This window comes from Paenibacillus sp. LjRoot153, from assembly GCF_964253085.1.
Classification (GTDB): Bacteria; Bacillota; Bacilli; order Paenibacillales; family NBRC-103111; genus Paenibacillus_E.
In genome coordinates this window covers 1,376,373-1,434,043 of sequence record NZ_CAXUQH020000001.1, presented here as the reverse complement: position 1 = coordinate 1,434,043, position 57,671 = coordinate 1,376,373, and the positions used below count along the sequence as shown (strand labels likewise).

The following is a 57,671-nucleotide window of genomic DNA, read 5'->3' as shown; positions in this document are numbered from 1 at the left end:
AAGCACGCTGCGATGTTTGGCTTCATCGTAAATAAACAGACAGCTGCATGCCAGCTGTCTGTTTATTTGTCATCGCTTCAAGCAAACCAAAGCTTCATCGTTTTAATTTCGAAAGGATTCATAGTCACAGCGAGATGATCACTACTAAACTCTACGCTCGTTTCCTTGGTACGTTCGACCAGATCACATTCCTTCACATTCGCAATCGACTCCGTGAAGGGAATCTTCACCGCCAAGCGCATATCGAGCAGGTTTTGGAATCGTAAGATGTACGCGTCACCTTGCTCTGCTTTTTTGAAGGATAACATATGGATCCCCTCTACGCCTTCTTTCAGAAACTCATATGTGTTCGGTCCTGCAGGATTCCAACCTACGGTCACCTGAGGCGGGATGCATGCTTCAACAGCTTGCTGCTGTATGCGTCCTGCCTTCCAATCCCCAACATGAGCTACAATTCGGAATGTGTATTGGAAACTACCGCTAATCCATTGTGGGAAATTCGTCCCCCATTGATTGTTAAATAAGTTAAAATGCAGAATGGGCTGCTCGGGTACGTACACTTTCGAATATTGATAAATCCCCTTTTCACCAATGGAAAATAAAGGTGTATCGAAGGGGATAATCGCCAGTCCCACTTGTTCATCCTGTACATCAACCCATTGACTAGCGCAGTGAAGGCGAGTATTCGCACCTTTCTCAATATCGGCAAGCGGATTGACAACACTGCCTAATTTCTGAAAACGATACGCCGGATGATCTGCGTTCAAGGCAAATGTGAAATGCCCACTCTCGGCATACGCAGTAGATGCTTTACGATCAACTGCCACTTGCATATCGGCAAACGGTTGACCAGCTTCCAAACGAATCAATAAGCGGATCCCTTCGCCATTTCCAAACTCCTCATAGCTTTCATTTGGCGTCGTGAAGCTGATTTCAATGCTGCCCCAGCTTGCGCCATTGGAGATCTTAACATCTGCAAGATGCAGCCCATATCGCTTATGATCGATTCTAGGATAACCAGGTTTGCCGAAATCGTTCACATACCAATCCGTTAGATCATAGCTGTATGCTTTGACAAAATCCAGAATCTCCTCTTTCCCGTAAACATCGTATTCGTATTGAGCGAACCTTCCATTTATGGCCCATTCCTTCTGATTCTGCTTGTCATAAAAGCTACTCACACAGCCTGACTGTGTGCTGACCACGATGCGTATCGCATCGTTTTCCAAAATCGCGTTCTCTACGTCCTTCACCGCGATGGCATCTGTATGAACATCATCCAGGCTCTCCGCATAGTCAAAAGTCCGATACCCCATTGGCCCCAATTCACCAATATAGGCCTCGCCTGTTTCATTAACGGAATAGGATTCCTTCGTTTCTCTATCTGTAAGTATACCGTGCTTATGATGATCAAGCGTGATCTTCGCGTTCTGACGTTCCCAAGCAAGCGGGTTATACACACCAATGACATTCGAATCTATGGCTGTAAAAGGTTGAACTTCGCTTAACGATTTCTCTGCTTGATCTACGTAGCTTTTCTGTTCGGCCCAAGAAGCTTCTGTCTTGCGATAGGAATCTGGAAACATAGCGCGGTCTTTCTGAATCGCAGCCTTCCCAAAAGCGCGCTGGCTGTTGCGGCCAGGCAATAAATTCGATTTAATATCAATTCCCCACGTATGTTCGCCGAATAGCAGCGTGTGTTCATAAGCCTCTGCGATGGCATTCCTGTGATCATTGCCACAAAACCCTTGCAGCAGCTCGAGCGTCGATAAGCTCTCACGTGTTGCTATATCCGAGCGCATTTTCCGTACACGGGACACTTCTTCTGGATAGGTACCAATCCCATGAATCCAGGTATCGGCCAAATCCTTACGAATCACAGGTATGTCCTGATAATCTCTGGCCACAAAATCGCGTGCAAAATCATCCATAGTCCCAATTTTTACCTCGGTATCTGGATACTTGTTCGCAATCTCATCCAACAAGTCCTGCACCACTGTGCTATCTTGTGGACCATAGTTATCCTGGGTTTGCAGCAGTGCTATCCAAATGGGATAAGGCCAATCATCAGGCGGTGTCAGGTCTGTGCCATATGCCCCCTTGGAATAATAGGTTAAGACCCTGCTGCCATCCGGACCTTCCCAATGAAACAGCCGAGGTAAATCGACCGGTGAAGAACAAGCATTTACGCCTAAATGCAGAAATTCAATGCCTGCATTTTTCAATAGGGTAGGCAGCATCCACGTATGGCCGGGTACGTCCGTCATTTTGGCGGAAATAGCCGTGTGTCCATATTGATCACGGAGCTTTTCCGAGATATATAACCCTCTAATGTACTCCTCCGTGCCGCAAAACTCCGTATGTGTCGTAAAGGGAAGCCCATGCCAACGCAATTGTCCGTTCGTAATCAAGGCTTCCATTCTTTCCTTTCTACCCGCATCAGGCGTATCCAGACATTCTTTCAGCATCCATGCAGGCAGTGTCCACACATAATGATGATCAGGGCCATCCTTCATCGTGTCTTCACAGACAGCTAGAACGTCGTTCATCATCTCTTCTCTATATTGGGAGATGACGTTGCTGGCCAAGTCCGTAAAACCCAAGTCTACGTGAGTCTTAAAAACAACATATATTTTCTCTAGTTGCCTCACTGTTCTCTCCTCCGATATCTATCAATTATCGATGAATCCCGATCGTCACAATTTCACAAGGTTCCACCGATAGATTAATTTGGTCATTAGATTCAGCCTCCATGCGCGAACCGTGCTCTTCCATGATTGAACTTCTGTAGAACTCGTTGTAAGAAATATGAGAACTAAGCTGCAAGCTAGCCTTTTGAACACTCATGTTGTACCAGCGCAGCAGGAGCTCATCCGTTCCTTCTTTTATTTTCATAGAGGAGAACGCCAACTCACGGCCTTCCCACTGGAATGGGGCAAACGAAGGTGAAATCCTTCCAGCGTGGTTATCTGTCTGGCAGGATGTCCATGGAATTTGGAACTGATAGGCCCCTGCATAAGCGCCAGACTGAATACCATCCCCATAATGGGGAATGACTGTCATACGGACAGCGTGTTCCCCCAGACATTGTGCTTCTGGCGTTGGGAACAAGCCCCAGTCGCCAAGTTCTCCAACAGCTCGAAGCAGCGTAATGGCAACCGTATTGCGGCCATCACGCAAAACCTCGTATTCGTTCAGTCCTACATTGGCGACAACCAAGCCTGCCCCAGCCTCACTGAGGTCAACGAATGCCTGCTGATGCTGCGTGTTGCTGGGGTTTTGCCATTCGGCAGCCGGTTGATTGTCCCTCTGCGGGACTTCAAACATCGTGTCAACGCGGTGAACCTCTGTGTTCAAATCTGTTGGGAAGAGCATCCGCAAACGATGGTCCTTCGCTTGGTTGTTAAAGGTAGCTGTTATCTCTACCCCCTGCCCCCTGCGGCTCAAGCTGATAACCGTGCGAATCTGCACAGGCACCATGTGCGTCGAACGCTGTGCCTTTCGCGTACCGAAGTAGCTCAAGTTGCGCTGTTCTTCTTCCAGCATAGCGTCTGCTGATGCAGGCACTTCCCAATCGTGTACAATTTCAATGGATGCTTGGTACGGCGTATCTTTTAACACCCGAATTTGCGCAGCCACCCCATGGGTCGTTCGCGGCGTTTCGCCATCCGGCTGTTTATACATATATTCATTGCCGATATCCCCTGAATTCTCATAGACGCCTAAATCCCGATAGACACGTCCGTTCATCTTGTCAGTTAAGTTGAATGAACCGTTCGCGCAAACTTCAATCTTCAATGCCTCATTTTCCAGCACGCGGTCTCCCACTAGCAACGAGGAGGCTGGTATTTCCGCTTCACGTTTGACCCATGCATATGCTTTCAGCCCTAATGCTGGAACATGCTCCGCTTCAAAGGTAAGCTTCACTTTGCGGCACATGTAGGGCTGACGGAACTTATCATCCGGCAAATCGTAACCAAATTGCAGTCCGAGATCTTGCATTGTGCATGCCATGACGTTCGCATGTTCATCCATCAGCGTCATACCTGAAAGATCCACGGCTTGGATGACCTGGCTTGCTTCTTCAGGCGTGTAACCGTCACGGAAGTACAAGCGCAAGGCGTCCAGCTCGATGCTTACGACACCGCTGCGTTCCCAACCCGATGTGTTCATAACGATGAAAGGCAGCGCATTTTCTCCCATATTGACGAAACCCGTTGTATCGATCATGTCGGCAATGGCACGTTTGCTTTCGTCGATGATGGCCTCTGCCACATGCCGACTTTTCTCAAACCGCGTCACCATCTCTCGGTGAACTTCATCTATCGAGCATCCGCAAATGCTGTCATGCGGATGGTTTTGCATCAGTGTTTTCCAGGCATAGGTGAACAGATGATGCGGGTATGTCTCCTTGGCTCCAAGGACATGTGCCAGAGCGGCCAAAGGCTCCGCCACTTTTTCCAACATCGCTTGCCCTACCTGGTTCATTTGCTTCAAATAAATACGGGCAGAAGCGGTGTTCACGAGCGTATTCCAACCGTCTGTACGTTGGCTGCGGAGCTCACCTTTTACAATGGAAAGCTCATGGTTCAAGGAACGCTCAACAGCTTGCAAATAATCAATAAAATTGGAATGAATAAAGGTTGTATCTGGATAAAGCTCGCGCGCGACTTGAAGTGCTTCGGGCAAATCCAACTGGATGGGCTGATGGTCGCAACCATTCATGAAGAGCAATTCACCCATCGACGCGTATTTTTCCGCATCCGCCAGTTTCTGCTCCCAGTAGATCTTCGCCTCTTCGCGATCAACAGGAATTTCCCATCCATTGTTATACCAGTTGGCAAACAAAATGCCGAGCACCTGAGAACCATCCGGTCCTTCCCAAATCAATTCCGAGAAGGAAGATTCGTAATCACTATCAGACACGGTATTGTTAAAGCCCGTTGGCTTAACACCACGACCAAAGAAAACATTCGTAATCCCGAATTGCTTCATCAATTGCGGCGTCTGACCTACCAGACCAAAGGTATCGGGAAAATAGCCGATTTTCGAAACAGGTCCATACTTCATCGCATCTTGGTGCCCAATCTGCATATTTCTTACGTTGGCCTCTCCGCTGGTTAAGAAGGCATCCTGCAGGATATACCAAGGACCGATCAAAATCCGTCCGTAAAGAATAAGTTGGGACAATCGCTCCTTCTGATCAGGCCTGACCTGCAGATAATCCTCAAGAATGATCGTTTGTCCGTCCATGAAAAAACTGCGATATTTCGGATCTTGGTCCAGCTTATTCAGCAGCTCATCCACGAGTTTGACGAGACGCACATGATGTTTTTCATAAGGTAAATACCATTCTCGGTCCCAATGGGTATGGGAAATGATATGAGCTGTTCGCTTTGAATTCATCCTCTAGCTCCCTTCCTTACTTGCACCAAAGCCGAAATATTTCGAGAAGTGATCGATTGCACACCCATCTCCATAAAGTGCTTCATCTCATCTTCTGTATTTACCGTCCAAATGTAGATATCCAGCTTATGACGGGCTGCTGCCTGAAGGAGCTCTGGCCCTACAACACGGTAGTTTACGTTGAGACCGAAGCAATTCGCGCTCAAGGCGTCCTCGCAACTAATGCGAGCAGCTTCCCTCTCATTTAGCGCTAGAAATAAGGACGTATCCACGTTCAGCAGCTTGCGTAAGCGTGGATTCGTACGGTTAACAGTTTGGGCCCGCAAGGTCTCACATCCGCTAAGAATGACCTGCTCGATTAATCCATTTTCTTGGGCGAATCTGGAAACAGGCTCAATGCAGGCATCCGATTTGATGTCCAGATTCATTGTCTTACCTGATGCCCGCAAGATCGGCAGAACCGACTCTAAGGATAAGATCCGAATGGTCTCACCAGGTGCCCCGTTATGGGCTTTAATATCCAACTGACTCAGTTCTGCATAGCTCATCTGGGAAATCCTATATTCCGTTCTATCTGCGGCGTAAACATTGTCGTCGTGAGAAAGCACAAGGACTCCATCTGACGTTATCAGGATGTCTTCTTCCACAATATCGGCCCCGCTATGGATCGCTGTTTCTATGGAAAGCATACTATTATCTGGTGTGCCCATACACCCCGTATGAGCAGTTAGTAATGGATATGGCTTCATTAAATCTCACCTCAATTAAGAATCATAGTTGCGAATTCCATGCCATGTATGTGACTGAATTTGCAAGCCAAACAGCTTCTTTCACCTTGAAAGAAGCTTGTATCTGCAATAAGCTGGCCGCTCACTTCTTGATCTCCTCAAGCGGCATGTGATGCCCGTAAAACGTCTTTTCCCTTAGAATTGGGGCTGTCCATTTCACAGCATTAGCAATGACGCGCTGCACATCTTTGTTGTGGTAGGTAGGATACGTCTCGTGACCAGGACGGAAATAAAAGATTTTCCCTTGGCCGCGACGATAGGTGCATCCGCTGCGGAACACTTCTCCCCCCTGAAACCAACTGACAAGGATCAATTCCTCTGGTGTAGGAATATCGAAATGTTCTCCGTACATTTCCTCCTCTTGCAAATCGATATAAGGTCCTATCCCTTCTACGATTGGATGGGATGGATCCATGACCCACAGTCGCTCTTTCTCATCCGCTTCTCTCCATAGCAGATCGCAGGAAGTGCCCATCAATTTGCGGAACAATTTGGAATGATGACCTGAGTGAAGTACGATAAGTCCCATACCCTCATGTACACGTTTACAAATGCGGTCAACGACGTTATCCTGAAAGCCCTTATGCTCAACGTGTCCCCAATAAATAAGGACATCCGTCTGATCCAGCTTTTCTTGGGTTAACCCATGCTCAGGTTCATTGAAGGTTGCACAACTAATCTCAAAGCCATCTTGGCTTATTCCATCAGCAATAGCTCCGTGCATGCCTTTGGGATAGATCCGCGCTACCTCAGCTTTTCTTTGCTCCTGAAGGAATTCATTCCAAATCGTTACTCTGATCATACGAGCCCTCCCTTATACTATTCGAATGAATTTATAAGCTTCTCGTTACGCCGTCTTGCGCTGAGTCTATGATCGCTTGCAGTACTTGTTGGTTACGGTATCCATCGATAATCGTCGGAAGCGAAGGAGAGTGCCTTTGCTCCAAATAATCTACAAAATCCTGCAGCATCGGCTTCACCGATTTCGCATCCAAGTGAATGACGGACTCGGTCAATTGTAGATTTTCGCCAGATCTGAGCGTCAAATGAACTTCATTCGGTTTTTCGACTGACATTCGAACCGTGCCCAAATCGCCAAACAAGGTAACGTTGAATTGATTACCCGTGCCAATCGCATTTTTATGGGTATAAAATGACCCCATCACGCCGCCTTCTAATACGCATTGGAAGCCTGTAAAGTCATCCACATCGACTTCAGCGTACTCCCCAGTCCGCTTATCCAATCTGCGATCCGTAAACGTGCTCATCATTCCTGAGACCTGCATAAATTCGCCTACGAAAAAGCGCGCCGCATCCACCATATGGGAGCCTATATCCGCTAATATGCCGGATCCCGCCATGGCTTTATTGAATCGCCACGTGTATTCCTTATTAAACATAGGGGCGTTTTCCTCTTGTAAGTAATGCGCAGCAATATGCCGGATCCGGCCTAAAGCGCCGTCCGTAACGAGCTGCTTCACGTATTGAAAGCAAGGTCTATACCGATACGAGAACCCGATCATGCAAGGTATCGGATTTGCTTCATACAACCGTACTAATTCATCCGCCTCTTCCATGGTTCGGGTAAATGGCTTCTCTGAAAAGATGGGTTTGCCGCATGCAATCGCCACTTTCAGGATATCACAATGGAATTTATTGGAGACACCGGAAATAATGAAGTCGATGTCAGGATCGGCAATAATCGCTTGATAATCCGTGTATCGCTTCTCTGCTGGCAAATTCAGTCGATCTCCGACCTGTTCCACTGCTATCGCATTCACATCACAGATGGCAGCAACCCTTGTATTGGTAATTTTCGCGAGATTGTTCATATGGTAATCGCCGATACCGCCAAGGCCAATAATGCCTACGTTCCATTGTTTATTACTCATCATGTTCGCTCCCCTATTTGAGATCTTCCTCATGATCAATCGTCGAAACCGAATTTCGTTCTATAATTTTGCCTTCAACAATGATATTTTCCTCGTATTCTCCTTGCAGAACACCTAATTGATGCATTAACAATCGGACAGATTGTGCACCTAATTCGGATGGCTGCAAATCCATGCTAGTCAAAGACGGGTTCGATTGCACCATCATCGAGTTATCTCCGCATATCACAAAGATAGAGACATCCCCAGGTACACTAAGATTAAGATCCTTAATGGCATTAAGAACACTGAAGGCAGTGCGGTCATCATCCGCAATAATCGCGGTTACCTTTTTGTTCATCTTCCCAATACTAGTGATCGTCTCTTCATAGCCATAATCCATGTATTCACTCGAGTTCAGCTCAGGAGGCTTATGATGAATCATGTGTTCCTCTACCTCAAGCCCATGTTCTTTCATGGCATGAATGAAGCTAGCTTTTCGATCAATCGATACGGTCATATGCTCATTCGCATTCAAAAACATGATATCTTTATGGCCTTTGCCAATTAAGTACTCGCAAATATTAAACATCATCTGTACATTATCATTATCAACGCTAGTAGAGCGCTCAATATTCTCATTCATCACGTGACCAACCGTAACAAAAGGGATCTGTCCCATGTGCATGAGGTTGATACGCTCATCATTGGCTGTAGGCCTCATAACGACAGCACCATCTATCGGATAACTCGTTAAAAACGGTGTTTTCACCTCATGTACAGGAATAATATCTAGCAGAACCCTATACCCATAATAAGCCGCTTCCAGAATGACCCCGTTGATAAACTGCGTATGAAATGCGCTAAAGAAGAAGCTGCCATGCGGTATGGTTAGCCCAATCGCCATCGTTTTCTTGGTAACCAAGCTTCGCGCAGTATGATTAGGGACATAATTCAATTGTCTAGAAACACTCATCACACGTTCTCTGACTTCGTTGCTTGTTGGTCTTTTTTGGCTAAAGACATTGGAAACTGTCCCTTTTGAGACTCTCGCTAGCCTTGCAACATCATCAATTTTTGCCATGTTCGGGTATACATCCCTTCGTTACAATGTCCATTTATGCCAATTGTGCATTAAGCTTCTCGACTAAGTCAATTAAATCTACCGGATTGCTGATTGTATAGGCAGGCTTTTGACTTTCGTCTTCATGCACTTTCGGATATCTAGTCGTCCAGCTCAAGAAGATGCTCGTGATCCCCATTTGATTAGCGCCTTTCACATCTCGGCTTAAATTGTTACCTACCATGACAATTCGTGAGCAATCCTGCTCAGTGAGTTCTAACGCACCCATGGCTGCTTTAAACATACGAGGACTCGGTTTTGAATCTTTAATCGTTTCTGAATAAATCATCGTGGTAAAATAATCATACAAGCCATGGTCCGTTAACATGTTCTTGAACGATTGCGCTCTCCCGTCGGCTACAAGAGCAAGTATATAGCCACGTTCGGCAAGCGTCTTCACCATCACATCTGCCCCTGGAATCAGATCAGCTTTAATCACAATATCATGCTCATCTCTAATTTCGGTTCCTTCATCAATGATGGTATCTCCACAATCCAGGAAAACAATCAGTTTCTTCGCATTTGGGTCAATCGCTATATGATCTTTCGTTGTTGGTTTACTCATGTACGACACCTCTTAAATTTAATTGGTCAGCATAATGACAAGCTGCGTAATGTTTGTTCCCTAATTCCTGCAGCTTTGGTTCTTCCTTTACACATTTTTCGGTCTTATACATACACCTAGGATGGAAATGACACCCGCTCGGAGGATTGGCTGGATTCGGTACTTCACCTTCCAGAATGATTCGGTCCTTCTTATAATCCGGGTCAGGCTCAGGTACGGCCGACAGGAGCGCCTCTGTGTAGGGATGCTTAGGCGATTGAAATAGCGCATCCACAGGTGCTAACTCGACAATCCGTCCCAAGTGCATAACCGCCACACGGTCAGAAATGTTTTGTACGATAGATAAATCGTGCGAGATGAATATATACGTAATCTGAAGCTGCTGCTGCAAGTCTTTTAACAAGTTAATAATTTGGGCTTTGATCGAAACATCCAGGGCTGACACGGCTTCATCGCAGACGATGAGTCGAGGCTGAGAAATAAGTGCCCTCGCAATCGCGATACGCTGTCTTTGCCCTCCGGAGAAGGCATGCGGATAACGTTTAAGGTAGCTGACATTCAAACCTGTTTTTTCTGCGATTAAAGTCACTTTCTCATCCAGCTCCGCTTTGGTTAGCTTAAAGTTGGCGAGCAGCGGCTCAGAAATAATGTCATACACACTCATTCTCGGACTCAATGAAGAATAAGGATCCTGAAAGATCATCTGAATATCTTTTCTGAATTTCTTAAATTCTTTTCCCCGAAGCCCTAGAAAATCAACTTGCTCATCGCCTTCCGTATGGTAAATCACTTCCCCAGAAGAAGCATTCATACCCCTTACGATACAACGGCCTAGCGTTGTTTTCCCGCAGCCCGATTCACCAACTATACTTAGCGTTTCTCCCTCCATAAGCTCGAAAGTAACGTCGTTCAAAACACGAACCGAAGTAGGCTTACTAAACAACTTGTTTTTGTCTTTCACTTCAAAATTTTTGATTAGATGGTTTACTTTCAAAATAGGTTTAGACATATGTACTCTCCTCACCTTCATTCGTGTAAAGGAAACATCTAACCATATGGTTATCGGATATTCGCGTTTTGGGAACAGCTTGTTTGTTGCATACCCCTTCAATTCGATCCTTGCACCGATCATAGAATCCGCACATGGGAGGCATATTGATTGGCATCGGAACGGTACCTTCGATCGATTCTAACCGTTTATTTCTGTTGCCAGCTAACTTAGGCATCGAGTTGAGCAAGCCTTTTGTATAGGGGTGTTTGGGATTTTTAAAAATTTCGCCTACGGTCGATTGCTCGACAATCTTCCCTAAATACATGACAGCTACTTCATCACACATCTCTGCAATGATGCCTAGATCATGCGTGACAAGCAAAATCGCCATGCCAAACTCTTTTTGAAGACCCTTCATAAGCTCCATCACTTGCGCTTGAATGGTTACATCGAGCGCAGTCGTGGGCTCATCGGCGATTAACAATTCCGGATTGCAGGATAAGGCCATGGAGATCATCGCGCGCTGACGCATCCCACCCGAAAATTCATGCGGATACTGGTCAAATCTTTTCGCTTCATCCGAAATACCCACTTTACTTAACATTTCAAGCGCAATTTTTTTCGCTTCTTTTTTATCCTTGGTACGGTGGATGAGGATGGATTCCATGATCTGATTGCCAATGGTATACATCGGTGAAAATGCCGTCATCGGCTCCTGAAAAATCATCGCAATTTTACGGCCACGAATGGAGCGAATCTGCTTGCTGCGGGAATTCAGCGACAGCAAATCTAGCTGGTTTAACTCCTTCTCCGAGGTAGAGTGATACACGATCTTACCTGATGTTTCACACTCTTTTGGATTAATACTGATAATAGCTCTGCTGGTTAAACTTTTGCCACAGCCAGACTCGCCAACAAGCCCAAGTGTTTTTCCTTTTTTTATTTCAAAATCAACGCCATCTACGGCCCTCATTTCCCCATTATCCATTTCAATACGAATCTTGAGGTCTTGAACGGACAATAGGGGTAGTTCGGATTGTGAATCAATAACAGCTTTGGATGTCATGACATTCCCCGCCTTACCTTAGTTTATTTCTTGTATGGATCGGCTGCATCACGCAAGCCGTCGCCTAGAAAGTTAAACGTTAATACGGTAACAATGACAAATCCGAGAGGGATTAACTTCCACGGATACAAAGCAATATTCTCAATTTGCTGAGCCTCCTGAAGGAGTACACCCCAACTGGTAGCAGGAGAACGAATGCCGAGCCCTAGAAAGCTCATTGCCGTCTCGCCCAGAATCATACCCGGGATGGCTAGGGTCGTCGCAACAACCAAGTAGCTAATAAACCCAGGCAGAAGATGTTTGATGATAATTTTAGCGTCGCTGACGCCTGCTATTTTGGCTGCAAGCACATATTCTTCATTTTTTAACGAGATGAACTTTCCTCTCGCAACCCTCGCTAAATCCGTCCAACCGATGAACGCAAAGATAATGACGATATACAGATACATGGTCACTACGGGGACCCGGGCAGGTATGGCAGCAGATAAGGCCATCCAAAGAGGCAGTGTCGGAAATGACCGAATGATTTCAATGAACCGCTGAATAACCGAGTCAATCCATCCTCCGAAATACCCGGATATGCCTCCGATGAACAAGCCTAAGACGAAGCTGATAAACACGCCAATGAGCGGGATACTTAATGAAATTTGACTGCCCAGGGCAACGCGTGATAGTAAATCTCGTCCCATCCCATCGGTACCGAACATAAAGATACGACCAGGTTCATCTACGCCAAAAAGGTGGGTACTCGTTGGGATCAAGCCCAGAAATTTGTAGCTTTCACCTTTCACAAAAAAACGCAGAGGATGGCGGACATTCTCGTCCTGCACAAATTTTTTCCGCAGTGTAACAGGATCTCTGCCTGATTTCAGTTCATTGACAAATGGTCTCAAATGGAAGTTGCCCTCAGCATCCTTGAAACTCAATTTTGTAGGAGGCGCATTGACATATTTGCTGTCGTAGCTTTCCAAACTATAGGGTGCTATGAACTGAGCAAAGAGAGCTACGATGTAGAATACAGCTAAAATGATTAAACTGACACGAGCCAATTTATGTTTTTTCAATCTGCGGTATATGAGACGCCACTGCGAGCTGTAATAGACATCGTTATTTTTCGGACGCTTGAAGGTGGTTACCAGTTGTTTGCCCACTGTTGCAATTGTTTTCATCGTCACACCCCTCTGAATGCAGTGCGAATTTTGGGATCGAGCCATGCCAACAAAATATCCGAAATCAATGTACCTACAACCGTTAGCACTGCCATAAACAATAACCACGTACCTGCCAAATACATATCTTGGGCTAATAATGCGTTATACATAACGGGACCTTGAATAGGCAAATTCAGAACAATCGCCGTAATCGTCGAACCTGTAAAAATGGACGTTAGTGACCATCCAAGGGTACTTACGATGGGATTGAGCGCAGCGCGTGTCGGGTATTTAAGTAATATTTTCGTTTCCGATAAACCTTTGGACCGTGCAGTCACCACGTTCGGCTTATTCAATTCGTCCAGCATTTGCCCTCTCATGACTCGAATGAGCTCTGCTGTGTTCGCCAAACCAATAACGATAATAGGGATAATCATATGCTTCAGCAAGTCAAGAACCTTCCCCATCGACCATGCTGCACTTGCGTATTCACTCGAAAATAAACCTAGTAAAGGATCACCAAAATACACATAAGACAGATACATGAGAATGATCGCCATTAAAAAGTGAGGCGTGGCCATACCAAGAAATCCGAATGCCGAGAAAATATAATCACCGATGGAATACTGCTTTACTGCACAATATATCCCGATGGGGATCGCCACCGCGTATGTAAATACCATCGTAGCCAGAGAAACGATCAGCGTTAGCGCCATAAATTGCGATATCACGCTCAAAACAGGCTTGTTATAGCTAAACGAATAGCCGAAGTTAAAATCGGTGAAAATGTTTTTCATCCAATCCAAATATTGTATAAACCAATGTTGATCCAACTTTAAGGCTGCTCTCATTTCAGCAATATCTGCTTGAGTCATGACCTCACCCGCCGCGGACATCTTCGCTGCATACGATGAAACATAGTCACCAGGAGGCAACTGAATGATATAGAAGACAATAACCGATATAACAAAAACGACGGGTATCACCATAACGATTCTTCTTAAAATATAATGGAGCATCTCGATCCTGTCCTCTCCGGTTAATTCGATGATCCTTTTGAAAGTCATACTGGGGAAATTAACTTTCCCCAGTATGCAGCTAACAACGACCTATTGTTTGATAAAGAATTGAGAAGGATGGCCATGGCCTAAACTGCGGAATTCATCTGCATAAATTAAATTCTTAGGCACGTTGCCGATCTTGTTAGATGCAACAATCAGCTTAGGCGTTGGGCCTGCATAACCAATTAGCCATTGATTCTTTTGATTAAGTTTAATGATTTCATTGCTCCACTTCGTAATATCTTCCTTGGTTGTCGACGATTTAACTTTATTCCAGTAATCCAAAATTAACGCGATGTCACCTTCTGGTTTAACACCGTCTTTACCATTGGATGATGTATACAAGCCGTAATTTCCAAGCCATGGTGTTAATACACGCAATGGTACAAGCGTATCCGGTCTAAAAGCCACATTAACAAGCGAAATATTTTCTGTCGTTACTGGAATCTTATTGGCGTATTTAAGATCATTATGAGTACCGGCATCCACAACTTTGATATCTACCTTGATACCCACTTTTTCATAATATTTTTTGACTAATTCCAAGAAAGTTGCCGTATTCGTCGTATTCTCAATAACCGTAATCGTCAGGTCAGAACCATCAGCGTTTAAACGGAAATTGTTCTTATCACGTTTTGTCAAACCTAGTTCATCCAGAAGTTGATTTGCACGTGCTTGATCGAATTTACTCCATTGATCGGCCCAGCCTTTTTGGTAGCCAACCAAGCCTTCCGGAACGGAAGCTTGTTGAGGAGCCCCTAAGCCGTTCGTAACAATTTCTGAAATCTCTTTGCGGTCGACCGCTACAGAAACAGCTTCTCTAAATTTAATGTCTTGGAAGAGCTTACGCAGATTAGGATCGGCAATGGTTTGATTGAATTGCAGACCCGCACTCGACCATGCTGCTTGCGTCCAAGGCGTGACAGTGAACGCTGCTTTCTTTTCATTTTCTTTCAATACAGTAAAATCTTTAAAATCAAAATCAAGCAGATTATAATCGCCAGCTAATGCGCCAAGAACTCTTTGTGCTGGATCCTGCACTTTGGTTGCCACAAGACGGTCCATATACGGCAGTTGATTTCCTTCGCTATCCACTTTCCAATAGTAAGGATTACGCTCCATAATAAATTGATCACTATTCGGATCGTTTTTAGCTACCCAAGGTCTTAAGTTTGGGATCTGCGGATTAATCCAATCGTAATAGCCCGTTGCTACCAAGAAAGATTTCACATCTGCAAAGCCCCATTGCTTCGCAATTTCAAGCGCCTTCGCATCACCTACAAACTCAGGTAAGATCGTTTTTTGGAAATGTGCTGGTGCAAAGAACCATTTGTTATCAATGGCAACACGCTCCAAAAATAGCACGCTAGGATATTTATGAGTAATTTTAAACGTATAATCATCAATTTTAGTCACCTGTGCTAATGCCTTTTCTCCAGATACAGGGTCGACGGAGTAATAAGCATCATAAATCTTTTTACCGAACGTTTCTTTCGTTAGCATATGTTCCCAATAGAACAGGACATCATCTGCTGTAAAAGGCATACCATCTGACCATTTCATTCCTTTTCTCAAATGGATCGTGAATTCCGTTGAGTCTTTATTCACTTCAAAGCTTTTAGCAACGTTAGGCTCAACCGTACTTCCATCCTTATTAAAACGGAAAAGCGACTCCTCGGTCGGTGCACCAACCGTCCAGCGATCATTAGGACCAGCCCAAGGCATTTTCCAGTCGCCGCCGTATTTTCCTATCTCATCCGTTACCTTCTCAACCATAATATCTTCCTTAACAGGCAGCCGATCCGTCACTGGCTTAAGAGATCCTGCAGTCACAAGCTTAGCTAACATCGGGGCTTCTTTGAATCCGTTTATTTTTGTAGCCGCTGATGCAACTGGACCTGTTGTTTCTTTAACTGCTGAACTTGCTTGTGGTTCACTATCACTCTCACATGCCGCAAAAACAACTGCGAATATCAACATCATCATCCAAATAAACAAACTGCTTCTTTTCAAGCCAATCCCCTCCATAATGTTAAACTTGTTCTTCAATTTTCCCTATCGCTTACTTGGAAATCGGTCCCCTTCACCTCCAAGGCTGAATATCCTTAAACCGGTTTAATAAGAGAATAAAAAAATTTAAAATGTATGTAGTTAAACCGTTTTAATAAAAATGTAAGCGCTTCACATTAGGGTATGCGATTACTCTTTATAAGATGTTAACTTTCCCCAGGCACCTTATTAAACCGGTTTAATACAATTGTTTGTAAGCGCTTGCTTTATACATATTTGTATCTTACATCGGATTTGAATCCTTTGCAATCATTTTTTTGGAAGAATGTGGGGATGCCATTTGCTCCTTCAGATCATCGTGCTAGGTTACAAAAATAGGAAAGAAGCAAGTCATGAATTGGTTTGCTTCCACGCTATCTATATTCTACCATTTGAATGCTAATTTCCCTTGTACTACACCATGGAAAAGTATACACTTTTCTATGACTGATTATTTTATTTCGTACGGTACCAAAACGAACACAGACTATGGGGAGGCAACATAACGATGGCACATACAGCCGAAATTAAAAGAGTAAAAACCTTGCTCCGGCATGCGCAGCAACTATCTGGAGCTAGTAACCAAGCTGATGAAAGAATTAAGAGCTTGAGCAGCAGACTAGAGGCACTTCAACAACTTGCAGGAGACCATTCAGCTTCGACCGAAAATGAAAGCGAAAGTGCTGCGGTAGAAGTGAGTGAAGAAGTAACTACAGATGCAACCGAAGAAGCAACTGAAGTTGTAGATGAAGAAACGAAAAATGAAGTCGCTGCAGCTGAGGAACAATCTGCTCCTGATGAGCAAAACTAACTTTAACTAATGAGCTTCAACTTTGCTTTTTTGAGAATAAGTTTCTGATATAGCACAATGTATCTATCCAACAACTGACTAACGGATACGACTTTCTCATGTGTCAAACTACCATTGATTACCGCTTGATTGATCATTTCGAATCGCAAGCTGTCAATTTTTTGTTGAAGTATTAATTCCATCGTATCCATCTCCGCTCCAGTTATATGGATTAGTTACTTTGCCTATATCTGTATAGTAAATGAAGACTATTAGATTAATATTAGAAATTATTTGTGAGAGTGTTAGTTTATTGTGATGAACAACCAGCACTCCTTATGGTCAAAAGAGAAGAGACTTACCCTAAGTAGATTGTCATTACTTGAGGTTGGTCTCTTCTCTTTCATCTGTCCTTCCTTAAGAAGGGTTCCCATTTCTATAGGACATACATTTCTTGCATCATTAGCTATTCTACTTGTCCTTCCTATAAAACAACGGAGCATGTCCCGTAACAGACTTAAATACGCGCCCAAAATGCGTAACACTGCCGAAGCCAACCTTTCTGGCAATCAAACTAACTTTCATGGAGGTTTGCTCCAGCAGCTTTTTCGCTTCCTTGATCCTGACACTATTCAAATATTCCACGAACGTAAACCCCGTCGCTTCTTTGAAAAAACGGCTTAGATAATAGGGACTTACATAAAATTTCTCCGCCAGCAGATGCAGCGGCAGCTCATTCATGTAATTGTTGTTCATATATCGAACAACCTCCAAGATCCTCTCGTACATGGGGCTAGGAGGCTCTAGCGGTTCCAGCGCATTTTGTTTGGCATGCCGACAGCAAATAATGAGCAGCTGCAGCACCAACGTCTGCGCGAACATCTCAAAGCCAGGCTTCTTTTCCTGCATCTCCTGCATAATGCTATGTGCAAGCGCCTCTATAGCAAGCCTGTCATGCAGCGGACATTGTATGATCATGTACGCATTCTCGAAGAGAGGCTGGAATATGTCTCTATAGGAATTATTCACCGATGCCATATGAGCCTCATGAATATTCACGATGAGCCGCTCGTGCTTAGGCATTTCCGTGTTGGTGGTCCGATGAAGAATATTCGGAGAGATGATGACGACATCCCCCTCGTTGATGATCATGGTCCTATCTTTTATGAAAAACGTCCGTTTGCCGGACATCAAATAGAAGATTTCGTAGGTACTGTGAAAATGGTTAACCGGCATATTGTGACTCAACGCTTTTCGATAAGATACGGAGAAGGAACCTTCTCCGTTATCGAATTGGAAATCTTCCATCTTCTACTCCGCCTTTTCATCCAATTTGCCATTTATTATACGCTTCTCTTCATATCCTGCAAGATATAAGAAGAAAATTAACTTTTCAGCAATAAATGTACATTTTCCTCTGCTAAGATAAGCTTAAGTACACGAAGGAGGAATGAATCCGAATGCAAGCTTCTGAACGTAATATCCAAGACAACACCGCTACCACTACCAATCAACATGCAAAATCCCCTATTCAATGGGCGGAGGCAGCGTGTGAGGCGCTGATGACCAAATTTGAACCAGAGCTTCTTCCGCCAGATCGGTTCCATTATCATCAAGGTGTTTTCCTATCAGGTATGGAGAAATGCTGGCGGGAAACTAACAATGATAAATACTATACGTATATCAAACGGTGGGTAGACAGTCAGATTCTTGCTGATGGCAGCATCAAAAAATATAACCCAGAAGAACTGGATGATATTCAACCGGGCGTGCTGCTCTTTAACCTTTATGAGCAAACTGGCGATGAACGGTATAAGAAAGCCTTGCACACATTGGTTCCCCTTTTAAAAGCATGGAAAACCAACCCATCTGGCGGCTTCTGGCATAAGGAACGTTATCCGAATCAAATGTGGTTAGACGGATTATATATGGCTGGACCCATTGCTACTCAGTTCGGTAAAACCTTCGATGAAGCCGACTATTTCGACATGATGACCTATCAAGCTATCCTTATGGAGAAGCATACCAAGGACCCTAACACCGGCCTACTGTATCACGGTTGGGATGAAACCAAAGCTGCTGCTTGGGCTGATCCTGTAACAGGCTTGGCACCAGAATTCTGGGGACGCGCGATTGGCTGGTATCCCGTTGCTTTGCTGGAAATGTTCGAATATCTTCCTGCGGACCACAAAGATAAAGCTACGCTGACGAGCATCCTTCAAGACCTGCTCATCGCCTTGATCCCCTATCAAGATGCCACCACAGGCTTATGGTATCAGGTTGTAGACAAAGGAGACATTGCGGATAATTGGCTGGAAAACTCCTGCACAGCGTTGTATGTGCATGCCATTGCCAAAGCCGTGCGTTTCGGCTATTTGGATCCTAAGTATTTGACCTATGCGTGGAAAGGATATCAAGGCGTCATTGATACGCTGAAGTTTGATGAGAACGGTCATGTGATCATTGGAAAGATCTGTATCGGTACAGGAATCGGGGATTATGCCCACTACATCGCCCGTCCTACAAGCGAGAACGATTTGCACGGTGCTGGCGCTTTTATTCTTATGTGCGTGGAAATGAGCTTAGCTCAGGAAGTGATCTCATAGTAAAAATAGAGGAGCTAAGCGGCTTAAATACGCTTAGCTCCTTTGCTGCGGTTAGCGCAGCTAGATTAATGCGCGGCAGTTCGTGTGTTTTTATTTTGGTAAACGGGACTCCATGAGCTGCTTCAGCTGTTCAATATCCTGCTTCGTCGCAGGAACTTTATGTGGTTTTAACCGAAAGGTCAGCTGACCGCTGGCCTCAATCGTTGCGCATTCAACATCATCGCGATCGTTAATCCCGGCGATGCGCAGCTGCGCGTTAAGCCCTTCATCGGTAAGATTCAGCGATTTCATTGCACTAAGCTCCACTTTTCCGTTCACAATAATGGGTATTGGCTTGCCGATCCATAAAGCACGAAGAGGCGCATATCGTATCAGCAAAGTTCTAATCATCCGTACGGTCAATATAAGAACGATGGCTGTGCCGAAGGTCTTCCACATATTTTCATTCTCAACAGGTCGAATGAATAACGGACCCAGAATCAGCATGAGCAGCACGTCGATCATTGTTAATTTGCCAATTGATGTTCGACCGGTAAGTCGAAGGAGCAATGAACCCGCGGTAATAATGACGATAGCTCTCCAAATCCAGTCCACATGCATAAAATGCCCCCCTTTTAAGAGTAATTATTCCACGATTTCAGCATCGCTTATACCGAAGGAATTCAGAGGTTAAATAGTTAATAATTTCTTCACTTCTCAAAATCTAGCATTTCCTTTATACTAAAAGACGGGTTTATTAACCGTCGTTCTATTAATTAGTAGGAGGAATTTTTAACACATGAAAAAAACATTCACTACACGCCTTACTGCACTCGCTCTTGTAACCGTTCTCACTGGCTCTTTCTCTAGCTCCCTAGCATTTGCCGAAACAACCTCACCAACTTCGCCCGTTTCAATGAAATCAGATATGCGTCTTGCCATTGATAACGGCGTTGTGGAGGGCTACGGAGATACAGACTACCGTGGTGCAAATGCCGCTACTCGCGCTGAAGTGGTAACTATGATTAACCGTGCTGCCAAGCTGCAAAGTGCTGATCCTAGTACTGTTAAGTTCACGGACCTTGCGACTTGGCAAAATCAAGCAGTTGCGAACGCCGTTGCAGCTAAACTGATTAGCGGTTTTGCTGATGGTACGTTTCATCCGAATGCTGCTGTGACGCGTCAAGAGCTTGCTGAATTAATTGTGAAAGTCGTAACTGGCGGCCAACTGCCACAAGTGAACGAAAATGTGTTGAATTACTTCAAAGACTCCGCATCCATCGCCAAAGACTCCCGACCTTATGTCGCTTATGCCGTCATTAGCGGAATTTTCGCACCTACTCTCGATGGTAACTTTAATCCTACTGCTGAAGTAACGCGTGATGAAGTAGCCAAAGCGCTTAAACCTATCTTATTTAAAGTGGTTGATATTTTAACAACGAACGATATTCACGGTAAAATCGAAGTCGGCTTCGATAAAAAGCGCAATCAAGGGCAAGGCGGTATCGAAACATTTGGCGGCATCGTATCCGATTTCCGTGCTGTGAATCCCAAAGGAACTGTCGTAGTTGACGGCGGTGACGCTTGGCAAGGTACGCTTATTTCCAATACAACGAATGGTCAATCCGTGATGGATACCATGGCACAAGTGCAATATGATGCTGCGGCTATCGGGAATCATGAATTCGACTTTGGTCGTGACGTTCTGATCGATAATATTAAGAAAGCTAAATTCCCTATCCTCGGGGCTAATATTATCGATGATCAAACAGGTAAACGCGTTGACTGGACACAGCCTTATGTCATTATTGAAAAAGATGGTCTGAAAATCGGCATCATCGGCTTCGCAACACCTCAAACGAAAACAACAACGAAATCAACGAACATCGAAGGCCTTTCCTTTGAAAATCCAGTTCCTTTGGCCAAAGAATTGTCAGCCGAGCTTCGCGCGAAAGGCGTCGATATCATCATGGTTACCTCTCACCTCCCAGGTGAGCAAAACCAAAAATCCGCTGAAATCATTAGTGAGCTTGCTGATCTTGCAAAAGGCACTGGGAACGGCACATTAGATGCGATTGTTGGGGGTCACTCCCACATGCGTGTAGCCGGAATCGTGAATGGCATTCCAGTTGTTGAGGCTCAAAGCTGGCTTTACGCGGTTGGGCACATTCAACTCTTTGTAGACAAATCCACCAAGCAAGTCGTATCCTCCAATGCAAGCTTGCTTGAAACATATACGAATTTAACGACAGCTGACGCAGAGATTCACCAAACGGTTGAAGCATATAAAGCCAAAATTTCTGCGAAATCCGGCGAAGTAGAAGTCGTAGTTGCAGAGCCGCTAAATCGTAAATCTTTCCGTTTTGCTACTAATGGCGGGGCTGACCGCGACGGAGCAACACAGTTAGGCAACAGCATCACAGATGCGATGCGCGCTTCTGAGAAATCCGATATCGCTTTCACGAATATTGGCGGTATTCGCACGGATATTGACAAAGGTGAGCTAACTTATAGCGAAATGTTTGAAGTACTCCCTTTTGGCAATTACAACGTAACGGGTACAATGACTGCTGCACAAATCAAAAAAGCACTCGAAGTTACGGACAAGTATACAAGTCTTCCAGCTATTCAATTCTCAGGTTTGAAAGTTGAATGGGATAACACGAAGCCGCTAGGTGAGAAGTACTCCAAAATCACTTTGACTGATGGTACACCGATCTATGTCGATGGCAAGTTGAATACAGATCGTACATTCAAAGTAACAACCAATGATTTCATGGCTACTGGCAGTGGCGATGGCTTTACGGTATTCGGTGAAGTGAAGGATTGGAAAGATGGCGCCATCATGCTGGATGCTTGGGTAAATCACGTCAATTCCCTCAAGGCTGCGGGTAAAGAGCTGTCTGTACAAGATGATGGTCGCGATGTGCGTTTGGATTTGAAGAAATAAGCTATCATTTTATTATTAACCTCATTAAATGAGAAAGACCTTTGCCCGCATCCAGCTATGGATAGGGTGAAGGTCTTTTTCTATCTCTAAACGTGCAAATCCCGTTTTTGAAAGGAAACATAAGTAACGACCGTTAATATGGCAATTACAACTGCCGAAATGATGACATACACGGCATCAAATCCACCACCATACATGATATTTTTCGCCTCATAAAATTTAAACGGGGTTACATATTTCAAGAATGCCAGCTTATCATTGAAATCAATGGCAATGGATAAAATAAACGTGATGAGCATGATGCCTGTTGACAGTGAGGCTGCTTTTTTGGCATTTTTATAAACGGCTGCAATGGACGTTCCAATGACTAGAAAGAGCAGCTGTAGAATAAACATGCCCAGCATGACGATGGAGATATCACCATTGACAGCCTCACCTTTGCTGTAAGCCCCAACGATCAACATACTCGAAATCCATGACACGAGGTTAAAAATAACAATGTTCACTAAAGCGCTTAGCAGCTTCCGAGTGATGATTCCATGCCTCGATAATGGCTTCACGAATAAAAACTCTGCCGTCTTGTCCCGCTCTTCCTTCGCGATGATATTGGCCCCAAGCATAGTCGCATGGATCGTTGCCATTAACAAGAAATATAAGACCAAGATGCCAAAATAACCGCTTGCCTTCGATAAATCTAATGCGCCTCCACCCATGATCACTTGAAGGGACTTTGGCATTTCGGCCATAAGATCATTAATCTGTCCGTTAGCTGCCGTTGCTTGATACTTGTTCATGCCACTGACCACTAGAAAAATGAGTCCTAAGCTCCAAAAAATCATCGATTTCCGATACGTTCTTAGTTCTCTCCAAAAAATATTCACTGGCTGTTCCCTCCTCTCACCCGCGTTTATACGGCATGAACATCCTTTTTCGTGTAAATGAAATAGCACGCAGCTATCGAAACGACGATAATTCCGATAGTTGCAATGACATAAGGTGTTTCATAGCTCGCATGCTCCAGCATGTATTTCCCGCTAAAGTATTTGAATGGCGAGAAATAGCGTTTAGCTCCCTCCCCATCTACGGCAACGACCATTCCGATAACGAAAAAGGCAAACACCGTACCAAGACTGATGGATAAGACGGCTTTTATTTTAGAAAATACGACTGAAATGATGAATCCTATAGCTAGAAACATGAGCTGGATAAACAGTAACGTGAATGAAATTAATAGAAATACGCTCACATCGAAATCAACTGTTTTTACTTGAAGTGCCATTAGATAGGCTGCGGCGATATAGATCACACACGTTATCACTAAGGAAGCCACTGCTGCTAATAGCTTGGAAGTCAATATTTTCGTCCGCGTTACGGGCTTCGTAAGAAGAAAGTCTGCTGTTTTCTCACGAACTTCTTTCGAGACGATAGATGTTCCCAAAACCATGGCTTGAATGGCTCCGCAAAGTGTAATGTACATAAAGATATAGATATAGAACCCAAGCAGGGTGCCGAACGTTTCGATTTGAATACCAAGCGCTTTCCTGACACCTTCGGGATATCCCTCTAATACCTTAGAGAACTCAGCAAAATCCTTAGAGACAGAAGGAAAAAGGGATAGGAATAATACGATGACTGCAATTAAGGAGCACGTCCACGTGATCGTGGATTTTCGATAAGCTCGCAATTCATGAAGGAATATATTCATCCCACCTTAAGCCTCCTTCTCATAGTAGTGCATGAAGATCTCCTCTAAATCAGGCTCTTCGATCCATAGATTATCAATTTCAATTTCAGCAATTTTTCTCATGACTTGATTAATGTTGCCTTTAAATAAGAAGCTGGTTGTTTGGCCTTGGACATCAATGTTATTGACCCCGTTCATTTTGAAGAAAGTAGGATCGAGCACTTCTGCCGTGTCAATTTTAAATCGCTTGAAATTGTTTTCTTTTAACGTACTGATTTTCTCAACCGTTACAATCCTGCCTTCCTTAATAATCGCAACTCGATCACATAGTCGCTGAACTTCACTCAATATATGAGAGGAAAAAAGAATCGTAGCTCCCCTTTTATTCTGTTGTTCAAGCAATTCGAAAAACCTTTGCTGCATGAGCGGATCCAGTCCACTAGTCGGTTCATCAAGGATAATCAGCTTAGGATCGTGCAGCAGCCCTTGAACGATGCCCACTTTCTTTTTGTTTCCCAAAGATAAATCATCAATTTTTTTCGTAACGTCCAGATCCATGATTTCAGCAAGCTCTTTGATTCTTTTGGTGCAATCCTTCTTGTAAAAGCTAGCTGAATACTTGAGTAGGTCGATCACCTTCATGTTGTCATAATAAAAAACTTCCGACGGTAAATACCCGATTTCCTTCTTAATTTCAGGCGCAAACTGGATGCAGTCTTTCCCGAAAATTTTGGCACTGCCGCTTGTGGGAAAAATCAGCGACAGCAGCGTTCGAATCGTTGTTGATTTCCCAGCACCATTCGGTCCAATAAAACCAAAGATCTCCCCTTCTTCAATCGAAAAACTAACGTCTTTAATGCCTCTTGCGTTCCCATAGGTTTTGGTCAGATTATTAATTTCAATTGCATGCATGACGCATCCTCCTTGTGGAATATATGTAATTTATTGGGTTAATGACAAGCAAAAAGAAGCCCTAAGAGCAGAGAATCTCTACTCTCGGACTTCTTCACATAAGAAGGCGAGTGTGCGGTTCTCTCTCAATGCACCTACGAGGTTAGCTGTCGGATTCGGACTTGAGAGCGTCCTACCTAATGCTTGCGAGCATCAGGATTCACCCCATGAAGCCATGTGTTGCTGGAACGGCTTCGATTGGTTCCCCCGTTTCCCTACTGGGAATTAAGTGGTTTCTTTTTACCACATAAGAAAGTATAAGTTTTCGGTTCCCGAAAATAGCTTTCTTATTGGCGATAAAACCTAGCTCTAAACGCGGTCGCTCATCTTCGAGTGGCTTCGATAGAGGTTTTCTCACTAAAAATCAACTTGTCGTAATGAATCTTACGCCGTTCTCAATAGAATGTAAAACGTAGATTCGCCTTTAATTTATGCAGATTTGACTTTGGTAGTTGATGAAAGCGTATACATTTAATGGTGACGTTGATTATCCCATACTTTGCTACTTATTAGTGCTCTTTCGGGAATAAAGTCCTGTGAAGTGGCTGCCTAAGACAATCACGTCAATTCGAACCATTGGAAACGATGAAATCAATCTGATATACTAACTCCAATAAATGGCATCTATTATTTTAAAGTGGCGGATTCGAATGTCTAATTCAAGCATGTTTACAATGGCGTTGTACCGCCCCCATCCAGGAAAAGAAGCAGAACTAGCCGAGATTGTCAAAGGTCACATCCCTGTGCTTCGCGAGGAAGGGCTTATCACGGAATTCCCGCCGGTAACGCTGCAATCTGTAGACGGAACGCTTATTGAAATATTCGAGTGGTTATCCGAGGAGGCCAAGGACCAAGCACATACGTCCCCGAAAGTATGGCCGATTTGGGAAAACATGATGAAAGTTGCCGAGCTGGTAAGCCTTTCGTCGCTTCCTGAAGCAGCCAAGCCTTTTCCAAATTTCAAAAGAGTCACGCTCTAGCCGTAATGGCCCGCAAAAAACCTTCATTTACTTGAAGGTTTTTTTACGTGTTATACACCCGCCGATACTCCTGTGGAGTCAGTCCGGTATGCTCCCGGAAGCGCGCAATAAAGTAGCTGCTCTGGGAAAATCCGATATGCTCTGCGACTTGTTTAATTGTCCATTCGGTAGACATAAGCAGCTGCTTGGCTACAACAAGACGACATTCAAACAGCCACACCATCGGAGTCCGCCCCATCACTTCGTGAAACATCCGACTAAAATAATAGGTACTGAAGCCTGCCTGCTCGGCCATCTGCAGGAGCGTTAGCGGATTCGTGCAGTGAGTTCGAATATATTCCGCAACCTCTCTCATCCGTGCACGTTTATCCAGTATGGTTGCCGTTCCATGTGTCTCCGCACGTAAGGCAAGCTCAGCAAGCAGTTCATAGAGCTTTACAGCCAATTGCACTTCGTTCCGATCATAAGGGGATGCCAACTCCAATAAGCCCCCGGTCATTTGTTTGAGTTTGGGTACATCACCGTAAGTAAACAACCACACAGCTGAAGTACCTTGATCGTTCAATAGCCTGTCGAGTCCTTCACCTGCAAGGTGCACCCAGAATACTTGCCAAGGATCGTTCGGGTCTGTTCGATACTCCTGCTCGAGGCCCGCCCCGTAATAAAAGCCTTGTCCTGCTTCCAGGCAAAATTCCTTCCCGTTCGCTTTGACATATCCCTTACCGCTTAACACAATATGTAAATTTGCTTGTTGCAGCTGCCCCTTAATCCGCCACTCCTGATGTTCGGGGAATTCCGCATATTGACCAATCATATCCGGATACACCGTGTAGTGTTTGTACATAGGTTCAGACAATACATAATGAATTCTCATGTGCCCTCCAAAACGCAAAAATCTGATACATGTAGCAAAATGATGTTATATACATTCTATTATAAAGAAATATAATGAATACATAAAGAACTTTAAACAACAAGAAATTACTATACCAATAGAAATGGGGATATTGTTCATCATGGAAAAAACCATTCCGGGAGAGAAATTTGACCTAGGTGTGTGCTACTACCCTGAGCAGTGGCCGGAGCAGATGTGGGCTGACGATTATAGGAGAATGCGAGAAATCGGTTTTACCATTGTGCGAATGGGTGAGTTTGCATGGAATTTTTTTGAACCAGAAGAAGGGGTTTATGCCTTTGATCTGTTCGACCGCGCTATTGATCTTGCTCACGAGCATGGACTGAAAGTCATTCTGGGTACACCGACGGCAACACCGCCCGCTTGGATGACCTATAAATATCCGGAAATTCTGAATGCTACATTTGAGGGTGTGCAGTATCAGCACGGGCTGAGACGTCACTACAATTACAGCAGCCCTGTTTACCGCGAATATTGCGCGAAGATTACCGAGGCTATGGCAACTCATTATGCCAACTACCCAGGCGTAGTAGGCTGGCAGATCGACAATGAGCTTAACTGCGAAGTGAACGTCTTCTATGCTGAAGCCGACCATACAGCGTTTCGGAAATGGGTGCAGGAGAAATACGGTTCCTTAGACGCATTGAATCAGGCATGGGGAACCGTCTTCTGGAATCAGAGCTATTCAGACTGGGAGCAAGTGCATTTACCTCGCCCTGCGCCTAGCAAATCCGCTAACCCTCATCAAGCGCTGGATGAAAAGCGATTTATCTCGGATAACACCATATCCTTCGCCCGTTTACAGGCAGACATCTTGCGACGGCTTGCCCCAGCTCAGTGGATCACAACGAACGGCATGTTTGGCCATTTGGATAGCCATGCCATGACGGATGAACTGTTGGACTTCTTTTCTTTCGACTCGTATCCGAACTTCTCAACCATTTGGAACGATGCCGATCGCGAGAATCCGCTCATGGATCGCAGCAATTCCAACCAACTCACCAAGGTACGTTCGATCTCACCTACTTTCTGCATTATGGAGCAGCAGTCAGGCCCTGGCGGTTGGGTGAACACAATGGGACAATCAGCACCAAAACCAGGCCAAATGCGATTATGGACCTATCAATCAGTTGCTCACGGGGCGGATATGGTCCTGTTTTTCAGATGGCGAACGGCAACATTTGGCACCGAAATTTATTGGCATGGGATCAACGATTACCATAACCGTCCCAACCGAAGGGTTGCTGAAGCCGCAACAATTAGCCGAGAATTAGGAAAAATCGGAGAGGTTATTGCCGGATCTCGTTTCACAGCGGAAGTGGCTATTCTTCACGATTATGACAATGAGTGGGATGGGGAACTTGACCAATACCATGGTCCGCTAACAAAAGAGAGTGAATACAGCTGGGGGAAAGCCCTGCAGTTCAGCCATATCCCTTACGACTATTTGTATGTGCAGAATAAGACTACCCTAAATGACCTTGCTCGTTACAAAGTGCTCATCTATCCGCATCCAGCCATTATGTCGGAGGAAACGGCGGAACTTCTTAAGCAATATGTAGTCGCAGGCGGCAAGCTGGTTTTTGGAGCCCGCTCCGGTTATAAAGATCAACGCGGACATTGTCGAATGACGCCATTCCCAGGTCTCGTCGCGGAACTGTGCGGTGTCACGGTCGAAGACTTTACGCTCATCGTGAACGAAGCAGCGACACCTAACATGCGCTGGATCGATGGTGGCGGCGAAGCCAGCATGCCTGCCCGTCTGTACAACGATATTCTCCTGCCAGAGAACGACAGCGTAGAAACACTCGCCCTGTTTGACGGCGACTATTATACAGGCAAACCGGCCCTCACCCGCAACCCTTATGGCAGCGGTGAAGCCTATTATTTCGGGGCCGCATTCAGCCGCGAAGTAGCGGATGCCTTGATCCGCCGCCTTGGAATTGCGCCTGCCACTAAAGGTTGGGCAGAGCTGCCGCCTGAGGTCGAGGTTGCCATCCGCGTGAAACAGGATCGTCGTTTTGCCTTTATCCTGAACTACACCGACAAACCAGTCAAAGCTAATCTGCTGAAGGAGATGGAAGACTTGTTGGAAGGTGAACGGGTTAGTATGGGGGAGATGGAGATAGCTCCTTATGGTGTGAAGGTTTTCGAACTATGATGGAAAAAGGAACCGGTGCGCTAAGCACTGGTTCCTTTTCTATATCTGTGAGGTTCGTTTATATTCTTGAATCGAAACGCCCGTTACCTTTTTGAATCGGTGGCTAAAATAATAAGGATCCTTAATCCCCACTTTTTCCGCGATCTGATAAGCTTTCCAGTCCGTTTCATTCATGAGCTTAACAGCTTCATCTATACGAAGCTTCAGCAAATAATCGGTGAAACCCTGCCCTATTTCCTGTTTGAAAATGCGACTTAAATAACTGGAATTGAGATGAAACTTCTGGGATACGGAACCCAAGGAAACTTCGGGATTTCGAAATTCGTCGGCTAAGTAGGACAGGATATCGTGAACAATCTGGTTCGTTTTCTTCATTCGCGTACCCTGTACATAATCCGCCGCATCTTCTGCCAATTTGGACAACAATTGACTCAAGTCACCCATCGTTCGGCAACCGAACATGCGATTATAGATGGCACCGTTCAACAAGTTCGAACGCAATTGCGTAAAGCCCAACTCCGACATGGCCAGATTCAGCATCAAAATGAAATGGACACCGAGCGAATACATGTGTTCATTCGTCATCCCCTCAGCGGGAGCCAAGGAATGAAACAGCTTATCGATGGCTTTTACAGCTTGATTTTTGAGCCCCGTTTTAATAAAGAAAATGATTTCTTCCGTATCCGATAGCTTCAAATCTGTGGAATAATTGACCAGCCGAATATCTTCCCCAAACGAGATGACTTGGTCTCCGCCAAAAAGTTTGCCATAACGTAGCGCTTCCAGGGCCTCCTTGTAGCTATGTTTCACCCGAAGCAGGTTTTTACAAATGCCCCCTACCCCTACAGTTGCTTGGCAATTCAGCTTATCCTTAATGATGCGAATGGCCTGTTCGCCCAGCGCCTCCAGCTCAATCGCTTGTTCCCAGCTAATCATCACGACACGTCCGCCATTGTCTTGAAGAACATGAATCCCCTCACGCTCGTGCACGAGAAATTCGACAGCCCTTTTGCAGCCCATGCTGAGATTTAGTCTTCTCTCTTCTTCAACATTAGGCTCGCTTTGAAAATCGAGTACAGCAACGGAGCAGCATGCTCGAAACGATTCGCCGAAAAAATAGTCAAACCTTCGATTGAGTTGCTCACCATTTGATGTGGTGCCTACGAGTAGGTCCATTAGAAACTTTTCTCTTAACTCAAGGGTATTCGCCAGAAGCTCCGACTGTATTTTCCGATATTCATGCCAATGGGCGGTTTCTTTCTCGATCACATCTTTCAAATCGATAGCCAGTTTTCTCAGTACGTCAGGTTGAAGCGGCTTTAACACGAAATCATGGACACCGATTTTCACACTTTGTTTCGCATATTCAAATTCTGGATAGGCCGTTAGAATGACAACCTTAATGAACGGATCTCTCTCTTTGATCAGCCTCGCGAGCTCTAATCCATCCATGTAAGGCATATTAATGTCGGTAAATACGATATTGGGCCTTAACGCATCAATTAAATCCAGCGCTTCGTTGCCATTAGCTGCCTCCCCTATAAATTCGATACCAAGGGAATGCCAATCTAGGAGAACTTGAAGTAGCTTTCTTGGATTGACTTCATCATCTACAGTAATAGCAGTTATCCTTCCTTGTTCCATTGGGGATCCTCCAGGTAGGGTATATCGATTTCGATTCTCGTTCCATTGCCGGGTGAACTGCCAATTGAATAGGACATGCTCTCTCCATAAAAAAGCTTGAGTCTAGTCATTGTTCCACGCAATCCGAAGCTTGCGGCATTATGAATGAGCTGCTCTTCTCTTATGGATTCCAGCTTATCCTCCGTGATACCGATGCCATCATCTTGAATCGACAAGATGACCGATCTGCCCGAGATAACGGCGGATACCGTAATCACGCCCTGCTGGCCCATAGGCCGGATACCATGGTACAAGGCATTTTCCACAAGCGGCTGCAGAGTAAGCTTAGGGACTGGATAATCGTGCAGAACATCGCTCAATTCATAAGCTGCCGTAAACATGCCTGGGTACCGGATATGCTGAATCGTCAAATAGTTCTTAGCAATCTCAAATTCTTCTTTCAGCGAAATGATTTCATTCCCTTTGCTCAAACTCAAGCGGTAATATTGCGCTAACGCTGATATCAGGCGGTAGGTTTCTTCCCTCTCTCCAGCTAACGACAAGTATCCCGCAGATTCCAAGGCATTGTATAGAAAATGCGGCTTAATTTGCTGATGAAGAATATGAAGTTCAAGCTTTCGCCGCAGCATCTGCTCCTCTTTCTCGCGCTCCATCGATTGTTGAATCGTAGTTAGCAGACGGTTATACCGATCTTGAAGCTGCCGAATTTCATTGGAATTCGGATTGAGAAGAACTTCCTGATAATCACCCGTCTCCGCTTTTCTCATCGATTTTAATAAACTTAAAATCGGATGGATAATAGATCGCGTGATCCAAATAAACCCGAGAAAAATAAAAACAACATTAAAAGCGACGATCGGGAAAAGAACCCGGTTCACAGCTTTGTACGGATTCGGCCAGTCGCTCATCGAGAATGCGGTTACATAACGCCATCCGCCAACCTCCATCTTATCGAAGATGTAACGATGATTGGCTATCGTTTGGATAAAGCTCCCTGAAGCATGGGATCGAAACGCTTCCGATTCCGCGAACTGCTGCAGCTCAGGATTCTCAAAATCGATCACGAGAGCGTCTTCCCGATCCACCATGAGATCGTATTTCTTGCCATCAATGGTATGTTCATAGGGCTTTTTAATTTGCGTTAATGGAATGTTAATCATCACCATGCCAATCGGTTGGGCCGTATTCAGATCATTCACGACACGGATTAAAGAGAGATATTGCTCCCCTTTTACCTGCGTATTTAAGATTCCGCCTGCATTGATTCGCCATATCGAGCCACCGTTTCTGTTAATGGCTTCCTGATACCAAGGCGCTGATTTAATGCTTGCGATATGCAGACCTAACTTCTGAAACTCCAGTGAATAATATAAATCATCGTTGCGGAACAAATAAACAGAGGCTACATTAGACTCTGCGAGGAAAATCTCATTTAACACCTTTTGGATACTCAGGTTCGAAGCAACGAATCCATCGTACGTGAAATCCGTCTTTAGCAGTTCCTGGACGGTGCTGCTGGCGATGACCCTTTGGGAATATTTGGAGGCATTATCGAACAAGGAATTCATATTAGATTGAATCGCGTTTAAACTCTGTTCAGAGACTTCCGCAATCTTGCCGTCGATCAGACTTCGGTTAAAGCGTTGATACAAAACGCCGCTGATCAGCAGAGAAACCGATAGTAAAAGGATATAATAGGCTATCATTTGTGTTCTTATTTTGGCGAATCTCACCACATAAACCACCTTCTGTCTGATTCTAGGCCTATCTACACACTTTCTATCGTTCCTCCACTTAGTATACCATGCGTGCATCGTTCACTAGCCTTTAATTGCTCCAGCTACAATACTCTTCTGAACCTGATCGCTTAAGAATGCATACAAAATAATCGTAGGAATCGTCGCAATAACCATGCCCGCTGCGATCGGACCATATTCTGTCGTATGCAGCCCCCGAAGGGAATTAATCGCAACCGTAATCGTCATGAGTTTGTTACTATTGATAAATGTAGTGGCAAACATTAATTCGTTCCAGGCAGCCAAAAAGGTAAAGATGGATACCGAAACAAGAGCTGGTTTGATCAAAGGCAGCATAATTCTGAAAAACACTTGATAAATATTACACCCGTCAACGACGCTGGCTTCTTCCAACTCCCGAGGGAGACTCGTAAAAAATCCGACCATGATAAACATAGCGGGAGGTATCGCGTTCACCGTATAAGGGATAATCAACGCCCATGGCGTATTTAACAGATGAGTTTGTTTTAAAATAAGAAAGATAGGCAGCAAGGTAGCATGTACAGGAATCATCAGCCCCGACATAAATAAGGCCAGTACAAGTTTACTAAACTTCCATCTCATTCGAGTGACCGCATACGATACCATTGCTGCTAACAACCCTGAAACGATTACCGTTATGCCAGTGTATAAGAAACTGTTCAAGAAATTCCTACCCAGCTTGGAGCCCACAAAGACGTATTGATAGTTGGCAAATATCCACTTGGAAGGCAGTCCCATGACATTGCTTCCGGTGATTTCAATATTGGTTTTGAATGAGGTTAACACGAGCCAAAGCAGCGGATAAAATTGAATGATGGCAAAAATAACAAGAAAAAGTTGAAGAATAAGGTTCGTGTTATGCCATTTTCGAGTCAGTATCACTTGTTAGTCCCCTCTCCTCGTACTCGAAATAACCACTGCAGCCCCATATAAATAACAAGACATTCCACCACCATAAACACCGCCATTGCACTTCCATACCCGTACATATTTCGCTTGAAGATTGTTGTGTACATTAACGTGCTGGGTACATCCGTCGCCGGTGCCGAGGTGCCGTTCGTCATGATAAAGGTCAAATCGAAAAATTTCAGAGAACCAATAATGGCAAATACGATACACACCTTCAAAATCGGCGTTATTAAGGGGACTACGATCGAAAACGTCGAGCGCCATTTGGACGCCCCATCGATTTTGGCTGCGTCAAACATCTCTTCGGAGATCCCTTTTATCGCTGCATACATCAGAAGCATGTAATAACCAACCCACTGCCACACAGCCGGCAGCATGATGCTCGATAGAGCCGTTTTCTCGTTCGTCAGCCAATCATTCTTCCATCCTTCTAGTCCTATTTGCGCCAATATGGCATTCAATACACCGTAGTTTGGGTTCAAAATCGATAAGAACATAAGTCCAATGACGGCAGACGAAATCGTGACAGGGATAAAGAATAGGGTCCGATAAAACTTCTCTCCTCTAATGCCCCGCGCAAGAATTAAGGCTAGAAAGAACGCAAACGGAATCTGCAAGCCTACCGATAAAATGGCCAAATACAACGTATTCCAAACAGAATGAAGAAATTGCATATCGTACGTATCGGTAATGAACAAATCTTTGTACAACGCCAATCCCACAAACTTCCCTTGCCCAATGCCGTTCCAATCCAACATGCTGTAATACACGGATTGAACAATGGGGACGAAACCTACGAGTAGGAACAAGATTAGCGCAGGAAGTACGAAGACGGCTATGGCTTTCTTATCGCCAAACACTTGTTGCATGGTTCTCCCTCCCCCTAATCAAACTGGCGGAAGCTGCCTTCCGCCAGTTTCTTCGACTAGACTTCTTTCGTCTCTATTTGCCAGGATTGATTTTGCTTTGCAGTTCTTTGGTAAATTCTTCTGGCGTTACCTTGCCAGCTGTGAATTTCATCAGCGAACCGAACATGGATTCGGTATCATTACCAGACAACATTTGATCCCACCAATAAGAGAATCCTGTAGCTTTCGCAGAGAGTTGGCCAATTTTCACAGCAAGCGGATCTACCTTCGTGGTGTCGCCAAGATCGCCTTTCCATGCGGAGGAACCTGAACCAGCAAGGTACACTTCCTTCGCCATCGTCTCCATGAAGTATTTGTACACTTCCCACACACGCTCTTTATTTTTCACATCTTTATTGATGAAAAAGCTTTCGCCAGAGCCGCCATGCCATTCATCGGCATTGCCTTTCCCGCCTGAAATTGTCGGGAATTTTACCACATCAACCTTACCTTTGACCGCAGAATCCGGTGCATTGATCTGTCCGTTCACCCAAGCGCCCATATAAAGAATAGCGGCTTTGCCCGTTAAGAACATATTGATCGACTCATCATAGGAAGTCCCTAGTGGATTTTCCCCGAATGCCTTGGCATCAATCAGCTCTTTGTATTTGCGGCCTGCGGCCTGAAAGTCCGGCGTATCGAAGGATGCTGTCTTATTCAAAGCTGCGTTAACGGCAGCGGTTCCGCCCATGCGGATGTCCAAAATGGAGTTCCAGAACATCGCCGGCCATCTGTCTTTTGCCCCTAGTGCGATTGGCGTTATGTTCTTGGCTTTCAAAAGGTTAATATCCGCTAGTAGATCCTCCCAAGTGGCAGGAACTTTGGCGCCTGCGGCTTGGAACAGCTCTGTGTTGATGTAAAGATTCGCCGTTGCAATATTCGTCGGAAGTCCGTACAGCTTATTGTCGAATGTGAAGTTGTCAGTCGTACCTTGAACCAGCTTGTCTATTGTTCCGTCTTTTGCGAGGTCCTGCAAGGGTAAAATGCGGTTTCCAGCAACGAACGGCTGTGCAAATCCTCCACCCCATGAGAAGAAAATATCTGGCAATTCATTGGCGGCCGAAGCTGTCTTGATCTTGGTTTTGTAGGCTTCTCCACCGATCCCCGTATGCTCAATTTCTACATTAGGAAACTTGGCTTTCGTTGCATCCAATGCTTTGTAAAAGCCGATAAAACCACCGTCTTTGGAGTTAGGATCAGAGAACTGCGACCACATGGAGATCTTAATTTTCTCAGCCGCAGCAGTGGCTGTTGATTTCGGCGAGTCGGAACCTGCCGGTTGCCCGCTATCACTTTTCGTACTTCCGCACGCAGCAAGCGTTACTGTTAAAACAGCAGCTAAACCCAAGCTTGTTATCTTTCTGAACATCTTCATTTCCTTTTGCCTCCCCGCTATTTATAAACCGCTTACATGTCATATCATACGATTTTAGGCGCTGTCGAAGAATGTAATCGCTTTACTAAAAGATAGAATCTTTTTACTACTCTTGTTCTACATACAAACACAAATCTGTCCTCGCGTAAATCTTTTGCTAGAAGTAAAAATATTCCATGATTCAGTAAAGCTACTACATGTTTCATGTAATGGGCGTAGCGTATCATTTTATTTGTAAGCGCTTAACAAAAATCATGAAGGGAAGGAATGAAATTGTAGACTAGGCAGCGAAGTTGAGAATAACTTCTTTTAACTTAAAATCGGGAGGACTTACATTCATGAAAAAAAATGCAAAACGTACCGTCGTTTCATTACTTCTATTTCTCGTTATGCTCGTAACGATGGCGACATCTGTTAGTGCTTATGGCCCTTTGACCATGTACACATCGCCAGCGAGTGCGCCCGCTTATGGCGCTTTATCACCTCGAACCGTTCAACTGACACACAGTGGTACCAACAATGGGAAAATGTACACGACTTGGGAGAACAGAACGACCGGAATACCTACATTCCCCATTTATGAAAGCACTAATAACGGACTGTCCTGGGCAAAAGTTGGCGATGTCAGCAATACGGTAGATGGTCCTGGTTGGGGCATGCAGAACTGCCCTCAGCTGTTCGAGCTGCCTCAAGCCATAGGCAGCTTAGCTGCAGGTACTTTACTTGCTGTTGGAGATGCCACGCCGAGTGATATGTCGGCCACCAAATTGGAAATGTACAAGAGTACGGATCTTGGACGGACATGGACATTTGTCAGCACCATAACGACAGCCGGCGCCAATGCCGTTGGGGCCGATCCCGTTTGGGAACCGTGGTTGCTTGTCGAAAATAATAAGCTGATCGTCTACTACTCCGATGAACGTGATCCCGCGCATGCCCAAACACTCGTGCATCAAACAACGACAGACGGCGTGAATTGGAGTTCTGTCGTTAATGATGTGGTGTGGCCAGATGCTGTTACACGTCCTGGAATGCCGATTGTTGCCAAAATGGCGAATGGCAATTTTATCATGACATTTGAAGTTGGATTAAGTAATGGTTCTTATCCATGTGCTTACAAGATCAATACAAATGCCGAAACGGGTTGGAATAGCGTCACCACGAATTATTTCCTTGGCAACTCGGGAAGTCCATTTGTTACTGTACTAAGTGATGGAAGAATTGTGGCTAATTCCTACGCGAGTCCAGATATCTACATTAATTCCAAAACGGATGGAACAGGTACCTGGGATGCGATGGGCACGCCCATCGGCGGCTCGTATAATCGCCAATTGCTACAATTGAGTAATGGCCGTTTATTCATTCCCAATGGCGGAGACTTCAGTCATAAGAATGCCATTACGTATGCGGACATGTACGTACCGTCTGCAACTGGTTCCTATCGGCTAGTCAACGTAAAAAGCGGCAAGGTATTGGCTATAGGCGCAGGCAACACCGTAAACGGGGCTAATGCGATACAGTGGACGTACGATGGTACCAATCCTGAGAAGTGGCAGCTAGTAGATGCCGGCGGCGGATACAAGAAAATATTTAATGTCAAAACGGGCAAAGCACTTGCCGTATCGCAATCTTCAACGGTTGATGGTGCAGCTGTTCTGCAGTGGAATGAAACAGGTTCCAATGAATTCCAGTGGTCTCTTGTCCCATCTGGCAGCTACTATAAAATCGTGAACCGCAACAGCGGCAAGTTGTTGGATGTCTACCAAGGTTCGATCAATGACGGCGGTACAATTGTGCAGTGGAGTGATAACGGAGGTACGAATCAGCTTTGGCAGTTAGTTGCTAATTAGTTTCTCCAGTTTTAAATTGGACATTGGCATAAAATGGGGGCAACCGTCTCATACTAACGACGATGGAGGTGATTACGTTGCCCAAAAATGAAGCAGATCCAAAGTACGACCGTGAAGATAACCGAGCAGATAAAAAGAACAATCAGCAAAACAATGCCAGTTTCCTCGAAGAAGAGCAAACGTTAACGAGCAGCAATGCCGCTGATTCCGTCCCAAGTTTAAATGGTATTCCCAAAAATCAAGTTTAATTTCTGCGGGCTGCTCTTCCCTTCACGACTTAGGGAAGAGCAGCCTTTTAAGGGTGGGCCCGCCTTCATCTTCAATCACTGTTCCATAAATGAAAACAACAAAACCCGAATGACAATTATGTCAGACGGGTTTCCTGATATTATTTGCTGGCGACAATCATCTTATTGAGGCAGAACGACTTGATTACGCTTAGCTTCTATGCCCAGAGCAAGAGCTCCTCTCAAGCCTGAATTCGTTCCTAAACCAGGAGGCACAATGTAGCTATGAATATTCTCCAGTAAGGATTCAGTTCGAATGTAACCATTCAAGATCTTCTGAACATGAGCATGAATTAATGGAAATAAATGTGCTTGCTGCATCACACCGCCACCTAAAATAATCTTCTTCGGTGACATCATTAATATCGTTGAGCTAATGGATTGTGCTAGGTAGTAAGCTTCTAAATCCCAAGCTGGATGGTCTACGGGCAACTCACTGCCTTTCACTCCCCAGCGCTTTTCGATGGCTGGACCCGCGGCCATTCCCTCTAAGCAATCACCATGATAGGGGCATGTCCCTTGAAAGCTATCATCCCGATTGGGTCTAATCATCACATGCCCACCTTCAGGATGAACAAGGCCATGGACCAAGCGACCCTCCATATATACGCCTACGCCAATTCCAGTGCCAACCGTATAATAGACACAACTATCAAGACCTTGTGCAGCTCCCCATTGTGCTTCTCCGAAAGCGGCAGCGTTCACATCCGTGTCCCAGCCGTAAGGGACATTAAAGGATTGTCTCAATTTCCCCAATACATCATAGTTGGCCCATCCTGGCTTAGGCGTCGTTGTGATATAGCCATAAGAAGGGCTGTTAGGATCGACATTTAAGGGTCCAAATGATCCGATGCCAATCGCTGTCACATTTTTATCTGCAAAATAGTCAATCACCTTCTGCAATGTCTGCTCGGGATGTTCCGTTGGAAAACTAATCCGATCCTCAATGATACCTTCTTCATTTCCGATACCACAAACGAATTTGGTTCCCCCTGCTTCGATGGCTCCATAAAGCACGATGTCCATTCCCCCTACAATGTTTATATGAAGTCGATTTTACCACATATTCTACTTTCAATGCTTTCTCATTTTTCAATCCTTGGCTACAATTACATGTTTGTCCTATATCAAAATATGAAATGGAACATATAGTATTGTATTGCAAAGGAGGTGCAAGTAAATGCCAGTAACTAATAGTTTAGTAAGGATTCAACAACAACTGATAGCTATTAACAATGCCGTTCTTCTCAATAGAAAGACAATAATTGAATTTAGACAGACTTCCAACAAAGAGCTCTTAGTGCAGATTAGGAAACAACTGAGGATTATCAACAGAAGAGTTCTCATTAATCAGCACACGATTGGAACTAAACTCGTTCTCTCAGGCAAAAAATTCGATAAAAATGCCTTGCGAAGAATACAAAACCAACTTAGAACAATTCAACAAAATGTTCTTATTAATCAACGTATGGTTGGTCGTCTCTTAGCTTGCAAAAAATACAATAACGAAACCAAAAAGAGTTTGAAAAGAATTCATAATCAACTTAGAACAATCAGCAAGAACGTTCTTCTTAGTCAACGTATTGTTGATAATCTCATGCAGCCACCGCCTGTCTCATGCCCTGCGGGTCATACTTGTCTTTCTGTACGTTTAATTGATGGGTTAGGTCTAGACTTAGATGTTGATCCCAGTGAACCAAGTATTAAAATCACTGTGAGAATATTCGGGGCATCTGTTCTCTCCGGAACGATAAGTTTGAGGAATCCCACACTTAGCTTAGGCGGAGAATTTGGTCTATTCCTTTTAGAATTGACTTTGAGAGGGGAATTTGGAGACATTGCTCATGGTCATTTTAGACTTGTCTTGGGTGGTAGAGCATGCATCGGCCCACCTATTGACATTTTACGTACCTGTACTGATTTCAACCAAATCATCTATGACAAATAATATTCGTTTCTCTTTTAATTTCCTGAAACCTAGCCCAACCTCACTTCAATTGAAGTGAGGTTGTTTGATCGTTGGTTTATCTAAATTTTGCTAGTTGTTATCATTATTGAATATTTCATCCAGCTCTGAACCATGCTGATTTGCGGCTGCATTGATTTCTTGATCGACCTGATTACTTCCTTGAATTTGCTCCGCGGCTTCTGCCTGATTGTTCAGTTGCTTAACAATTTGTCCAATACCATGAGCCCCTTGCTGTCCTCTATTTGATGTCATCTCATTTATATCCTCCTTTTCTAAAAGATGGACTTCCAGCTATATTATGACGCTATTTTTTATCGTTATACACGACTTATATTTGCATTGCGACATGAATCAGACTGACCAAATAATGGGTATGCTAAAACTGAACAAGCATAAACATACGATGAAACAAGCGAGGCTATTATGAATTCAATGCATCTAGTTCGTTTATTTGTTGCTGTGCCGGTCCCGTCCGATATTAAGCGTGTGGTCGCCGGCTGGATCGATGAAACAAAGCCACATCTGTCTTTTCGTAAATGGGTCCATCCTGAGGATTTGCATATTACGCTGCAGTTTCTCGGGGATACACCGTCAGACAGCGTTCCTCACATTACTAAAGTTCTGCAGGAAATAATGACAGTATCTAGTCCTCTCTCGCTTAGTCTGGAATCCCTCGGCTTTTTCGGGAGATCAACCCAACCTTCTGTGCTGTGGGCTGGGGTTGGCGGCGACGTAGAAGGGCTTCACAGCTTACAGCAACAGGTGGCCGCCGCACTCACGCCGCTTGGCTTTAAGCCTGAAGAGCGTACTTTTCACCCACATCTAACGCTTGCACGCAATTATACGGGTACAACGCCATTTGATCGTAATAAGCTGAGTACTTTTACAATGCCCAATTCTACCCTAGGAGACCTACTATCGTGGCAATCCAATGAAGTTACGCTTTATCGGAGCCATTTGAACAAGCTGCCCATGTATGAAACTATTTCTTTCGCTATGTTTTCTATTTGATGTCCGTAGATTCACAACGTTTACCCCAACAATATATCCGTATAGTAATAGAATGGGCCTGGTGATGTTGTGTCGAGAAGTGCCACCGGCAAGATATACACCGCAAGCGGTGAGCCATCGCAAATTGCTTCAACTTCCACGAGATGGCTTCCAGCTGCAAGTGTTAATTCTACATATTGTTGTTCAGGGGCACGGTGATACGCCGGCATGAATTCCAACGTTTCTGTGCACGCAATCACAATCTGACCATTCAACTTCAACGTTATGGGACTATTCGCAGCTGCAATAAGTCTCAGCTTACGCTCGATGGGATTGGTAAGCATTGTTTGCGCCCTGTACACGCCTTCTAAAGTCAACCCCAATGCATTTATCCCAACTTTCTCCCATTGTATCCTGTTCCCTGGGACATAAATCTCTTCCCATTCGCTAGATTCGGGTCCCCAGACGATCCATCGGGATGAGTTGACCAAGGCAAACGACACTTTCTGCACGGACCATACCGCATGGTCATGCATTCGCGTCCAGCTAAACGTTAGCTCATGGCTTGCTACAGCAATCGGTCCAGCCAGGATTTCCGTATCCCACTTGAAGGATTCATCAGGTTGCAGGCTAATCTCAATCGTTGCCGATCCATGCCATCCTGAAGGTAGATCTAATGCCATTTTTCCATGAATGGGTGTCAATGAACGGTTCGTCAGCGTGAACTGCAGTACCTTTCTTTGACCCGATCCAATAGCTGGACCGTCAGGTCCGAAGTCAATAATTAAAGCTGCGTCCGGGTTACTTTTCGTTCCCTGCGGCAGCAAGTAATGATTGGATGTTACTTCTCTCTCCCAAAGTTCCCTTATCGCTTCATCCGTTTCTCTCACTGCCACCGATGGGTTCCAAGAAGTGGGAAGTTCTGAATGCACCATAATCCCCGTATCCCAAGCCGCAAGAATTTGTTTGCCCATACGGATCGTACGGCGGGTTAACTCGTCCAAGTTCTTAGGCGCAGGGAATCCTTTGATCGGGGGACTGACAACGATGCGGTCACCGACCGGCTTTACCCATTTAGCAGGCAAGCCTTCCGGTCCAAGCAGCATTCCCAATATCGCACCCAGCGTTGCTGCGGTACAATCTGTATCGTAACCACAATTGACTGCTTTCAAGATCGCGTCTTCAAAGTCCTCGCCATACAACCATCCAAGGATTGTGAAGGCTATATTTTGAGGTGCATCAGTGAAATTGTCACTTCCATGGTGCTCCAGAATGAGCAACCGCGTTTCAATCCAGCTCTTCCCCTCCTGATGCCAACGGAGCAGGTCTTTCAAGGCCTTGGAGGTGCGACAATCCTCAGGTATATACTTCATTCCTATCTCGATCAACCGATCCCTGTCTTTCTCAAAGAATATGGCGCTTTCCAATGCAGCGAAAAACATTTCACCATAAACTCCTTCGCCTCCAGCATGATCTACAATCGCATCCTGATACGCATAGTGAGCCGCAATTTCCGGCGCTCCTGGAGCTGCCATTGCCCAAATCTCGGAACGAATAGGTGAGCCCATACAGTCGTTGAATGGATTGTTGAACCAGCCTGCAACTGGCGGTAGAAGACCTCTTCTTAAATTCGTCAACGCATAGCCGTATTCATCAAACGGGAAAAAGACATGTTCCAACCATTCTTGCCCAAGCTCACGGGCGGTCAATCCCGGACCATACTGCTCCAAGGCGTGCAACCACACCAATTGCAGATCTAAGTCATCGTTCTCTAGCGGGCCGTCTGGCAGCTCCGGATAAAAGTTCAATTCAAGCAGTTCCTTCTTGCCTTCGACGGGTGCACCAAGCGTTCCTCCGATATTTTTCCCCAGCCATCCCCCAAATACGATGCGATAGTAATCTTGTTCATTTAGTATGCTTGTATTCATGTGAAAACCTCCGTTGTTTGATATAATAATCAGTGACTTTAGTATAAGAGCGGTCCTTATAGAGTGCCATGTACATAGTTTTGTTCTAAAAAGAAAAAACATCGGGGGATGTCATGCCATGCACTACTCTCTTTCGCGATTATCCACACTGGATGTCAAATGGGCCGATCTTTTCAATGCAAATAGCCCCCATTTCATCAGTCAGCATCATAATCCCTATTATGAGCTTATCGTCATTGCCGACGGGACGGTGCACTTACAGACTGCCGAAGAACGTATGAGCTTACAAGCGGGGGAGTCACTTCTTATGAGGCCCTGGGAAACCCATTCCGGTTGGAATTCCCAAGAACGACAGGGGCAATTTTTTTGGGTTCAATTTTCCAGTACACCCTCCCTTAATGAATTCGTGCTGGATCGAGCTGCCGAGCTTAATATTGTCCATGCCGAACGGACGGAGCTTAGAACCACGGAAAACCTGCATGAGGATTTGCTTGTCATCCCGCGTCAATTTCGTTCCTTACAACGTTATAAATTGCTAGGATTATTTGAAGAGCTAGTGGAGACAATGAAACAACCGAAGGGCTATTTCCGTTTTCATGCCACCTTATTGCTTGGCGAAATACTTCGGCTTATGGCGAATGATTTTTTGAAGCAAAACCATTTGGACACTGCTTTCTCCGCTTCATACCTTACATTTCGCAATCTAGTCGATTATTTGAATAATTTTTATGATTCGGACATTTCCAAAGAGACCTTAGAGCGATTGATGGATCGCAAATACGAATATCTCTGTCAGGTGTTTAAAAAATATACGGGAACGAACATCCACAATTATATCCACCAGCTCAAAACCCAACGCGCCAAACACCTGCTTCGCACGACAGATAAAAGTGTTCAGGAAATTGCCAGTGAAGTCGGATATCCAGACCCTTTTTACTTCAGCCGTATGTTTAAAAAGATCGAAGGTGTTGCACCTCTGCATTATCGGAATAAAGAGCCACTGGGGTAAAAGTGCGTATGAATGTGGCAATTCTATATATAAAAACAAGGAGCTGTCCTCAAGTAGATTCATCTACTGGACAACTCCTTGTTTTTTGGTTTTTTTGAAAATTCTAACCTATCCCTTACGGTTCTTATAATAGCAGTTATTCATAGTCTTCAATACGCCAATTTTCATGCCAATCGAGGTAAGCCATTTTTCCATCAAAGCAAAAAGGCAACCATACAAAACCCGCCTTTGACGAATCCACTGGATTAAAATGGTCTACAGTAGGATCCATCCCCTTGTTGGGGTTGAATATCCGGTCAAACCTTTCCGCAGCTTCCTCATACGTAGTCGGATTTCCAGGGGTATGTTCCGTAACCCAGCGATCGGCCAATGCAATGTATAGATCCTTTTTGAGTGGATGCTTAAAAACGGAACAAATCTGCGAACCGAAGGAAGTGTTCGTCGTATCCCCTACATGTGTGTTCCCCAGTACTTCAAACGGGCCATGATAAAGATTAGAGCAAGCCACTTCAGAAGGGTTCGGAAAATATCCCGTTGTTCCAGAGGTCACCAGGTAATGAAGTCCATTTCTATAAAAGTGCGCTGGTGCTTCCCGTACATATGGTGGATGTGACTGCGGGAAGTGGGTCGAATAATAGCCAGTAACGTCGGAATAGTCATCGGTAAGATCCGCACAAATCATCTCGCTGTGAACTCTCTCGAAATAATAATAGGCCTTGCCATCGCTCGGGTTTACAACCAGATCAAAATCTCCTGCGCTCATACCGAGAGGCTTGATGCCATCTCTGACAATTGTATAGGGTCCAAAGAAATCATCTGCGACAAGAACGGTCGATTTCTGCGACGCGTCCGGCTGCATGATTCTCAACCAGCATACATATTTCTTCGTGAAGCGATTATAAATGATGTGAGGTCTATCCATGAATTTTGAAGGATGCAAGGAAGAACTTTCATCACTGTAATACTCCTCCTATGATGAAACACGATATATATCTCTTCATACAAATTGTATTTTAAAAGTCAGTGATAATCACTGACCTTCTTTTTAGATTTGTTACCCTTTCTTTAGAATTTTCTCGATAGTATGAAAACCCCAATACCCGATAGGGTATTGGGGCGATTGAAATTATTGAAATGCATGCTTCATGATAATACTTCGCGTTCGTAAGGCAACTGCTGCAAGCTGTGCCCTCGTGAGAACATCATCCGGGGCAATCTCGCTCGAAGATATTCCTACAAGTATGCCCTGTTTCAACATAACCGCGAGAGCCTTCCGATATTCAGCATTTGCATTTTCTGCATCCGTATAACCACTGAGCATAGCTTTTACCTCATCATCCGATAGTGCCACATCAATTCCTGCAGATTTTAAAACATTGCTAAGTACGATCGCCATTTCCCTTCGGGAAAACTCTTGATCCGCGGAGAGGGAGGAGTAACCAACCAAACCCAGCTGGTATGCTTCCCTTATGACTGCGTCGAACCAATTGGTATCACCTATCTGCTTCTCAGGTGTTATGCCAAGTATATTTAGGGCTACCATTAATGTCTGAGCTTCCGTTGTAGCCGAATAGGGATCTACCGTCGTCTCTGTCACCCCGTTGATCAGGAGCAGGCTGCTTGCTTGTGCTACATCATCTGCATACCAAGCAGTATCAGGCACATCAATAAAATGTCGTTGAACGGTAACCGGAACATACAAACCTTCCGAGGAAACCAAGGACTGTATAACCGTATTTCCACCCCCATCTGTTGTTACCTTACTAGGTACGGGTGACAAGCTTCCGTCATCATTGACCCGAGCAAGTGTTGTAATGGTTTGTCCGTTAATAGGCGTTACCGTTACCTGTGCGACAACATACAGCCCCTTTTTGTTTTCAAGAGAAATCTTAAATGGTGTGCCTGAGACCTTGGCCCCTGTCGTTTTGACTTGCTCAACTTTGCGATTTTCAGTGTCGGTTACTGGTTTAACAACTGCTTTGGGAACTAGGGGTTTCTCTTGTTCATGACTACCTTGGCTCGGCGTGGAAGTTTGAGGTGTATCAGTACCGGAATTTGTGCCTTCAATTGTGAATATCACAGCATTTCCATCACTAACATTTCCATCAAATGCATTTGCTCTAGGAATAATAGCAATCGTACCCCCTGACGATGCGGTCCCCGACAGCTGTATGATTGCCAAAGTTCCTGTTTCGTTCACTGTAACGGATCCGAGTGCCAAACCACTTGTACCTCCATCGAAAGTCCAATTATTCAAATCGGCAACTCCAACTCCGAATGGCACTTCGACGGCCTCTACAGTCAAATGCGGATTACTTTGGAATGCTATGATATGACCAACTGCCTTGACAGCCGGTTTCGTCTGGAAAGAAAGCGTATCAATACGAAGGTCCGGAGCCTTGAACACAACGTATAGGTCGTGATCACCCTTCAGTGTCGTATTGCTCAAATCAACTGTGATATCCGTATATCCGAGTTCAGTTACCGGCACGCCTGCATTTGCAATCGTGTAAGATTTTGGGCCAGTAACAGGAACATCAATAACAGCTATCGGTGCGCTCGAAGGTGAATCCGTGTGAAGGGTAATTATACCACCAGAAGCATTAGATGCCACACGTGCTGTCACCCGTTTAGCAGCGGTCAGGTTCACTTTCGGAATGGCAGTCCATGATCCATTTTTCTTAGATCCCACGGCATAGTAACCAGCTACGACGTTCTTTTCTTTTAAATTAACTGCCGTACGCTCTTTGGATACTTCACCATAGATCACGTCATTAGACGTAAAAGAATGGTCAAACACGTTAAAAGGTTTATAAATATTAAGCTGCTGAAGAGGCGCTCCAGTAACAGTCACTTCCTGTTGAAGCCGGATATCTTGGGAAGATGCGCCTACCATAACCATGTAGATGCCACTCTCCACATGTAAATCACCTTTATTGACATCCCAAATAGCTAAATCATTGGGATCGACGTTTAACGTAACTTTTTTAGTCTCTCCTGCATGAAGCGCCACCTTGTCGTAAGCAACCAGCTTCTTGGATGGTGCATTCTCGCCGTAAGCCGATTCGTTATTCTTCATATACAACTGAACAACTTCAGATGTATACACTGAGCCCGTGTTTTTCACATTTACTGTAACCGTGTATGTTTCTTTATCATTCATGGACTTGGACAGATTCAACCCACTGTATTCAAAACCACTATAACTCAGCCCATAACCAAACGGATATGTGATAGGAGCTTTCGTGTACATATATGTCAATTTGGATTCAATAGGGTCTGCACTTGTCATGTCAACCGTATACCGCGGGTCTGTAGTCGACAATGTTTGAGTCGTAGTCCCTTCCGGTATGGAGTACTTAGATATTGCTGGCAAAGCAGACATGTCCGCATACCAAGTGGAAGTTAGACGACCAGTTGGTGCGTAATCTCCATAGAGCACTTGAGCGAGCGCTTCTCCATCGTATTGCCCACCATAAGGCTGATACAAAATGGCCGAAACATTGGGATTATCTTGTATTTCTTTCATGATGACTGGGAAACTGGATCGAACAATAACTACCGTCTTCTTTCCTTTTGCAGCGAATGCGTCTGAAACTGTCTTTACAAGTTTGTAGTCGTCATCCCCCATATATAGGCTGGATCTATCATTCCCTTCACCTGCACTATGACGTGGTATGGACCCAACGAACACGACAGCGTAATCGTCAGTTTCTGCTCTTGCAGCAGCAGTAGCACCTACCTCTTTTGCCACTGATAACTCATATTTAGCCCTACTGCTCTTTTTAGCTTCACTAGCAGCAGCAGAATTTGTTAATGTTGTACTTGATGTTTTTAAACTTCCGTCATCGTCTGTGAGCACTAATCTGCCGTTTGTATAGTATTTGTTTGTAAAATTCCCGAAGAAGCTCAGATGAAATGTGTCGGTTATCAATGAAACTGTTCCGTCACTGTTCGGTTCAATCCTCAGGGTTGGGGGTATGGTACTTGTGTTTCCTTGCAATAATTCTCCATTCCAGTCATTGCTAGTCAAATTCAGTTTTGTAGAGTCTGTATTTCCAATTGGAGCATTACTCGTATTTGGAGAGGTTACCCACTTCTTATTTTGTGCCGAAAGCAAACTAACACCATTTTGTCCCCAATCGTAAACTTCGAAAAGCTGACGTGAATCGGACGTATCTAATGCTCCTGCAGTCGTTACGAGTGGTGCGCCGGCATTGTACGTAGCAGCAGATACCGTATTCCCATTGAATTTGGAGTTTAGTGTTATTACTTTACTTCCGGTATTGTATGAAACATTAGGAGCTCCGATTTGTTTTATGATGGATGTAAGTGGAGATTCTCCAGAATTCGGCAAACCCGGAGTTACACGTAATGATTTCGATGTTTTAAACCTTGAATCGGCATAAACTCCTGAAATCGCCGCTTTCTTGTTCTTCGCTAACGGGAGAGCTCCGTCATTCTTAAGCAACACGATGCTTTCCTGCGCAGCTCTCAACGCTACCTCCTGATGTTCAGGTACAGCATAAGTAGCTTGAGTAACAGAAACATCTCTTGCTCCATTTGCAAACGGATAATATTTAGGAATCCCCATCTCGTCAACTTCATTAAAGATACCGAGACGGACCATTTGGTTTACTTGCGCGCGAGCGGCTTCAATTAAATCTTCCTTCGTGACCCCATATAGCCCTGAATTTACAGCATTAACTATGCCTTGAACATCCTGTAGCCCGTCCCCCGACTTGGCTAGTGTGAATAATATAGCAGCATGGGCACTGTCTATCGTATATTGTGCATCGTAGCCGTTTCCTTGCGCCTCACCTCCAGGCTTAAAAGGATCACTATAAACATAACGATCGCTATAAAAGTCCGTACTGCTGTAAACCCCGTATTTTGAATGATCATTCGCATAGATTTGAAAAGGGGAAAGTATATTCGGGATACCGTTTGTCCTCCCATACGATGTCATAACACCAGCCAAAGATCCACTTTCAAATCCCTTTAATGGACTACGGGTATAGTACTCATAGATTGAACGGGCACCTGCGTTATTGCTAGTGGTTCCTCTGAACCATTGTGAATTATAGACTGAATAATGCTTTGTCCCAACAGCTGCTCGCATCCAAAAACCATCTGCACTGTCTTCTTGATCGGTTCCGCTAAGTCCTGTGGCCATCGTATCCACCAAAGTCGAGGTTAAGTGATCATCCTCACTAAAGGTTTCATCAAACCGGCCTATTAACGGATTGACTCTTAAGTCGCTGGTTGCTGTGAAAGCTACGGAAAGAGAGGCATTAGGTCCGTCTTGGATATTGGACTCCCCTTGCTTTACTCTAAGCTGGCTGAGTTTCTCAGCTCCCATTACATTTCCGACGTCAGCAATAAGGTCCTTATTCCACGACTGTCCCAATCCAACATACGCAGGAAAGTCCGTTGAAACTCCTTGATCATTGTCGGAAGCCGACAGTGCGCCCGGTATTTTTTTTCCTGCATTGGGACCACTCTTCAATGTGTAGATGTTACGAGCTCCTGCCACATATACGGCTGGCCCTTCCAATCCAGTATAATTGAATAAAGTATCAACGAACGGGTCCAAATGCTCCGGAACACCGTCAAACAGCGGCATCCCGTCAAATACACCGCCAACTTGTGTTTTAAACATTGGAGATGTTTCTTCTGCATTTAATTGGACAGGTAGGACGCTGCCAGAAAACAAGCCGACTGATACCGTGAAGACGAGGGTATAGGATAGCATTTTACTTGCAAACTTGGAGGTACTACTTCTAATCATTAAGGTATCAACCCTTTCTTCAATTATTAAGCGCTTACATATCGATTGATTTAACACCAACACACACAAAATCTGACTACTAGAAAATACCTTCCCCATTAAACATCTCAGTCGCTATTTTCTTAAGATGCACACTAAATTGAATTTTTGCTCCCTCCCCTTCCATATTCTAAATATTTCCTTATTATCGTAGATCGTCCAAGGAAATTGTGGAATGGAAATACTGAACCTACACCATGTAAATTCTGCACTTTTCATCACCAACTTCCTTAGTAACTCAATTACTTATATAACGGTAAAGAAGCTGCCGAGTTTATTTCTCGACAGCTTCTTCCACTGCTTATTCATCAAAAGATTGATCCCATGGTGCTCACTTTTTCGACATCCTATTTCAAACTTCAACCTTTTACGGCACCAGCGGTCATCCCTTCAATAATATACCTTTGGAGGAATAAATAAACGACCAACATAGGCAGCATGACAGCAAGCAGATCTGCAAAAACAAGCTGCCATTCCGTCCCTTTTTGGGAAACAAAATTGTATACCGTAAATGGAAGTGTCCACATGCTGGTATCGCTTATGATATATAAAGTATTCATAAAATCGTTCCAGGTAAAAATCGCAACGAAGACGGAAGTAGTTGCAATCGATGGTGTGAGCAATGGAAAAATGACTCTACTGAACATTTTAAAGCTACCCGCACCATCTATAGTGGCCGCTTCATCCAGCTCCCTTGGCAGATTTTTTACGAATCCGCTCATGATGAATATGGTGAATGGCAGCATAAGTGTCGTCAAGAATAGGATGAGACCAATGTATTCCCCAGATATATGAAGAAACTTCAGTAGTTTAATTGTCGGAATCATGGACGGTGGTGCAATTAGCCCAGAGAAAAATAAAAGGAACAAATACTGAACCCACTTGCCCTGACGCCTTGAAAGAAAATAGGCTGCCATAGAACCAGCAAATATGGTTAGAATAACCGTAGAGAACGTTATAAGTACGCTGTTCTTTAAACCATTGAGTAATCTTCCTTCAATAAAAACTGTCTTATAATTGGTCCATATCCACTGACCAGGTAAACTCAAATCCAACTTTGCTGCTTCGGCAGGGTTCTTCAAAGATCCTAAGACTACTAGAATAAGCGGAATGAATATCAAAAGACTTCCCAAACTCACCAAGACTGTTCGCAACAATAATCCATATCGGTTACTCATTGGCCGTTTCTCCCTTCTGTAAAAGCTTAAAAAGAAGGATGGAAACAACGGATACCAATAGGAACAAAATAACGTTCGCAGCAGTTCCATAAGCATATAGGCCTTGGCTAAACTGCTTCAAGATAAATGTGTTCATCACTTCGGTAGCACCCCCTGGCCCGCCTCCAGTCGTAACATAAATTAAATCGAAGGTTTTCATCGATCCAATCATGCCCAGAACAACGCTGATTGTTACTACCGGTGCCAAGATAGGCATAATGACATAACGAAGTCTCTGCAGATATGTCGTACCATCAATAACCGCAGCTTCGACCAAGTCCTTGGGAATACCTTGCAAGCCTGCAAGATATAGTGCCATAGAAGAGCCAACCCACTGCCATACAGTTACAGCCGCAACTGAAAACAGTGCTAATTTCGGATCACCAACCCAATCCTTCGCCCAGCTCGATAAGCCAAAAGTGCGGAGGAATTGGTTCAGAATACCTTCCGGATGAAGAACGGTTGTAAACATATAGCCCACAATCATCGCACTCAAAATACACGGCAGAAAATAGATGCTTCGGAACAAATTACGTCCCAAAAGTTTGGTGTTCAGGAAAAGGGCCAGGATAACGCCCAGCCCATTTTGAAAAATGGTTACGATGAAAGCATATATTAAGGTATGTTCCATTGCCTGATACAAGCTTTTCGTTTTAAATAGGTCTTGATATTGCTCAAAACCAATAAAGCGGATTTGTTCTTTGTATGGCGACCAGTCTGTTAGTGAATAATAAAAGCCAGACACGGTTGGATATACGTATAAGACCAAAAACATGAATAAGGCAGGAATAACAAACCAAACGGGATACATCCTTTTTTGCAGCATACTCTCCACTATCCTTCCGTCAAATACCTAGAAGCCAGTTACTCCAGCAGCTTTGGCAGCTTTATCTATATTCGCCTGCAATCCAACAGCAACTTCTTTAGGTGTCATAGTACCACCGTACATTTGTTGCAGAAGTCCTTGATAATCACCGATTTCTACTGGGGTTAAGCTGTTAAAGAATGGAGCAGCTTTCCCTTCATCTACAAACGGTTTCATATCAGCAGTTCCTTTATTTAAATCAATTGTCAGACCTGTCCAGGTAGGAATCGATTTAACAGTGTTAAAATACTTCGTTAATTCTTGCTCGCTGCTGAAGAAATTCAGGAAATCTTTAGCGGCCTCGAGATTCTTGGAGTTCTTGAATACATATAGCCCGTTAGGATCGGAAATGCCTGCATATGGATCCCCATCCCATGGTAATGGGAACATCCCAATTTGAGCATCCGGGTACTTAGTCAAGAGCGGGTCTATCGCCCAATCTGCTTGGAAGATCATTGCTGACTTACCAGTAGACACTTGTTCAAGAGACATATCGTAAGTTGCTGAGAATAGATCCTTATTTAGGTAACCTTTCGTAACTAGATCCTTTTGTTTTTGAAGTGCGTCTACAAATTCAGGTACTTGATCTAAGGTCGTTTTGCGATTGCTGATTTTCCCCATAAGCTCCGGCTGCTTTTTGATGACATTTGTCATAGCACTAAAGGAGAAGAGTTGAAGCGGCCAGCCTTCTTTTCCAGCCTCATAGACAGGAGTCTTTCCAGCGGCTTTGATCTTTTCGCAAATTGCCAGAAATTCATCATATGTCTTAGGGATTGAAAGACCCAAGTCTGCAAAAACCTTTTTATTATAGATGACACCGGATACACTCATGCCAGTAACCGGGATACCATACGTCTTGCCACTACCGCCAAAGGAGTATTTTTTCGTAGCAGGATTAATGCGGGAAATATAACTTTCATTACTAAGGTCGAGCAAATTTTTCTCAGGTTGTAATGCTTTCACTGCCCCTTCATTACTCCAATAAAAGAGCAGATCCGGTGCATCATTCGTTGCAAGCCGGGTGTTCACTAAGTCTTTATAGTTATTGACAGGAGCGCTTTGGATATCCAACTTATTTCCTGTCTTTTGCTGCCAGTCATCAAATACGATTTGCCATTTTTTCTCTTTCAGCCAATCACTTGCTACCAGTACCTTAAGCGTCACAGGTTTCTTATCCGCAGGCTGAGATGCGGTTGTTTTTTCAGTCTCATTAGTTTGTGTGTTTGTATTACTACTACTTTGTCCGCATGCAGATAATGTAATGGTTGATGCCAGCAAAACAAGAGCTAAACCTTTAACCTTTGCCATTTTTAACCCCTCCGTATATGTGGTTGATTGCTTCTCTATATTAGGTCATTGCATAATCTTTCGGAATGGAAATAATGAACCTCACGCATGTAAATAATGAACCTTTCAGTAATCTCTTTTTCATCCATGATATAATCGATTCGGGGGTGGGGAAGATTTGCAGCTAAGAATACAAACAAGACTTTTTCTTGGTTTTACATTATTAAGTTCTATTTTGGTCTCAAGCAGCGGTTATTTATACTTCTCACAGACGTCCAAGGATTTGTTGAATCGTGTGGAAGAAGCGAATATACAACAATTATATCGTTACCAAGAAGCTTTAGATCATATTGTTCAAGACATGGATCGTATTTCAGCACAGGTCATTTATAGCACGGATATTAAAAACTATCTAATTGAACAAAATGAAGCAGATCCCACAAGCTTTCAAAGTTTCACAAAACGAAAGAAGTACGAGGATCTGCTGGCCTCATTTAACGGCCCCTGGTTTATCGCTTCACAAATTAATTTGATCTCTTTAAACGGTTTTTTTCTAACATACGGGAAGAACATGAGCACCTTACCCGATATCAAGCCGCGAATCGAAGCGGTCCAATGGATTAAAGAAACTCTGCAACTGGAGGGTGAAAAACTCCTTGTACCTCCTCGTACAAATGAGTGGCTAGAGAACCGAGATTTGTATTACTCCTTAGTACGAAGCTTTAATTTCCCTTCCGCCTTGACCCCAGCGGTTGTTGAGATTCAACAACCCTACGAGCTTCTAACCGATACAATGGAACTTGGGCAAAACAAAGCATCTCAATCAAACGTTTTCGTTATAGACGACCATAAGAAACTGTTCTATCCCATTATGGAAGCAAACCAAGAGCCATTGATGATACCCACTTGGTCTGGAAATGTTACTGAGATCAAGCGAGAGAATAGCAATGAGGCAGACATATGGACCCAACTCAGATCTGAATATAGTGGACTAACCGTCCTCATACAACAACCTAAGACGGTGGTCATGGAACCCATTGATCGCCTTAAAAAGATGATTTGGCTTTTAGGAATTCTGGGAGAATGCATATCGCTTTTTATTGCCTATATCCTTTCCGCAGGTATTGCATCCCCCATTCGATATCTACAAACTCGTCTAGATAAATTGAACATTGATAATATGAACATCTCAACACCTAAGAAACTAAGAAACACGAAAGAAATTGCATCACTCTATTCTACATTTGAAGATATGAGAACCAGACTCAACGATTCCCTAAATGAGGTTCTTCAAGCTCAAAAACGAGAAAACCTAGCCCATCTACAAGCGATGTATGCTCAAATGAATCCACATTTCTTATTCAATACCTTAACATCGATGGCTTCGTATGCAGAAGAATCGGGGTTTCCAGAACATGCTCGAATCTCTCAGAAGCTCAGTAGTATGCTTCGATACGCAACCCAGTCTGTCAGCAATTCGGTCTCACTTAACCAAGAAATTCGATACACGACCGACTATTTAGAGTTGATGCGGTTCAGATACGAGGGCCAGTTTTCCTATTCCCTAAAGATTGATCCATCCCTCGACAATGAACCTGTTCCCAAGTTCCTGCTTCAACCATTGGTGGAGAACTCATTTACACATGGTTTTCAGCAAGCTCGTCCACCTTGGTTTATAGAAGTATCAGTTATGATCAACGACACGAGCGATTATTGGGAGATCCGAATTAAAGATAATGGATCTGGGTTTTCGGAAGCTTCCTTTAATGAAACCCAAGACTTGATCCAAGAGCTTAACAACGGTCAGATTCGGCAATTAGATAACTTATCCGCTCAAGGGCTTGGCCATATCGGCATCATCAATACACTAACACGGTGCCGTCTGTTCTGGAACGAACAGGTGCAATTTGCACTTAGCAATCTCCCACGAGGTATGGAATTCACGATATCCTTAAGGAGGAACGGGTAATATGTTTCGCATGATTATAGTTGAAGATGAGCCCCGTATATTGCGACATTTAAAGGAGAAAATTACTACGATCAGTTCTGATTTCAAAGTATTAGGCACATACAATAACGGAGAAGACGCTCTTGTTGAGCTACACTGGACTCAGCCCCATGCGATAATAACGGATATTCACATGCCGATTATGGATGGACTCGAGTTGATTCAAAAGATCAGGAAGATAGTACCTGAAATTCAATGTGCTATTATAAGCGGCCATGATGATTTTCAATATTTAAGGCAAGGAATAAAGCTAGGTATAACCGATTATTTACTCAAACCCGCATCCGATTCTGAGATTCAGGAATTATTGGAACAAATGAAGGAAAAAATCTTACTTAATCAGAAATTGCTTGAAGGTGAGGTCGCCAGTCAGATCAGCGGTGTATCCACAGCTCCAGACAACTCCTTAACCAACTGGAGTAAAATAGCCCAGGAACTGTTCTATCATGGCCACTATATCCTCGTCTATGCTTGGCAACCACAAGGGGATTTTCCCGAGGGGCTTGAAAATCTTTGCGAAAACTTGCTTAACGAAGGGGAAAAATACTTCTCACTTCCATCAGTTTCAGCAAATGAACGAATTCTCTTAGTCGGTGTTCACTCTTGTTCATCTGAACGTCAACAGGAGTGGACTAAAGCAATTAAAAATTTGGTTGTAACTGGAAATGGCATTACAGTTTCTATGGCCTTATCTACGAAAGGTATACAGCCTATTCCAGAACTTTTGGAACAATGCAAGGCACAAGTTTGGGTACAAAGCCATTTTGGAGGCTACTGTTTCTGGCTCTCCAACACCGTACCTGAAAATATCCAACACCTACTTGAATCGTACCAACCTTTTACTCAGCGATTGGCCCAATTTGTCATAAAAAAACAGAAACAGTTATTCTTCAAAGAGTTAGACTTGTTAATGTCCGGAGAACAAAACCTTCAGGTTCCAGAATCTAGAAAAGGTTGGGAGCAGCTACTATTGTTCATTTCCCACTCCTTACACAACCTTTCTAAGGATTCCATCCCAACGAACTTCGAAACTATGCAAGCAATGGAGGCAGAATTAAGCGATGTGGTTTGGAGCGTACGGAGGATACATGAATTATTCGCCCAAATAAAGGAGATATGGAGTTCTTATTTCTTTAAAACAGAGAACGAACCAGCCACCAACCGAGATTGGGCCAAGGATGCCAAGCAATACATCCATAACTATTACAATGAGAACATTTCACTAACAAGTATCGCAGACCACTTCCAGTTGAATCAGGCTTATTTAAACCGGTTATTCAAGAAAGCATATCAAAGCTCCATCCCTGACTATCTTGTCAAAATTCGAATGGAAGAAGCCTGTCGTTTTATAAAAGAGCATCCATTTGTCTTAATTAAAGAAATTGCCGAGCATGTTGGTTATATAGACCCCTTTCATTTCAGCAAGGCATTTAAGCAGTATACGGGATATAGTCCAAGTGATTATAAGACTAAATAAAATAGGATTTGATATCTATACCACGCTCCAATTTTATTCTACTTAAAAAACATTTTTGTACACGAATATCTCTGTTCTTCTTGTTGTGTGACAAATAAGTTTTGAAGTGCAAGAAACCAGCAAACGTAAGAGTTAGCTGGTTTTTCTTCAAAATTAAGTTTTGTATCTATCCTTAGTTCCTAGACATCCATACTTCCATGCATATACGCCTTTACTTGGTTCGTGCAATGCCGGATATACTTATTGTCATTATACAATTTGCTTAACATAACCCCACCTTCGATTAGAGCGATTATTACACTGCACGCCGCTTCCACATCGATATTGCTGCGAAACTGCTGCCGCTTCATGCCTTCCCTGATGATCCCCCCCAGACCCGACATGATTTCACTCATAGCTAGTTGGGCTCTTTGTTTTAACATCGGATGACCATCGTCGTTCTCAATTGCGGTATTCATAATGGGGCAGCCGCCCTCGCATGCATCCTGTTCAACCAGCATGATATAAGCTTCGCAGATCGCCAGTATTTTTTCGGTTGGTTCGGACTGCTCAGTCACTGCCTTGGACAACAGGTCTTTTAATTGATTGAACATATAATCAAATGCAGCCAGCGCAATTTCGTCTTTATTTTCAAAATGATTATAGATACCTCCCTTACGAACATTGCAGCGCTCGATAATCTCCGACAGAGACGTACCTGTATACCCTTTCGTATTAAATAACCCAGCGGACTGGCGTATAATATGTTCCTTCGTAACTTGCCCTTTGCCCATATCTATCCCTCACTTCAAATAGTACCGATTGGTCTTAAAATAACATAATCACTCCTCACGGTCAATTTTGCTAGTGGAGTGATTCAGGTTACGTGGAAAAATATGCTTGATTCGTACGCAGAACTGTGTTAATTTAAAACAGACCGGTCGGTATTAAATATAAAAAGGAGGGTCTCGATGTCTATCTCAATTCAACACATTCGAAACGCTACATCGGTTTTAACCGTGAACGGCAAAAAAATACTGATTGATCCTATGTTAAGTGATGTCGGTGAGCTCCCGCCGGTTCCTTTTACTCGTACACTTCGCAGAAATCCGTTAACCCCTCTGCCTGTTCCGCTGCACTTTTTCGAGAATATAGATGCTATCCTACTGACACATCGACATTTTGACCATTTGGATAAGAAGGCCTTCTCCGTTCTGAATAAGCGAATACCTGTCTTCTGTCAACCCGAGGATCAAGCCTTTTTACAAAAGGC

46 protein-coding genes and 1 riboswitch (1 of these 47 only partly in view) are annotated in these 57,671 nt (G+C 44.2%); of the genes, 13 read left to right on the top strand and 33 right to left on the bottom strand.

The features are described from left to right. Positions 1-77: 77 nt before the first annotated feature. From ACSQ8P_RS06295 to ACSQ8P_RS06240, 12 genes are all read right to left on the bottom strand, one after another. On the bottom strand, positions 78-2,651 hold the full coding sequence (locus ACSQ8P_RS06295; RefSeq protein ID WP_436234412.1) for a glycosyl hydrolase-related protein: 2,574 nt from the start codon (positions 2,649-2,651) through the stop codon (positions 78-80). A gap of 25 nt (positions 2,652-2,676) precedes the next feature. Beyond that, on the bottom strand, positions 2,677-5,406 hold the full coding sequence (locus tag ACSQ8P_RS06290; RefSeq protein WP_436234411.1) for an alpha-mannosidase: 2,730 nt from the start codon (positions 5,404-5,406) through the stop codon (positions 2,677-2,679). Next, positions 5,403-6,155, bottom strand: a complete 753-nt coding sequence (locus ACSQ8P_RS06285) for a glycerophosphodiester phosphodiesterase (RefSeq protein WP_436234410.1) — start codon at positions 6,153-6,155, stop codon at positions 5,403-5,405. Before ACSQ8P_RS06285 ends, ACSQ8P_RS06290 begins: the two co-directional genes overlap by 4 nt. Before the next feature lie 121 nt (positions 6,156-6,276). Then, positions 6,277-6,996 carry a ThuA domain-containing protein gene (locus ACSQ8P_RS06280; protein WP_436234409.1) on the bottom strand — a complete coding sequence of 240 codons (720 nt, stop codon included), beginning with the start codon at positions 6,994-6,996 and terminating at the stop codon, positions 6,277-6,279. 31 nt (positions 6,997-7,027) lie between these two features. Further along, complete coding sequence (locus ACSQ8P_RS06275) at positions 7,028-8,089, bottom strand: Gfo/Idh/MocA family protein (RefSeq protein WP_436234408.1); 1,062 nt, start codon at positions 8,087-8,089, stop codon at positions 7,028-7,030. A 10-nt stretch (positions 8,090-8,099) separates the two neighbouring features. Beyond that, the gene (locus tag ACSQ8P_RS06270) at positions 8,100-9,149 is read right to left on the bottom strand and encodes a LacI family DNA-binding transcriptional regulator (protein ID WP_436234407.1); all 1,050 of its coding nucleotides are present in this window, start codon (positions 9,147-9,149) and stop codon (positions 8,100-8,102) included. Positions 9,150-9,183: 34 nt separating this feature from the next. Then, the gene (locus ACSQ8P_RS06265; RefSeq protein ID WP_436234406.1) at positions 9,184-9,753 is read right to left on the bottom strand and encodes an HAD family hydrolase; all 570 of its coding nucleotides are present in this window, start codon (positions 9,751-9,753) and stop codon (positions 9,184-9,186) included. After that, entirely contained in the window at positions 9,746-10,762 is a 1,017-nt protein-coding gene (locus tag ACSQ8P_RS06260) for an ABC transporter ATP-binding protein (protein ID WP_436234405.1), read from the bottom strand. The genes ACSQ8P_RS06265 and ACSQ8P_RS06260 overlap by 8 nt, the downstream gene beginning before the upstream one ends. Next, a complete protein-coding gene (locus ACSQ8P_RS06255; RefSeq protein ID WP_436234404.1) occupies positions 10,755-11,810 on the bottom strand; it encodes an ABC transporter ATP-binding protein in 1,056 nt (351 codons plus the stop codon). Before ACSQ8P_RS06255 ends, ACSQ8P_RS06260 begins: the two co-directional genes overlap by 8 nt. A 23-nt stretch (positions 11,811-11,833) precedes the next feature. Further along, positions 11,834-12,979, bottom strand: coding sequence for an ABC transporter permease (locus tag ACSQ8P_RS06250; RefSeq protein WP_436234403.1), 1,146 nt, complete (start codon positions 12,977-12,979; stop codon positions 11,834-11,836). A gap of 2 nt (positions 12,980-12,981) precedes the next feature. Continuing rightward, complete coding sequence (locus ACSQ8P_RS06245) at positions 12,982-14,028, bottom strand: ABC transporter permease (RefSeq protein ID WP_436234402.1); 1,047 nt, start codon at positions 14,026-14,028, stop codon at positions 12,982-12,984. A 42-nt stretch (positions 14,029-14,070) separates the two neighbouring features. Continuing rightward, positions 14,071-16,035 carry an ABC transporter substrate-binding protein gene (locus ACSQ8P_RS06240; RefSeq protein WP_436234401.1) on the bottom strand — a complete coding sequence of 655 codons (1,965 nt, stop codon included), beginning with the start codon at positions 16,033-16,035 and terminating at the stop codon, positions 14,071-14,073. A gap of 544 nt (positions 16,036-16,579) precedes the next feature. Here ACSQ8P_RS06240 and ACSQ8P_RS06235 point away from each other — a divergent pair. Beyond that, positions 16,580-16,882, top strand: coding sequence for a hypothetical protein (locus ACSQ8P_RS06235; protein WP_436234400.1), 303 nt, complete (start codon positions 16,580-16,582; stop codon positions 16,880-16,882). A 2-nt stretch (positions 16,883-16,884) separates the two neighbouring features. Here the strand turns inward: ACSQ8P_RS06235 and ACSQ8P_RS06230 are convergent, their stop codons facing one another. Both ACSQ8P_RS06230 and ACSQ8P_RS06225 read right to left on the bottom strand, forming a co-directional pair. Continuing rightward, positions 16,885-17,064 (bottom strand): aspartyl-phosphate phosphatase Spo0E family protein, encoded by a 180-nt coding sequence (locus tag ACSQ8P_RS06230; RefSeq protein ID WP_436234399.1) that lies wholly within the window; start codon positions 17,062-17,064, stop codon positions 16,885-16,887. A gap of 268 nt (positions 17,065-17,332) precedes the next feature. Further along, positions 17,333-18,169 carry a helix-turn-helix domain-containing protein gene (locus tag ACSQ8P_RS06225; protein ID WP_436234398.1) on the bottom strand — a complete coding sequence of 279 codons (837 nt, stop codon included), beginning with the start codon at positions 18,167-18,169 and terminating at the stop codon, positions 17,333-17,335. A 152-nt stretch (positions 18,170-18,321) separates the two neighbouring features. Between ACSQ8P_RS06225 and ACSQ8P_RS06220 the strand changes: the two genes are divergently transcribed. Continuing rightward, positions 18,322-19,467, top strand: coding sequence for a glycoside hydrolase family 88/105 protein (locus ACSQ8P_RS06220; RefSeq protein WP_436234397.1), 1,146 nt, complete (start codon positions 18,322-18,324; stop codon positions 19,465-19,467). Between the two features lie 90 nt (positions 19,468-19,557). On the opposite strand, the gene ACSQ8P_RS06215 is transcribed toward ACSQ8P_RS06220, so the two are convergent. Beyond that, positions 19,558-20,067, bottom strand: a complete 510-nt coding sequence (locus ACSQ8P_RS06215; protein WP_436234396.1) for a DUF421 domain-containing protein — start codon at positions 20,065-20,067, stop codon at positions 19,558-19,560. A gap of 178 nt (positions 20,068-20,245) precedes the next feature. On the opposite strand from ACSQ8P_RS06215, the gene ACSQ8P_RS06210 reads away from it, so the two are divergent. After that, on the top strand, positions 20,246-22,396 hold the full coding sequence (locus ACSQ8P_RS06210; protein WP_436234395.1) for a 5'-nucleotidase C-terminal domain-containing protein: 2,151 nt from the start codon (positions 20,246-20,248) through the stop codon (positions 22,394-22,396). Positions 22,397-22,482: 86 nt separating this feature from the next. Here ACSQ8P_RS06210 and ACSQ8P_RS06205 read toward each other — a convergent pair whose 3' ends face one another. Genes ACSQ8P_RS06205 through ACSQ8P_RS06195 form a run of 3 tightly spaced genes read right to left on the bottom strand, consistent with a single transcriptional unit; the run spans position 22,483 to position 24,992 of the window. Further along, positions 22,483-23,277, bottom strand: coding sequence for an ABC transporter permease subunit (locus ACSQ8P_RS06205; protein WP_436234394.1), 795 nt, complete (start codon positions 23,275-23,277; stop codon positions 22,483-22,485). A gap of 26 nt (positions 23,278-23,303) precedes the next feature. Continuing rightward, positions 23,304-24,101, bottom strand: a complete 798-nt coding sequence (locus ACSQ8P_RS06200) for an ABC transporter permease subunit (protein WP_436234392.1) — start codon at positions 24,099-24,101, stop codon at positions 23,304-23,306. A gap of 6 nt (positions 24,102-24,107) precedes the next feature. Further along, positions 24,108-24,992: an ABC transporter ATP-binding protein gene (locus ACSQ8P_RS06195; RefSeq protein WP_436234391.1), complete on the bottom strand. Its 885-nt coding sequence runs from the start codon at positions 24,990-24,992 to the stop codon at positions 24,108-24,110. 115 nt (positions 24,993-25,107) lie between these two features. Beyond that, positions 25,108-25,273: riboswitch (cyclic di-AMP (ydaO/yuaA leader) on the bottom strand. A gap of 375 nt (positions 25,274-25,648) precedes the next feature. On the opposite strand from ACSQ8P_RS06195, the gene ACSQ8P_RS06190 reads away from it, so the two are divergent. Continuing rightward, on the top strand, positions 25,649-26,011 hold the full coding sequence (locus ACSQ8P_RS06190; RefSeq protein ID WP_436234390.1) for a hypothetical protein: 363 nt from the start codon (positions 25,649-25,651) through the stop codon (positions 26,009-26,011). 43 nt (positions 26,012-26,054) lie between these two features. Here the strand turns inward: ACSQ8P_RS06190 and ACSQ8P_RS06185 are convergent, their stop codons facing one another. Beyond that, positions 26,055-26,885: an AraC family transcriptional regulator gene (locus ACSQ8P_RS06185; RefSeq protein ID WP_436234389.1), complete on the bottom strand. Its 831-nt coding sequence runs from the start codon at positions 26,883-26,885 to the stop codon at positions 26,055-26,057. A gap of 142 nt (positions 26,886-27,027) precedes the next feature. Between ACSQ8P_RS06185 and ACSQ8P_RS06180 the strand changes: the two genes are divergently transcribed. Then, positions 27,028-29,088 (top strand): beta-galactosidase, encoded by a 2,061-nt coding sequence (locus ACSQ8P_RS06180; protein WP_436234388.1) that lies wholly within the window; start codon positions 27,028-27,030, stop codon positions 29,086-29,088. A 39-nt stretch (positions 29,089-29,127) separates the two neighbouring features. On the opposite strand, the gene ACSQ8P_RS06175 is transcribed toward ACSQ8P_RS06180, so the two are convergent. The 5 genes from ACSQ8P_RS06175 to ACSQ8P_RS06155 all read right to left on the bottom strand — a co-directional run bounded on the left by ACSQ8P_RS06175 (position 29,128) and on the right by ACSQ8P_RS06155 (position 35,702). Next, complete coding sequence (locus ACSQ8P_RS06175; protein WP_436234387.1) at positions 29,128-30,732, bottom strand: response regulator; 1,605 nt, start codon at positions 30,730-30,732, stop codon at positions 29,128-29,130. Further along, positions 30,714-32,465 carry a sensor histidine kinase gene (locus ACSQ8P_RS06170; protein WP_436234386.1) on the bottom strand — a complete coding sequence of 584 codons (1,752 nt, stop codon included), beginning with the start codon at positions 32,463-32,465 and terminating at the stop codon, positions 30,714-30,716. Before ACSQ8P_RS06170 ends, ACSQ8P_RS06175 begins: the two co-directional genes overlap by 19 nt. Before the next feature lie 87 nt (positions 32,466-32,552). Beyond that, positions 32,553-33,392 (bottom strand): carbohydrate ABC transporter permease, encoded by an 840-nt coding sequence (locus ACSQ8P_RS06165; RefSeq protein WP_436234385.1) that lies wholly within the window; start codon positions 33,390-33,392, stop codon positions 32,553-32,555. After that, the gene (locus tag ACSQ8P_RS06160) at positions 33,389-34,288 is read right to left on the bottom strand and encodes a carbohydrate ABC transporter permease (protein WP_436234384.1); all 900 of its coding nucleotides are present in this window, start codon (positions 34,286-34,288) and stop codon (positions 33,389-33,391) included. The genes ACSQ8P_RS06165 and ACSQ8P_RS06160 overlap by 4 nt, the downstream gene beginning before the upstream one ends. 73 nt (positions 34,289-34,361) lie before the next feature. Next, positions 34,362-35,702: an extracellular solute-binding protein gene (locus ACSQ8P_RS06155; protein ID WP_436234383.1), complete on the bottom strand. Its 1,341-nt coding sequence runs from the start codon at positions 35,700-35,702 to the stop codon at positions 34,362-34,364. Between the two features lie 338 nt (positions 35,703-36,040). Here ACSQ8P_RS06155 and ACSQ8P_RS06150 point away from each other — a divergent pair, with 338 nt between their 5' ends. Next, positions 36,041-37,552 (top strand): RICIN domain-containing protein, encoded by a 1,512-nt coding sequence (locus ACSQ8P_RS06150; protein WP_436234382.1) that lies wholly within the window; start codon positions 36,041-36,043, stop codon positions 37,550-37,552. A gap of 77 nt (positions 37,553-37,629) precedes the next feature. Next, complete coding sequence (locus tag ACSQ8P_RS06145; protein WP_436234381.1) at positions 37,630-37,800, top strand: hypothetical protein; 171 nt, start codon at positions 37,630-37,632, stop codon at positions 37,798-37,800. A 162-nt stretch (positions 37,801-37,962) separates the two neighbouring features. Here ACSQ8P_RS06145 and ACSQ8P_RS06140 read toward each other — a convergent pair whose 3' ends face one another. Then, positions 37,963-38,865, bottom strand: coding sequence for an ROK family protein (locus ACSQ8P_RS06140; RefSeq protein ID WP_436234380.1), 903 nt, complete (start codon positions 38,863-38,865; stop codon positions 37,963-37,965). Between the two features lie 154 nt (positions 38,866-39,019). On the opposite strand from ACSQ8P_RS06140, the gene ACSQ8P_RS06135 reads away from it, so the two are divergent. Further along, positions 39,020-39,787 (top strand): hypothetical protein, encoded by a 768-nt coding sequence (locus tag ACSQ8P_RS06135; RefSeq protein ID WP_436234379.1) that lies wholly within the window; start codon positions 39,020-39,022, stop codon positions 39,785-39,787. A 90-nt stretch (positions 39,788-39,877) separates the two neighbouring features. Here the strand turns inward: ACSQ8P_RS06135 and ACSQ8P_RS06130 are convergent, their stop codons facing one another. Next, positions 39,878-40,060 carry a hypothetical protein gene (locus tag ACSQ8P_RS06130; protein WP_436234378.1) on the bottom strand — a complete coding sequence of 61 codons (183 nt, stop codon included), beginning with the start codon at positions 40,058-40,060 and terminating at the stop codon, positions 39,878-39,880. A gap of 171 nt (positions 40,061-40,231) precedes the next feature. Between ACSQ8P_RS06130 and thpR the strand changes: the two genes are divergently transcribed. Next, positions 40,232-40,819, top strand: coding sequence for an RNA 2',3'-cyclic phosphodiesterase (thpR, locus tag ACSQ8P_RS06125; RefSeq protein ID WP_436234377.1), 588 nt, complete (start codon positions 40,232-40,234; stop codon positions 40,817-40,819). A gap of 20 nt (positions 40,820-40,839) precedes the next feature. On the opposite strand, the gene ACSQ8P_RS06120 is transcribed toward thpR, so the two are convergent. Continuing rightward, on the bottom strand, positions 40,840-42,726 hold the full coding sequence (locus tag ACSQ8P_RS06120; protein ID WP_436234376.1) for an ADP-ribosylglycohydrolase family protein: 1,887 nt from the start codon (positions 42,724-42,726) through the stop codon (positions 40,840-40,842). A 118-nt stretch (positions 42,727-42,844) separates the two neighbouring features. On the opposite strand from ACSQ8P_RS06120, the gene ACSQ8P_RS06115 reads away from it, so the two are divergent. Further along, on the top strand, positions 42,845-43,735 hold the full coding sequence (locus ACSQ8P_RS06115; protein ID WP_436234375.1) for an AraC family transcriptional regulator: 891 nt from the start codon (positions 42,845-42,847) through the stop codon (positions 43,733-43,735). Between the two features lie 136 nt (positions 43,736-43,871). Here the strand turns inward: ACSQ8P_RS06115 and ACSQ8P_RS06110 are convergent, their stop codons facing one another. The 5 genes from ACSQ8P_RS06110 to ACSQ8P_RS06090 all read right to left on the bottom strand — a co-directional run bounded on the left by ACSQ8P_RS06110 (position 43,872) and on the right by ACSQ8P_RS06090 (position 52,955). Further along, positions 43,872-44,657 carry a family 43 glycosylhydrolase gene (locus ACSQ8P_RS06110; RefSeq protein ID WP_436234374.1) on the bottom strand — a complete coding sequence of 262 codons (786 nt, stop codon included), beginning with the start codon at positions 44,655-44,657 and terminating at the stop codon, positions 43,872-43,874. 204 nt (positions 44,658-44,861) lie between these two features. Continuing rightward, positions 44,862-49,526, bottom strand: a complete 4,665-nt coding sequence (locus ACSQ8P_RS06105; RefSeq protein WP_436234373.1) for a glycoside hydrolase family 3 C-terminal domain-containing protein — start codon at positions 49,524-49,526, stop codon at positions 44,862-44,864. 398 nt (positions 49,527-49,924) lie between these two features. Further along, positions 49,925-50,743: a carbohydrate ABC transporter permease gene (locus tag ACSQ8P_RS06100; protein ID WP_436234372.1), complete on the bottom strand. Its 819-nt coding sequence runs from the start codon at positions 50,741-50,743 to the stop codon at positions 49,925-49,927. Then, the gene (locus ACSQ8P_RS06095; RefSeq protein ID WP_436234371.1) at positions 50,736-51,608 is read right to left on the bottom strand and encodes a carbohydrate ABC transporter permease; all 873 of its coding nucleotides are present in this window, start codon (positions 51,606-51,608) and stop codon (positions 50,736-50,738) included. Before ACSQ8P_RS06095 ends, ACSQ8P_RS06100 begins: the two co-directional genes overlap by 8 nt. A 27-nt stretch (positions 51,609-51,635) precedes the next feature. Then, on the bottom strand, positions 51,636-52,955 hold the full coding sequence (locus tag ACSQ8P_RS06090) for an ABC transporter substrate-binding protein (RefSeq protein WP_436234370.1): 1,320 nt from the start codon (positions 52,953-52,955) through the stop codon (positions 51,636-51,638). Positions 52,956-53,112: 157 nt separating this feature from the next. Between ACSQ8P_RS06090 and ACSQ8P_RS06085 the strand changes: the two genes are divergently transcribed. Together ACSQ8P_RS06085 and ACSQ8P_RS06080 are read left to right on the top strand one after the other, a co-directional pair. Continuing rightward, a complete protein-coding gene (locus tag ACSQ8P_RS06085; RefSeq protein ID WP_436234369.1) occupies positions 53,113-54,903 on the top strand; it encodes a sensor histidine kinase in 1,791 nt (596 codons plus the stop codon). Position 54,904: 1 nt separating this feature from the next. Then, positions 54,905-56,419, top strand: a complete 1,515-nt coding sequence (locus tag ACSQ8P_RS06080) for a response regulator transcription factor (RefSeq protein WP_436234368.1) — start codon at positions 54,905-54,907, stop codon at positions 56,417-56,419. A 179-nt stretch (positions 56,420-56,598) separates the two neighbouring features. Here the strand turns inward: ACSQ8P_RS06080 and ACSQ8P_RS06075 are convergent, their stop codons facing one another. After that, positions 56,599-57,192 (bottom strand): TetR/AcrR family transcriptional regulator, encoded by a 594-nt coding sequence (locus ACSQ8P_RS06075; RefSeq protein WP_436234367.1) that lies wholly within the window; start codon positions 57,190-57,192, stop codon positions 56,599-56,601. A gap of 177 nt (positions 57,193-57,369) precedes the next feature. Between ACSQ8P_RS06075 and ACSQ8P_RS06070 the strand changes: the two genes are divergently transcribed. Next, positions 57,370-57,671 carry the beginning of an MBL fold metallo-hydrolase gene (locus ACSQ8P_RS06070; protein ID WP_436234366.1) on the top strand. It continues 457 nt past the right edge of the window, so the window shows 302 of its 759 coding nt (coding positions 1-302); it begins with the start codon at positions 57,370-57,372; its stop codon lies beyond the right edge, outside the window.

Bases quoted from the DNA above. Each gene is read 5' to 3' on its own strand.
- ACSQ8P_RS06290 (WP_436234411.1), bottom strand. From the start codon at position 5,406: ATGAATTCAAAGCGAACAGCTCATATCATTTCCCATACCCATTGGGAC.
- ACSQ8P_RS06285 (WP_436234410.1), bottom strand. From the start codon at position 6,155: ATGAAGCCATATCCATTACTAACTGCTCATACGGGGTGTATGGGCACA.
- ACSQ8P_RS06280 (WP_436234409.1), bottom strand. From the start codon at position 6,996: ATGATCAGAGTAACGATTTGGAATGAATTCCTTCAGGAGCAAAGAAAA.
- ACSQ8P_RS06275 (WP_436234408.1), bottom strand. From the start codon at position 8,089: ATGATGAGTAATAAACAATGGAACGTAGGCATTATTGGCCTTGGCGGT.
- ACSQ8P_RS06270 (WP_436234407.1), bottom strand. From the start codon at position 9,149: ATGGCAAAAATTGATGATGTTGCAAGGCTAGCGAGAGTCTCAAAAGGG.
- ACSQ8P_RS06265 (WP_436234406.1), bottom strand. From the start codon at position 9,753: ATGAGTAAACCAACAACGAAAGATCATATAGCGATTGACCCAAATGCG.
- ACSQ8P_RS06260 (WP_436234405.1), bottom strand. From the start codon at position 10,762: ATGTCTAAACCTATTTTGAAAGTAAACCATCTAATCAAAAATTTTGAA.
- ACSQ8P_RS06255 (WP_436234404.1), bottom strand. From the start codon at position 11,810: ATGACATCCAAAGCTGTTATTGATTCACAATCCGAACTACCCCTATTG.
- ACSQ8P_RS06250 (WP_436234403.1), bottom strand. From the start codon at position 12,979: ATGAAAACAATTGCAACAGTGGGCAAACAACTGGTAACCACCTTCAAG.
- ACSQ8P_RS06245 (WP_436234402.1), bottom strand. From the start codon at position 14,028: ATGACTTTCAAAAGGATCATCGAATTAACCGGAGAGGACAGGATCGAG.
- ACSQ8P_RS06235 (WP_436234400.1), top strand. From the start codon at position 16,580: ATGGCACATACAGCCGAAATTAAAAGAGTAAAAACCTTGCTCCGGCAT.
- ACSQ8P_RS06230 (WP_436234399.1), bottom strand. From the start codon at position 17,064: ATGGAATTAATACTTCAACAAAAAATTGACAGCTTGCGATTCGAAATG.
- ACSQ8P_RS06225 (WP_436234398.1), bottom strand. From the start codon at position 18,169: ATGGAAGATTTCCAATTCGATAACGGAGAAGGTTCCTTCTCCGTATCT.
- ACSQ8P_RS06220 (WP_436234397.1), top strand. From the start codon at position 18,322: ATGCAAGCTTCTGAACGTAATATCCAAGACAACACCGCTACCACTACC.
- ACSQ8P_RS06215 (WP_436234396.1), bottom strand. From the start codon at position 20,067: ATGCATGTGGACTGGATTTGGAGAGCTATCGTCATTATTACCGCGGGT.
- ACSQ8P_RS06210 (WP_436234395.1), top strand. From the start codon at position 20,246: ATGAAAAAAACATTCACTACACGCCTTACTGCACTCGCTCTTGTAACC.
- ACSQ8P_RS06200 (WP_436234392.1), bottom strand. From the start codon at position 24,101: ATGAATATATTCCTTCATGAATTGCGAGCTTATCGAAAATCCACGATC.
- ACSQ8P_RS06195 (WP_436234391.1), bottom strand. From the start codon at position 24,992: ATGCATGCAATTGAAATTAATAATCTGACCAAAACCTATGGGAACGCA.
- ACSQ8P_RS06190 (WP_436234390.1), top strand. From the start codon at position 25,649: ATGGCATCTATTATTTTAAAGTGGCGGATTCGAATGTCTAATTCAAGC.
- ACSQ8P_RS06185 (WP_436234389.1), bottom strand. From the start codon at position 26,885: ATGAGAATTCATTATGTATTGTCTGAACCTATGTACAAACACTACACG.
- ACSQ8P_RS06180 (WP_436234388.1), top strand. From the start codon at position 27,028: ATGGAAAAAACCATTCCGGGAGAGAAATTTGACCTAGGTGTGTGCTAC.
- ACSQ8P_RS06175 (WP_436234387.1), bottom strand. From the start codon at position 30,732: ATGGAACAAGGAAGGATAACTGCTATTACTGTAGATGATGAAGTCAAT.
- ACSQ8P_RS06160 (WP_436234384.1), bottom strand. From the start codon at position 34,288: ATGCAACAAGTGTTTGGCGATAAGAAAGCCATAGCCGTCTTCGTACTT.
- ACSQ8P_RS06155 (WP_436234383.1), bottom strand. From the start codon at position 35,702: ATGAAGATGTTCAGAAAGATAACAAGCTTGGGTTTAGCTGCTGTTTTA.
- ACSQ8P_RS06150 (WP_436234382.1), top strand. From the start codon at position 36,041: ATGAAAAAAAATGCAAAACGTACCGTCGTTTCATTACTTCTATTTCTC.
- ACSQ8P_RS06140 (WP_436234380.1), bottom strand. From the start codon at position 38,865: ATGGACATCGTGCTTTATGGAGCCATCGAAGCAGGGGGAACCAAATTC.
- ACSQ8P_RS06135 (WP_436234379.1), top strand. From the start codon at position 39,020: ATGCCAGTAACTAATAGTTTAGTAAGGATTCAACAACAACTGATAGCT.
- ACSQ8P_RS06130 (WP_436234378.1), bottom strand. From the start codon at position 40,060: ATGACATCAAATAGAGGACAGCAAGGGGCTCATGGTATTGGACAAATT.
- thpR (WP_436234377.1), top strand. From the start codon at position 40,232: ATGAATTCAATGCATCTAGTTCGTTTATTTGTTGCTGTGCCGGTCCCG.
- ACSQ8P_RS06120 (WP_436234376.1), bottom strand. From the start codon at position 42,726: ATGAATACAAGCATACTAAATGAACAAGATTACTATCGCATCGTATTT.
- ACSQ8P_RS06115 (WP_436234375.1), top strand. From the start codon at position 42,845: ATGCACTACTCTCTTTCGCGATTATCCACACTGGATGTCAAATGGGCC.
- ACSQ8P_RS06110 (WP_436234374.1), bottom strand. From the start codon at position 44,657: ATGGATAGACCTCACATCATTTATAATCGCTTCACGAAGAAATATGTA.
- ACSQ8P_RS06105 (WP_436234373.1), bottom strand. From the start codon at position 49,526: ATGATTAGAAGTAGTACCTCCAAGTTTGCAAGTAAAATGCTATCCTAT.
- ACSQ8P_RS06100 (WP_436234372.1), bottom strand. From the start codon at position 50,743: ATGAGTAACCGATATGGATTATTGTTGCGAACAGTCTTGGTGAGTTTG.
- ACSQ8P_RS06095 (WP_436234371.1), bottom strand. From the start codon at position 51,608: ATGCTGCAAAAAAGGATGTATCCCGTTTGGTTTGTTATTCCTGCCTTA.
- ACSQ8P_RS06090 (WP_436234370.1), bottom strand. From the start codon at position 52,955: ATGGCAAAGGTTAAAGGTTTAGCTCTTGTTTTGCTGGCATCAACCATT.
- ACSQ8P_RS06080 (WP_436234368.1), top strand. From the start codon at position 54,905: ATGTTTCGCATGATTATAGTTGAAGATGAGCCCCGTATATTGCGACAT.
- ACSQ8P_RS06075 (WP_436234367.1), bottom strand. From the start codon at position 57,192: ATGGGCAAAGGGCAAGTTACGAAGGAACATATTATACGCCAGTCCGCT.